Raw genomic sequence first — 52,901 nt, 5'->3', positions numbered from 1 at the left:
CCAAAGAAAACTGACCTCGCTAGAGTCAACGAACATGAGCTAATTAAAAACTTATTTTTAATTAACTCTAGACCAAGAAAGTGTTTAGGCTGGAAATCGCCTATTCAAGTATTTCTACACGAAGTGGAGCACTTGGATTGACAATTCATCATAAAAAAATAAAAACTAACAGGGAAAAATTTAATTTTGTTGAATTACATAGTTATCATAGTTTTTGAGAGGTAATAATGGATAAGGAAAAATTTTTATTTATCGATATTGGGACAGAAGACTTAAAGACATTAATCGGTGTAAGCCAATCTAAAACTATAACCTTAACACCACACAGCTCTTTTCAAAGTGGTGGCTTTAAAAATGGTAAATTTGATAATGTGGAAGAGTTTGAAAACAAATTGGAGGAGTTATTGAAAAGTGAATTTTTCAATAATTTTACGAATGTTGTTCTTTGTTTAGGCGGTCTTGATATTCATAGTGTGAAAATAGCTGAAGACATTATTGTAGATACTGTAATTAAAGCTCAGGATTTTGAGAAAATCATTAATAATTATCTAGTTAGCGAAAAAATAAGTGATTATGATTATTTAAATTTATATAATCCACGATTTTTTATTGATAATATTGAAGTTTTTAACAATCCTCTGCTGGAAAAAGGTAATAAATTAAGGGTTGAAGGAATTTTGTTTTTAATTAATAGTAAAATGAATCAAGTTATTAGCAATATTAGAATTAAATATGGTGCTAAGAACTTTTTTGCAATTCCTAACGCATTGGTTAGTTATGAAATCTTTAAAAAATATGAGTATTTTGAAAATACGGCTATTATTGATATTGGCGCGGGGACAACGGATATTTGTTTAATTAAAGACAATAAATTTCATAAAGGATTTTCGTTAAATGTTGGAGGAGATTATATTACCAATGACATTATGCAAAATTTGGAACTTGATTTTACCCATGCGGAAAATTTAAAGAAATATTTTGGCAAGATTGATAATAAAATTAAAGGACAAGGTGTTGTTATTAATTGTAGTAAGGATGAAAATCCTAAAAATATTCATTATGATTTTATTTATGAACTGGTTGATTGTCGAGTAAACGATATTACTGAATTTATAAAAAATAGTGTGGAACAACAATTTAAAGGTGTATTAAATAATATTTTCTTGCTAGGAGATAGTGTTTTATTATATAATTTTGAAGAAAAGTTAAAAGTATCTTTTAATTTACCAATGAAATGTGGTAATATAAAAGAGTTACCAAATATTTCTGTTAATTTGGATATTTTGGGATTAGATTATATCATTAAAACAGAAGAAAACATCGTCAATGTTGACGAGCATAAAGTTGTGATAAAATCTTTACAAGATGAAAATATCGGCTTATTTGCCAAGGTTAAAAGTTTTTTTAAAATGTAGTTTTAGATAGTTAAATAAAGGACTATTTAACTTTAAACTAGAAATATACTGTTAATGAGTAGTTAATAGGAGGAATATATAGTGCTGGAAATCGATGCGGAATATAGTCAAAATGCAAAAATTAAGGTTATAGGTGTAGGAGGCGGCGGTAATAATGCAGTAAATCGAATGATTGATGCAGGATTACAAGGGGTAGAGTTTATTGCCGTTAATACTGATGCTCAAGCATTGCTTAATGCTAAAGCTCCTAATCGTATTCAGATTGGCGAAAAACTTACTAGAGGCTTAGGAGCAGGTGCTAATCCTGAAATTGGTGAAAAAGCTGCGCAAGAAAGTCGCGAAGAAATTATTAAAGCTTTAGATAAAGCGGACTTGGTTTTTGTTACTGCTGGTATGGGTGGTGGTACAGGGACAGGAGCAGCTCCAATCGTTGCGGAGTGTGCAAAAGAAGTTGGAGCACTAACAGTTGGTGTTGTAACAAAACCTTTTTCTTTTGAAGGAAAAAGACGTAAAACTCAAGCTGAACTAGGTACTGCTAACTTAAAAGATAAAGTTGATACTTTGATAACTATTCCTAATGATAGATTAATGCAAGTGGCAGATAAAAAGACTTCAATGTTGGAAGCTTTTAATATTGCCGATGATGTATTGCGTCAAGGGGTTCAAGGGATTTCTGATTTAATTGGTATTTCGGGAGTTATTAACTTAGATTTTGCTGATGTTAAAACTATCATGGAAAATTCGGGCTCTGCATTAATGGGGATTGGTACTGCTAAAGGTGAAAATAGAGCTGTTATAGCAGCTGAAGCAGCAATTAAAAGTCCGTTATTGGAAGCTTCAATTGATGGTGCCAGAGGGGTTATTATCAATATAACAGGTGATAGTAGCCTAGGTTTATTTGAGATTAATGAAGCGGCTGATTTCATTCAAAGCTCAGTTGATCCTGATGCTCATATTATTTTTGGCGCAGTAATCGATGAAGAGTTGGATGAGGAAATAAAAGTTACGGTTATTGCTACAGGTTTTGATGGACAACAATCAATTGTGGAAGAAAAGGCAGAAAAAACAAAGATTGAACCGTTTAAAGGTGATGTTTTAGACATTCCGGAGTGGATGCGTCGTTAAAATTTATTGAAATATTAAAGACCGTTTTTAAGACGGTCTTTTTATTATTTCTGTTGCATAGTTAGACAAATAATTGTATAGTATAATATGGTGTTTTAGATAAATAATAAATATTTTCTTGTTACTACTATAATTGAGTAAAAATTTTAGTAATCAGTTTAATTATGGGGTAATATAATATGCGATATATAAAAATCTTTACCGTAATGATTGGAGCAATCCTAATCTCTTTTTTATTGCATGCATATTTTACTAGTTCTGTAGAAAATGACAGTCAACAAAAAAGAGTAATTAATGTTTATACAAGTTTGCCGGCGGAAATTGTAGCCTGTCTATCAGAAGAATTTGAAAGAACTAATAATGTTAAGATTAATTTTATTTTATTTAGTGATAAAGAGGCCTTGTTAAATAAAATAAGAGGCACAAATGAGGAAAAAGTGGAATTAGTTTTAACTGATAGTTTACTGTTAGATGAGGCTAAAACAGACCAAAAACTAGAAAATTATGTTTCGGAACAAACGGATCTCTTAAATGATCGCTTCAAAGATGAACATGGTTTTTGGCAAGGTGTATGGTATGATCCGATTGTGTTTTGCATTAATTATGATTATTTAAAATTAACAGAGCAAAACATTAGTGGTTGGAATGATTTATATAAAGATAATAAAATTAGAATTGGTGTAGTAGATGTAATGGCTTCAAGTGCTGCTGCCAATTTATATTTTACGTTAGTATCACAATATGGTGAGGATGATGCTATCAAATTATTGCAAAAAATCCATGCTAGGGTTGTGCAATACTCGAAATATTTGGCAACACCGGTGCGAATGGCTGGCATGAGAGAAGTTGATTTAGCAATATCGGTGCAAAGTGAGATTGTCAGATATATGCAGGATGGTTTTCCAGTAAAAATAATATATCCTGAAGAAGGTACCTCATACTTGTTGACTGCAGTTGGCTTATTAAAAAATGCAGACAATAAATATGATGCGAAGATTTTTATTGATTGGTTATTACAAGATGGTGCGCAAATGAGTTTGCAAAAAAATAATATTTTTTATATGCCTACGAATCAAACCGGGCTAGCATATAAAACGATTAATATTGACAATGTGAAGTTATTAGATAATAAACTAGGCAATAAGACTGATGTACAAAATAGATTGATGAATAGATGGATTAAAGAAGTTAGATTAAGTAACTAAGCTAAAGCTTAGGAGGTAGTATATGTTAAAGGCTGGAGTTATAAGTTTAGGTTGTGTTAAAAATTTAGTTGATACAGAAGTGATGTTGGGGATATTAAGAGAAAATAAAATAGATGTTACTGCACAACCTAATGATGCCGATATAATAATTATTAATACTTGTACCTTTATTGAATCAGCGAAAGAAGAAGGGATTTCGACAATTTTACAAATGGCAGATTTCAAAATTAGTGGAAAATGTCGAGGGATTATTGTTGCTGGTTGTTTAGGACAAAGATATAAACAAGAGTTGTTAGATGAGCTACCGGAAGTTGATGCTATAATTGGAACTGGTGCTTGGGATCGAATTATGGAAGCGGTTGAAGCTGTGTTAGCTGGTGAAAGACTAATTATTGCTGATAAATCAGAAATAATTTATGATGATAAAATGCCAAGGATTTTAACAACACCTCGCTATACTGCATATGTTAAAGTTGCAGAGGGATGCGATAATCGTTGTGCATACTGCGTAATTCCATTGGTTAGGGGTAATTTCCGTAGTCGTACTATTGAATCAATAGTTGCAGAAACTAAAAATTTAGTAAAAAATGGTGTTAAGGAAATAAATTTAATCGCTCAAGATACTACTAATTATGGAATTGATCTTTATGGTGAAATAAAAATCTTAGAGTTATTAAAAGAATTGGTAAAAATAGAAGAGCTAAAGTGGATTAGATTATTATATTGTTACCCTAAAAGATTTACTGACGAACTATTAAATTTCATGGCAACTGAGCCTAAAATTTGCAAATACATTGACTTGCCGTTGCAACATGCTCATAATGATGTATTAAAGGCGATGGCTCGCCAAGATACTAAAGAAGAGATTGAAGATTTGTTGTTGAGAATTAGAAAAATCATGCCAACAGCGACAATTAGAACTTCTTTTATTGTTGGTTTTCCGGGTGAAAGTATTGAACATTATGAAACATTAAAAGAGTTTATTATCAAGCAAAGATTTGATAAAGTCGGTATCTTTACATATTCTAAAGAAGAAGATACGGTAGCTTTTACAATGGAGCAGCAAGTTAGTGAGGAAATAAAACAAGAGCGTTATCATGAACTAATGGCAATTCAATCTAAAATCTCAGAAGAGATAAACCAAAGTCTGGAAGACCAGGAGTTGGAGGTCTTGATTGAAGGCCGTGATAGCGAACAAGAAAATGTAACTTATGGAAGATCTTATCGTGAGGCACAGGAAATAGATGGTCAGGTTTATGTGGAAAATGATCCTGATAGTATGCCAGGGCAGTTTATTAAAACTAAAGTTGTCCAAGGTTATACCTATGATATTTTGGCAGAAAAAATAAAATAAGCAGCAAAATAATTAATTGTTTAGAGAATAGTTATCAAAATAAAATTAAGTGTGCTAATATAAAATAGTAGCGGCTCTTGTCCTGCTATTTTTTATTTGTGTAAATTTAGTATTGAGGTGTTTATAATGATAGTGGAAATAGTAACAACCGGAACGGAATTATTGTTAGGACAAGTTGTAAATACTAATAGTGCATATTTAGCCAATCAACTTAATAAATTAGGCTTTGATGTCTTATATCACTCGACAATTGGTGATAATAAAAAAAGAATGAAAGAAACTTTGTTGTTAGCATTAGCGCGAGCTGATATTGTTATAACGACCGGTGGAATGGGCCCGACTCAGGGTGATATAACAAAAGAAATAACGGCAGAGGTTTTGAATCGGGACTTGCATTTACATAAACCTAGTTTGGCGAATATTGAAAGGTATTTTGCGAAAGTGAAACGTACAATGGTGGAAAGTAATATAAGACAAGCCATGATTCCGGATAGTGCAGTGGTTTTGGAAAATTATTGTGGGACAGCTCCGGGAGTTGTTCTTGAAGATAATGGTAAAATGATCATTAATTTACCAGGACCGCCACGCGAATTGAAAATGATGTTTGAAAAATGTCTGAAACCTTTTTTAATTGAAAAGTTTGGTTGCAGTAAAATTATTTTGTCAAGAGTTTTAAATACTTATGGCATCGGTGAATCCTTGCTAGAAGAAAAAATTAAGGATTTAATTTTACAGCAACATAATCCGACCATAGCTTTATTAGCGAGAAAAACAGGTGTTATTGTGCGGTTAACGGCAAAAGCTGATAATGAAGCTGAAGCGTTAACTTTAATAAAACCGTTAGAAGCCGAGATTAAGTCAAGAATCGGTGAATTTATTTATGCGGTAGATGATATAAAACTAGAAGAAGTAGTTGCAAAGCAGTTTGTTGAAAATAAACTTACGGTAGCAATGGCAGAATCATGTACTGGCGGGTTATTAACTAGTAGGCTTACTGATATACCCGGTAGTTCAGCTTATGTGGTGGGAGCCATTGTAAGTTATAGCGATATCGTTAAAATAAATGAACTAAATATAGCTGAAACATTAATAAATGAAAAAGGTGCTGTTAGTGAAGAGGTTGCCAAAGCAATGGCTGAAGGCGTCAGAAAAAAACTCAATAGCAAAGTTGGGATAGCTATTACCGGATTTGCAGGACCGGGAGGCGACAGTCACTCTGCAGAAGTTGGCTTAGTTTACCTGTCTTTAAGTGATGGTAAAAAAACTATTTGTGAGAAAAAAGTTTTTCACGGTCAGAGATTAGATATTAAATTTCACGCATCGCAGGCCGCATTAAATTTATTGTGGCAATATAATAAGAAAAATAATAAGGGAAAATAACAGGAGGATTTAAAATTTGAAAAAAGAATTAACAACATTTGGGGAAATTGAATTAAGCAAGAAGGTACTAGCTGCTATTAGCGATATGGGCTTTGAAGAGCCTTCACCGATACAAAGTAAAACAATACCATTAGTATTAGCAGGTAATGATGTTATTGGTCAAGCCCAAACAGGAACTGGTAAAACAGCTGCTTTTGGTATTCCAGCAATTGAAAAAGTTGATGATCATAATAAGCATATTCAAGCACTTATTCTTACACCGACTAGAGAACTTGCTATTCAAATCTCTGAAGAGATAACTAAAATTGGTAAATTTAAAAAAGTAAAATCATTGCCGATTTATGGTGGCCAATCAATAGACAGACAAATCAAAGCCTTAAAATCAGGCGTGCAAGTTGTTATTGGGACTCCGGGAAGATTATTGGATCATATTAGACGTAGAACTATTAAATTAGACCAAGTGAAAATGCTTATTTTAGATGAAGCAGATGAAATGCTAGACATGGGATTTGTTGATGACATAGAGACTATTATTAATAATTTAGATGCGGAAACAAGACAAACATTATTGTTTTCAGCAACAATGCCTGGACCAATAGCAAAGTTATCAGAAAAGTATATGAAGAATGCAACAAGAGTAACTATTAACAGAGAAAAGTTAACAGTGCCATTGATTGAACAAATTTATTATGAAACAAGAGAAAAATTAGAAGGCTTATGTCGTGTTTTAGATGTTGAAGAAACCGGCAAAATTATAATTTTCTGTCGTACTAAAAAAGGTGTTGATGAATTAGTATCATCATTACAAGTACGCGGGTATTTATCAGATGGCTTACATGGTGATTTGAGTCAATCACAACGTGATAGAGTAATGAAAAAATTCCGTGAAGGAAAATTGGAAATACTAGTAGCAACTGATGTGGCAGCTCGCGGGATTGATATCGATGATATTACTCATGTAGTGAATTATGATATTCCACAAGACCATGAATCATATGTTCATAGAATTGGAAGAACTGGCCGTGCTGGTCGTAAAGGGGTTGCGATTACTTTTATCAATCCTCGTGAGTATCGTCAATTAAAATTAATTGAACGTTATACAAAAACGGCTATTACACGTAAAAAATTACCTTCTTCAGCTGATATCTTAGAACGTCAAAAAGAACTAATAAAAGAGCGTTTATTAAAAGTGCTAGAAAATAATAATTATGATGACTATCATACTATTATTGCGGACTTGTTAAATGATTATGATGCTCATGACTTAGCAGCAGCAGCTTTAAAATTATCCGTTGAAGGGGTAAAAGAAAAAGAAGAAGAAGTAGTAGTCACAAATAGCTTTAGTAATACCGGTGGAGAAGCAGGGATGGTAAGGTTATTTATGAATATCGGTCGTAGCCAAAAAATCAGACCAGAAGACATTGTTAGAGCAATTTCTTCGGAAGCTGATATTCCTGGGAATATTATTGGTGTTATTAATATCTATGACAAATTTACATTTGTCGAAATTCCGGAAGAAGTAGCAGAAAGAGTGTTAGCAGTGATGCATAAAAACACTATGAAGGGCTATAAAATTAATGTTGAACCGGCTAAAAGTCGTTAAAAAAGGCTTTTAGCCTTTTTTTTATTGACGAAGAGAACAAATGTTTGTACAATAGTAAATATGAGAGTAGAGAGAGGGGTTTGTTGATGGATAAGGAAAAAGCTTTGGAAAGTGCAATGAGACAAATTGAAAAAGATTTTGGCAAAGGTTCTATTATGAGATTGGGGGAAGCTGCTGCCAAAATGAATATAGAAGTTATTCCAACGGGAACATTACCGTTAGACTTAGCTTTAGGTTTGGGTGGAATTCCTCGTGGGAGAGTTGTGGAAATATATGGTCCTGAATCATCTGGTAAGACTACGGTAGCACTACATATTATTGCAGAGGCACAAAAACTTGGCGGAATTGCCGCCTTTATTGACGCTGAACATGCTTTAGATCCGGTCTACGCTAAAAAATTAGGTGTTGATATTGATAACTTACTGATTTCACAACCTGATTATGGCGAACAAGCTCTTGATATTGCCGAAGCTCTTGTTAGAAGTGGGGCGATTGATGTAGTGGTTGTTGACTCTGTTGCTGCTTTAGTACCAAAAGCTGAGATTGAAGGGGAAATGGGTGATTCTCATGTTGGATTACAGGCTCGCTTGATGTCGCAGGCTATGCGTAAGTTAACTGGTATAATCAGCAAATCCAGAACAACGGCAATTTTTATCAATCAAATTCGTGAAAAGGTTGGCGTTATGTTTGGTAGTCCTGAAACGACCACTGGAGGTAGAGCCTTAAAATTCTATTCATCGGTGAGACTTGATGTGAGAAAAATTGACATAATTAAACAAGGCAATGATATTGTGGGAAATCGCACCAGAATTAAAGTAGTAAAAAATAAAATTGCCCCTCCGTTTAGAATTGCTGAGTTTGATATTATGTATGGAAAAGGTGTTTCAAGAGAAGGCTGTTTACTTGATATTGGTGCAGAAATGGATATTATTGAGAAAAGCGGAGCGTGGTATTCATATGGTGGCAATAGATTAGGGCAAGGTAAGGAAAACGCTAAAGACTTTTTAAGAGAAAATGGTGAAATTGCCACAGAAATAGAAGGTAAAATAAGAGAAAATTTAGTGGTAGGTAATAATCCGTTCACTAAAATTGGTGATGAAGTAACAGTAGAGGAAGAAACAGAATAGAATAATCAATAAAAAAGTTAATTGGGTTTTCCAATTGACTTTTTTTGCCAAATAAGCAGATAGTTGCGGAACAGAAAATAACATTTAAAGATAATGTTCAATAACTGCAATAAAAGCCGATAATATAGTAATGATATGATAGCGCTAGCTTGACACTAATTTGAAAAAGAATTAAAATTAAAACATCCAGTATTTTAAAATAAGTTTACTTGTGATGATTATTAATGAAAATTTTTCAATTGTTAGAGGGAAGCAATTGAATTGCAAAAAAACTCGTTAAATTTAGTTGATCTGTTTATTTATGAAAAGGAGGTGTAAGACTATAATTGAAATAATAATTACTGCCTTAGGGACTTGTGTTATTGGGGCAGTTGTAGGATATTGGGTTAGAAAAAGTACTGCTGAGGCGAAAATAAGCTCAGCAGAACAAGAAGCAAAAAGAGTGGTTGATGAAGCCGAAAAAATCGGTGAAGCAAAGAAAAAAGAAGCACTATTAGAAGCAAAAGAGGACATTCACAAGCTGCGACTTGAACTGGACAAAGAGACTAAGGAACGTAGAGTTGAATTACAACGGATTGAACGTCGATTAGTACAAAAAGAGGAAAATCTTGATCGAAAAATCGATTCCCTTGAAAAGAAAGAAAATTCTCTTACACAAAAAGAACAAGACTTGGAAGTAAGTCAAAGTAAAATTCAAGAACTACATGAAAAACAACTGGCGGAATTAGAACGAATCTCTGGATTAAGTTCAGAAGAAGCTAGAACAATGTTGTTAGCAAATGCACAAGAAGAAATAAAGCATGAAACCGCAATGATGATTAAAGAATTAGAGCAACAGGCAAAAGAAGAGTCTGATAAAAAAGCTCGTGAAATAATATCTTTAGCAATTCAACGTTGTGCTGCTGATCATGTTGCCGAAACAACAGTGTCAGTAGTTGCTTTACCTAATGATGAGATGAAGGGTCGTATTATAGGACGCGAAGGCCGTAATATTAGAACTCTTGAAACGATGACAGGAATTGATTTAATAATAGATGATACTCCAGAAGCTGTTATTTTATCAGGTTTTGATCCTGTTCGCCGTGAGGTTGCTAGAATTGCTTTAGAAAAATTGATAACTGATGGTAGAATCCATCCGGCTCGTATTGAAGAAATGGTAGAAAAAGCACAAAAAGAAGTTGATCAAAGAATCAAAGAAGCCGGTGAGCAAGCTACTTTCGAAACTGGAGTACATGGTTTACATCCAGAGGTTATTAGATTATTAGGAAGATTGAAATACAGAACCAGCTATGGTCAAAATGTATTGAAACATTCCATCGAAGTTTCACATTTAGCTGGCGTAATGGCAGCTGAATTAGGTGTTGATGTAATGTTAGCGAAAAGAGCTGGTTTATTACATGATTTAGGCAAAGCTGTCGATCATGATATAGAAGGATCTCATGCTATCATTGGTGCAGATTTAGCTAAAAAATATCGTGAGTCTGCTGAAGTTGTTAATGCAATTGCAGCTCATCATGCTGATGAAGAGCCAAAAACAGTACAAGCTGTCTTGGTAGCTTCAGCCGATGCTGTTTCTGCTGCACGCCCTGGAGCCCGTCGTGAAAGCTTAGAAAGCTATTTAAAACGTTTAACAAGATTAGAAGAAATTGCTGAATCTTTTGAAGGTGTTGATAAGTCTTTTGCGATTCAAGCTGGTAGAGAAGTTCGTATTATGGTAAAACCGGATAGAGTTGATGATATAACTTCTGTGGGTCTGGCTCGTGATATTGTTAAGAAAATAGAAGCAGAGTTAGAGTATCCTGGACAAATAAGAGTAACGGTGATACGTGAAACACGTGCTGTTGACTACGCTAAATAAGTATATTAACGACCTTGTGTTACAAGGTCGTTTTAATATTTAAGATACAATGGGTGGTGAAAAAATGAATGAGGAAGAAAAGAAAATAAATGAAGGCGTTAATTTATTAATTTCTATTTTGGTGTGCTTCCCAGAATTTAGTACGATAACGTTTGAGCCGATAAATGATAGTTTGAAAATTAGAGCAGCGTTACAGCCGGTACCATTAGAAGATGATTTTTTAATGTTTGAAGAAAAATTAAAAAGTAGTATTTTAACATATCATTCTTTGGAAAAAACTAAAGATATTAAACTCGAAATTAATATAAAAAAATATGAAGAGTTAGCCTTTATTAATATTATTAGGGATATAAAAACATTGTCACGAACTGAAATTGTACTGATTAGCTCAATTATTAGCAATTCCTTTAAAGAAAAATTAGTTTGTGATAAAAATGATGCACTACAAGAAGAAGAAATTTTACTGCAAGAAGAAGTTATGGAAAATATGCTTAGTATTATGAAAAAAAATCACTTTTCAACTAGGTTAATTGGTATTAGAGAAGAAGGAAAAGTAATAGTTTTTAATAAATAAAGAGGTATGAAGATGAATATATTAATTATTGGTGATATTTGTGGCTCGCCAGGGCGACAAGCTACTAAAAAATATATTGAAAAGATTAAAATAGAATATGGTATTGATTTTGTTATTGCTAACGGAGAAAATTCAGCAGGGGGAGTTGGTATAACCAAACCTGTTTTAGATGAACTATATAGTTTAGGAATAGATGTTGTAACAACCGGAAATCATATTTGGGATAAAAAAGATGTTTTTGAATTTATTGAGGATGAACCTTACTTGGTCAGACCGGCAAATTATCCACACACTTCGCCTGGTCAAGGCTTTTGTATTTATGATTATCAAAGTAGTAAAATCGGTATAATTAATATTTCAGGACGAACTTTTATGCCGGCATTGGATTGTCCGTTTCAAGTTGTTGATACAATTTTAGCTAAAATAAAAACATTATGTGATATTATTATTGTTGATTTTCATGCTGAAGCGACTTCGGAAAAAATGGCAATGGGTTGGCATTTAGATGGCAAAGTTTCAGCGGTAGTGGGGACGCATACGCATATTCAAACGGCTGACGAGCGGATTCTAACGAAAGGTACGGGCTATATTACTGATTTAGGGATGGTTGGTCCTTGGAATTCTATTTTAGGAGTAGAAAAGGAAATAATTATAAATAAATTTATTACAGCTTTACCCACAAAATTTAATTTAGCCAAAGGTCCTAATGTTTTTAGTGCAGTAGTCTTAAAAGTTGATGAAACTAATGGCGAATGTGTTGACATCTGTCGAATTTTGCTAAAAGAAGAAGAAAAAAATATTTGATAAACTTAAAATATCCAAAGGTATTTTTTAGCAAATGTCGAATAATACTTATTGTAAGTAGTTGGGTTCTTTCTTAATATTAAAGGAGGGTTCTAATAATTATGGAAGTATTAAAGGTATCAGCTAAATCAAATCCTAATTCTGTTGCAGGAGCATTAGCAGGCGTATTAAGAGAACGTGGTGCGGCTGAGATGCAAGCGATTGGTGCAGGAGCACTTAATCAAGCCGTCAAAGCTGTAGCGATAGCCAGAGGCTTTGTAGCACCTCATGGTGTTGATCTGATTTGTATTCCAGCTTTCACCGATATTGTTATTGATGGTGAAGAGCGTACGGCAATGAAGTTAATAATTGAACCAAGATAGAAATTTAAAGAATTGTCTCGGTATAGAGATGATTCTTTTTTTTATAATTTTTGTATAGAGATATGTTATAATGTAACAAAAGGTTTTGGGGAATAGGAAGAAGAAAATGAGTACAGATTTACATATTCATACTAATTTATCAGATGGCCGAATGTCGCCAACTGAAGTTATAGAAACTGCTATTAAGGTTGGTTTGAAAAATATTGCGATTACTGACCATGATACAACAAAGGCCTTGCATATTTTAAGAGAACTTAATTTATTGAATAACCCGCACTTAAACATTATTCAGGGAATTGAATTTAGTGCCGATCAATTATCTAATGAAATTCATATATTAGGTTATGGCATTGATATTGACAATAGAGAATTACAAGCAGAACTTGCTAATATTGTAGTTGGCCGTAAGCAAAGAGTTAGAAAAATGGTTGAAAAGTTAAAAGCATTAGGTTTTGATATTTCTTATGAAAAAGTAATGGAAAGTGGTAAACATGCAGATTCGCTTAGCCGGTCGCATATTGCTAATGCCTTGGTAGCAGCAGGGTATTTTGAAAAAATTGGTGATGTATTTGCTGAGTTGCTGAATAGAAATGGTAAAGGGTATGTTCCACATTATAAATTATCTTGTGATGAAATTATCAGGCTAATAAAAGTAGCAGGTGGTATTGCGGTATTAGCTCATCCTGGACTGGTTGGTGATGATAATTTAGTGCTAGATTGTATTAATAGAGGCATTCAAGGGTTAGAGGTTTTTCACCCGAAGCATAATCAAGCTGAGATTGGTAAATACTTAAAGCTTGCTCAAGAAAATAACTTATTAATAACTGGTGGATCAGATTATCATGCCATTCCAACACGATATCCACAACAATTAGGGATGTTTACGTTAGCGGAAGGTTATAGTGAAGTGTTTTTACAAGCTTTAAAAAAGGCTTAGTTAACCGGAGGGGTATATGGAAGTATTAGCGTTAGTAGGTCCTAGCGGCACAGGAAAGAGCCATCGGGCATTAGTTGTCGCACATGATTATAATGTAGATGCAATAATTGATGATGGAATTTTAATAATGGGTACAAAAATTATTGCAGGAAAATCTGCAAAAAGAGAAGCTAGTAGAATTCAAGCTGTGCGAAGAGCAATTTTCATGGAAGATGAGCATGCGATGGAGGTACACCAAGCCTTGTTGAAAGTACAGCCAAATCGGTTGTTACTTTTGGGAACTTCGGAAAACATGGTTCATAAAATTGCTAAAGCACTAAAAGTACCGGCTATTAGCAAAATTATTAGAATTGAAGATATTGCTTCACAAGCAGAGATTGAAAAAGCACAACATTGTCGATTGAAAGAAGGGAAGCACATTATTCCGGTTCCGACAATTGAGCTAAAACCTCACTTTTCCGGATATTTGATTGATCCCTTAGATATATTTTTTAAACGATCAAAAAATACTAGACGCAAATTAGGAGAAAAATCAATTGTTAGACCAATCTTCAGCTATTATGGTAAATTAATAATTTCTGACGATGCAATTAGTGCGATAGTCAATAAAGTAGCAATTGATAATGGAATTGCTAAAACTAAGCATGTTAGAATTAGACGCGATACAGAACATAATTCTGAAAAAGGAATTGATATAAAATTAGATGTTATACTGTATTATGGTGAGCCGTTTAATGAATTAGTATATAATACACAAGAAAAGATCAGAACGGCAATAGAATATATGACAGGGATGAATGTGAAAAAAGTAGATATATTAGTAAAAAGCTTTATTTTTGACGATCGGAGGAAGTAAGTTGTATCCTAATTTAATTCTATTCTCCGGTTATGCAAAACTGCCGACAGGAATAACGGTAGGAGAAATGTATAGAACCATTGGTGTAATTTTAATTATCGATGTGAAAAATGGCCAAATAGTTGATGCTGATTGTACTTTAGCGACAGATTTAGCCAGTAGGCATATTGCAAGAGCTCTGACCGGGCATAACATTAATGAGGGACCTGAAATTCTCGGTAAAATTGTTGACCGAATTTATCAAGGTGGAGCTAAACGAGCGATTATTACTGCTATTAAATTAATTTACGATAAATATCGTAATTTTATGGCAGAATATGAGGTTGTTGAAGAAATTTAAAATTAGACAGTCTTAACTTTAAAACTCGAACAAATTTTGTTCGGGTTTATCTTTTTTTGTGTTAGAGTAAAAGATAGTCTATTTCATAATTTACTGTATGTAAATATGTTTAATATGATATAATAAAATTTAATTTATTGAATTTTTATGGAGGAACAATTCATGACAGAATCAAATAATAATTTAAATAAAATAGATAGTAAAAAGTTTTTTTCGATAACATATGGTTGCCAAATGAATGAAAATGATACGGAGCGCTTAGCTGGTCAATTAAGATGTTTAGGCTATGAAGAAGGTCAAGATATGGAAAGCGCAGATTTAATTTTTATTAATACTTGCTGCGTTAGAGAAAGTGCTGAAAATAAAATTTATGGGAAAATTGGTGAACTAAAGAGGCTAAAAAGCAATAACCCTAATTTGATTGTTGGTGTAACTGGTTGTATGGCTCAAAAAAATAGAGAAAAATTATTTAAACGAGCACCACATATCGATTTTATCTTAGGAACCCATAACGTTCATCAGTTAATAAAAGTTGTTAAGGACGTTGAGGAATCAAAACAGCAAGTTTTAGCAGTAATTGATTCAGCCGAGGAAATGCCATCAAGCATACCGACGGCTCGCAAAGGTGGAGTATCGGCTTGGGTTACAATTATGTATGGTTGTAATAATTTTTGTACATATTGTATTGTGCCATATGTTAGAGGTCGTGAGCGTAGCCGTGAGGTAGTTGATATTATTGAAGAAATAAAACAATTAGCGGCAACCGGAGTCAAAGAAGTAACGTTACTAGGTCAAAATGTTAACTCTTATGGTAAAGATAACAATGGTGCTGATTTTGCAGATTTATTGGCTGAAATTGATAAGGTTGATGGAATTGAAAGAATTCGTTATATGACATCTCATCCCCGTGATATGAATGATAAAGTTATTGAAACGATAAAAAACAGTAATAAAATTTGTGAACATTTTCATTTGCCAATTCAATCAGGTTGTAATGAGATCTTAAAGGAAATGAACAGGGGTTATACTGTTGAATATTATAAAGAATTGGTACAAAAAATTAGAACAGCATTGCCGAATGCGTCGATAACTACTGACTTAATTATGGGTTTCCCTGGAGAGACTCCAGACCACTTTGCCGAAACGTTAGAGTTAATTAAAGCAATCAAATATGATGCGGCGTACACTTTTTTATATTCAAAACGGTCAGGGACTCCAGCTGCGACGATGCTCAACCAAGTTGAGTTAAGTGAGAAGAAAAAACGCTTACAAGCTTTAATGGCAGTACAAAATGATATTAGTTTAAATATTAATAAAAGTTATGAGGGGAAAGTTGTTGAAGTTATGGTGGAAGGACCTAGTAAGTCTGATAAAACTAGGTTTACCGGCAGAACCAGAACTAATAAAATAGTTATTTGGGATAAACAAGGTGATGAAGCTACCGGCGATTTAATCAATGTCAAAATAACCAAAGCACAAACTTGGGTGCTTAATGGTGAATTAATTTAGTGAGTGACAATAAGAGTGCTAATGTCAAAAGACTGAGGTGAATTTATGACTAATAAATATACTCCAATGATTAATCAATATTTACAAATAAAAGAACAACATCAAAATGAAATATTGTTTTTTCGTTTAGGTGATTTTTATGAAATGTTTTTTGAAGATGCACAGACTGCATCCAGAGAACTTGAAATAACTTTAACTGGTCGTGATGGTGGAGCCAAAAACAAAATACCAATGTGCGGGGTGCCATATCATGCTGCGGAAAACTATATTGCTAGATTGATTGCCAAAGGCTATAAGGTTGCTATTTGTGAACAAGTTGAAGATGTTGCGCAAAGCAAAGGCATTGTGAAGCGCGAAGTTATAAAAATTATTACGCCAGGAACGGTTTTAGGAGAAAGTATCTTAACTGATAACAGTAATAATTACTTGGTGCTTTTATATCAAAAAGATGATGCTTTTTGTTTAAGTGGTACAGATATTTCCACTGGTGAATGTTTTTACAGTGTTTATCAAGGAATACAACAAGCGTTATTTGATCAACTATATCGCTTAATGCCAGCTGAGGTCGTTATAGTAGAGGGCTTTAGTTATCAAGATGAAGTTGAAACTTTTATCAGTACAAAACTAAATAATTGTAGCTGTAGTATAGTGCCGGCACAGAATGATTTAATGAAATTATTAGAGAGTCATTTTGCAATAGAACAAATGCCAAGAGAAGAATGTGGTAAAAATGGCGTTGGTAATTTAGTGTATTATTTACATAAAACACTAAAAAATGATTTAGCACATTTAAATGTATTAAATTATATTGATGTTTCAGAAAATTTGTTAATTGACAGTTTTACTTTGCGTAATTTGGAAATAACGAGAAACTTGCGAGATGGCAGCAAGAAGGATACTTTATTAGCAGTGCTTGATTTTACCAAAACTGCGATGGGGAGCAGATTGCTGAAAAAATGGCTAGAAAGTCCGTTGGTTAATATTGCTAAAATTATTGAAAGACAAGAAGCCGTAGAAGAGCTTGTTCAAGATTTTTCCTGTCGCGAAGAAATAGGCTCTAGCTTAAAAGAAATTTATGATTTTGAAAGATTGCTAACACGAATTGAAGTTAATACCGCTAATGCCAGAGATTTGGTTGCCTTAAAAACTTCGTTGGCTAATTTACCGGGGGTAAAAAATAATTTATTGTCTAGTAAATCAAGATTATTGCAAAAAATTAACAAAAACATAGAATTGTTTACGCCGGTTGTTGAGCTATTAGAAGAAGCCATTGTTGATAATCCAGGCCTGTCGTTAAAAGATGGTAATATAATAAAGGAAAACTATAATAAAGACCTGGATGAATTAAGAGCCATTTCAAGTGACAGCAAAAGTATGTTATCAGAGATGGAACAAAGTGAAAAAGAAAGAACCGGGATAAAGTCGCTTAAAATCGGTTATAATAAAGTTTTTGGTTATTATCTTGAGGTTACACACTCTAATACTGCGGCGGTGCCAGAACATTATATCAGAAAGCAAACTTTAGCTAATGCTGAACGCTATATTACGCCAGAGCTAAAAGATTTTGAAAATAAGATTTTAGGTGCACAAGAAAAAATAGTTAACATTGAATATCAACTGTTTAGTGAAATTAGAGATAAAATTAAAACTGTTTTAGTATCTATTCAAAAAACAGCACAAGAAATAGCACAAATAGATGTGTTGATGAGTTTAAGTGAGGCTGCTAATAGAAATAATTATGTGCGCCCTAATTTGACTAATACCGGCGAAATTATTATTAAAGATGGAAGACACCCATTAGTCGAAAAACTTTTACAAAAAGAACTGTTTGTACCAAATGATACCGACTTAAATCATTATGATAGTGAAATTATGATTATAACAGGACCTAATATGGCTGGTAAATCAACTTATATGAGACAAGTTGCGTTATTAGTTCTAATGGCACAGGTGGGAAGTTTTATTCCGGCAAGAGAAGCTTATATTAATCCTGTTGATTCAATTTTTACTAGAATTGGTGCTAGTGATGATTTAGCTAGCGGTCAAAGCACTTTTATGGTAGAAATGAATGAAGTTGCCCAAATTTTAAAAAATGCTACTAAAAATAGTTTGATAATTTTGGACGAAATTGGTAGGGGTACTAGTACTTTTGATGGTATGAGTATTGCTAGAGCAGTGATTGAATATATTAAGAGTAAAATTGGCGCAAAAACGTTATTTGCGACACATTATCATGAATTGACCGACTTAGACAGTTATGATACTTGCATTAAAAATTATTCGGTCGCAGTAAGGGAACGCGGTAGTGAAATTGTATTTTTACGGCGAATCGTTCTTGGTGGAGCTGATAAGAGTTATGGTATTCATGTTGCTAAATTGGCCGGTTTGCCTAAAAAAATAACAGATCGGGCCAATGAAATACTGGATATATTAGAAAAAAATCAGTTAGGACCAGAACCAGCTAGAAAAACAAATCTTAGAAATGAAGATAGTAGCGAGTTATCTTTATTTACTAATACTATCTCTGAGCAATTATTAACCTTAGATGTGATGAGTATGTCGCCATTAGAGGCGTTGAATGAATTATACCGCTTACAACAGCAAGCTAAAGAGGATGCTGGTAAAATATGAATATAATTAAAATCTTAGATGAAAATACAGCGAATAAAATTGCTGCCGGAGAAGTGGTCGATAGACCATCTTCCGTTATCAAAGAATTAGTAGAAAATGCTATCGATGCAGGCAGTACTAAAATTGAAATAGAGATAATGGCTGGTGGAATTAGCTTTATGAGGGTAACTGATAATGGCTGCGGTATGAGTAAAGCTGATTTGAAGTTATCAGTACAACGTCATGCTACCAGTAAATTAAGAACAGCGGCAGATTTGAATAATATAGAAACGTTGGGGTTTCGTGGTGAAGCCTTGGCGACCATTGCTGCTGTATCAAAGTTTTCAATTTTGAGCCGACAAGCTGAAGCTGATTTTGCTAGTATTATTGAAATTAGCGGAGGAACTATTACAGATTTTTCAGAAGCCGGTGGCAATATCGGTACTACGGTTAAGGTTGAAGATTTGTTTTACAATACTCCAGCTCGTAAAAAATTCTTAAAAACACCAAGTAGCGAAGGCAGTAATATTAACGAAATTGTTGTTAAATTAGCAATTTCTCATCCGCAAATTGCTATTCGGTTTATTAATAATAACAAATTAGTTATAGCGACCCCGGGACAAGGAAATTTATTTGAAACAATTAAAAATATCTATGGTAGTAAAGTTAGTGCTGAGTTGTTGGAAGTTAATGCTAAGATTGAAGAGTTTTCAATAAAAGGTTTCTTATCAAAACCAACAGTATTAAGAAGTAGTAGGCAATGGCAAACGTTTATTGTTAACAATAGGGTTATTAATAGCCGTAGTATTGCCAAAGCAATAGATAATGCTTATCACTCTTTGTTACCAAAGTCTGGTTATCCCTTGGCGGTGCTGGCAATAACTATTCCTAATATTGATATTGATGTTAATGTTCATCCGCAAAAAAGTGAATTGAAATTTGCTGATGAAGGAAGATTGTTTAGAGCGGTTTATCATGCTATTGTTGATACTATCAAAAAACCGCAAGAAATTGAAGAAATTGTCACTAATATTCATGACCTAAAACCGAAATTTCATGATTCACCGCTGAATTTTGTTGAAAGATCTTATCAAGATATCCCAGTGGTTGAAAATAATTATTATGCTAATAAAGATTATGAAAATTTTAGTCAGAATAATCATTATAATGACTGTAGTACAGAACAGACTGTGTTAAGAGAAAAAATTAATACGGTGCTTGAAGAAAATAGACTGAATGATTATCAAGTGCAAAATACGATGGAAAATAGATTTGTTGCAGCCATTGGTCAGGTTGATAATTGTTATATTATTGCTACGGATGGCAGTGGTTTATTTATTATTGATCAGCATGCAGCACATGAGCGGATATTATATGATCGTTTTGCAAAAAATACTGATAAAATACCTTCTCAGCAATTATTAATGCATATTTTTATGGATTTAACGGAAAAGGAATGTGAGTTCATTAATGACAATAAGGAAGTTTTTCTTAAATTGGGTTTTAATATGGAGCAAGCCGGTCCTAATAGTATGAGATTATTGGAAGTGCCAAGTGATGTGCAGATTGTGGAAGCGGAAAATATCATTAAAGAAATTTTGGAAAGTTTAGAAAATCTGCATAATGTTTCACCACAAGAATTGCGTCACCAGACACTACAAATAACTGCGTGTAAAGCAGCTATAAAAGCTGGTGACAAACTTAGTTTAATGCAAATGAACTTTATTATTGAAGAGCTTAATAATACAATGTTACCTTATACTTGTCCGCATGGACGACCTTCGATTATCAAGTTTAGCAGTAATGAGTTGGCTAAAATGTTTAAAAGGACTTAATAATGCAGTTTATTATTACAACTATTACAAAAGTTAATACAGATTTAATTTATCAGGCTCAAGCTTTAGCACAAAAGCTTAATAAAAAATTTGTTACACGAAATAATTTATCACTGGAAAGATTAAAACAAGACAATAATGTCGATAATATTTTGATTTTCACGAAAGATGGGCTAAAAGCTCATACAAGCCAGGGTGATTTGTTTTTTCATTTGAACATGGCACAGTTGCGTATTTTAAATCTTAACCGTAACCAAAAAGATCATATGGTTGAAGCAATGGATTTAAAACCAAAGATGAGTGTCCTTGATTGTACGCTAGGATTGGGGACTGATGCGACAGTTGCCAGCTATATTGTTGGTGAAAATGGTAAAGTTGTTGGGCTTGAAAGTGCAACATTAATTTATTTAATAACAAAATATGGCTTAGCTAATTTTAATCATGATAATATAGCAATAAATCATAGTTTAAGAAGAATTGAAAGCTTTAATCTTCATTATTTAGATTACTTAAAAGCCCAAGGTGATAATAGTTTTGATATAGTTTATTTTGATCCGATGTTTCGCAAGCCCATACAAGATAGTGCTAACTTCAAACCAATGCGAGCTATTGCTAATATGGAGCAACTTCAAAGTAAAGCATTAGTAGAGGCACTACGAGTTGCGAAAAAAAGAGTTGTTATAAAGGAAACTAAAGATAGTATGGAGTTTGAACGGCTAAATATTTCACAAATTTATGGTGGTAAATATAGCAGTGTTAGCTATGGGGTAATAGATAAAGGGTGAAAAGATGAATAAAGTTATTGTTATAATAGGACCAACGGCAGTCGGAAAAACTGCACTTAGTATTGATTTGGCAAAAAAATTAAATAGTGAAATTATTTCCGGTGATTCGATGCTAATTTATAAGGGTTTTGATATTGGGACAGCCAAACCATCGGTGGCGGAACAGGCTTGGATAAAGCATCACTTGATCGATGTGCTAGAGCCAAATAGTAGTTTTAGTGTGACTGAATTTAAAGAAAGGGCAGCGGAGCTTGTTGATAACATTAATGCCCGAGGTAAAATTCCTGTAATTGCCGGTGGAACCGGTCTTTATACTAAAGCGTTGCTGGAAAATTACAACTTCAACAAAACTTCCGCGAATGAAGATTATCGATTGAGGCTAGAACAAATAGCTAAAGAGCAAGGCAAAGAACAGCTGCATAAAATGTTAGAAACTGTTGACCCGGAGTCAGCACAAAGATTACATATCAATGATACAAGAAGAGTTATTAGGGCGTTGGAAGTTTTTCATCAAGGTGGTGAATATATTTCGCAAGATAAAGAACTAAATTCTAATAACCTTTTAGCTTACGATGCAGTTGTGATTGGCTTAAATATGGATAGAGCTAAACTTTATGAAAGAATCAATAACAGGGTTGATATTATGATGGAAAATGGTCTACTGGATGAAGTGAAATTGTTATTACATAATGGTGTAAAAAAAGATTGTCAAGCGATGCAGGCGATTGGCTATAAAGAGTTGGTATGGTATTTGGAAGGGATTTGTTCATTAGAATTTGCTGTTGATAAAATAAAGCAAGCGACCAGAAACTTTGCCAAACGACAATTAACCTGGTTTAGAAGAATGTCTTATATAAAGTGGTATAATGTAACAGAAAATAAGAGTGATTTAGTGGAAGAAATATACAAAGAAATTGCACTTAAGTATAGACTGTAGTAAAATGTAAATGAAGTGCCAAGGAAAGATAAGTATTGGAGGTATTGTTTTTATGTCAGTTAAAGGAATGAATTTGCAAGATTACTTTTTAAATCAAGTGCGTAAAGAAAATGTTCATGTAACAATATATCTAGTCAATGGTTTTCAACTTAAAGGATTAGTAGCTGGGTTTGATAATTTCACGGTAATTATTGAAAATGAAGGAAAACAACAACTGGTCTATAAACATGCAATATCAACGATTACACCTTTCCGAGCATTAACTTATAATAAAAATGAAAATGCAAAATAAAACCGAGTTTTCTCGGTTTTTTTCATGAGAGAAGAAGTTGAGGAGTTTTTATGAAACAGCGCGGTTTTGAAATTGTCAGTTACTATCAAGAAAAAAATATTATATTACCAAGTCGCAAAACAAAATTTAGTGCCGGTTATGATATTGCAACAGCGGAAAATATAATTTTATTACCACAACAAGTTACTTTAATCCCAACAGGGATAAAAGCATATATGCAAACTGATGAATATTTAGGTGTTCACATAAGGTCAAGTATTGCGATTAAGCAAAAATTAACCTTGATTAATAATGTTGGTGTGATTGATGCTGATTATTATAATAATGTAGAAAATGAAGGTCATATTATGATCCCGGTTTATAATTATAATCAAAGTTCAGTTACTATTGAGAAAGATACTAGAATTGCACAAGGAATCTTTTATCGATATTTATTAGCTAGTGATGATAAGGCTGAAAATATTAGAATTGGCGGAATTGGAAGTACCGGAAAAATATAATATTCTATTGTTATTATTGCTTTTTTTATGATAATATAGTCTTTAATATAATTTATATGAGAGGTAGATATTTTGACTTCAAATAAAGTTTCGGTTTTAAATGTACAGATTGATGCGGTTACAATGAGCCAAGCAGTAGAAACAATTGAAGGGTTTTTTAAAAATAGTGAACCCCCAAAGCTTATAGCTACGGCTAATGCTGAAATGGTTATGCTGGCTAATGAAGATAAAGAGTTTAAAAAAATCTTAGATGAGGCAACTTTAGTTGTCCCTGATGGGGCTGGTGTTGTTTGGGCAGCTAGACACCAAGGCGATAATATGCCGGAACGGGTTGCTGGTTTTGATTTAGTGCAAGAGCTACTGAAAAAATCTAGTCAAAAACAATATAAAGTGTTTTTTCTCGGAGCTGGTCGCGGGGTCGCCGAACAAGCCAAACTTAATGCTGAAAAGAAATATGGAGCCGTCAATATTGTGGGAATACAAGATGGTTATTTTAAACCAGAAGATGAAGCTGGTATTATTGCAAAAATAAATGAATTAAGACCAGACTTGTTATTAGTTGCATTGGGGGTACCAAGACAAGAAAAATGGCTTAAAAAAAATCTTAATCAGTTAAACATAAAGGTTGCGATTGGTGTTGGTGGAACTTTTGATGTAATGGCAGGAAATGTTAAAAGAGCACCGTTGTGGATGCAAAAAGCAAATTTAGAATGGTCATATCGGTTGTTTTTACAACCACAAAGAATTTTCAGAATGATGGCTATTCCGGAGTTTATGTTAAAGGTTTTGCTAGGTAAAAAAGATTAGACAAACATAAAACTGTATATTATAATTATTTGGTAAATTCACTCATTCTAAGCTATAAAGAAATAAGGAGGTGGACAGATGCATAAAGCAATCATCGTCAAAGAAGGTTATCCGTTTATTATAATTTTATTTATTATTACAATTATTGTTGCTTTTACCCTTAGTGTATACTGGAGTATTATTCCGGCGCTATTAACGTTATTTGTGACGTTCTTTTTCCGTAGTCCACACCGTAATATACCGCAGGATCAAAATTTAATTTTAGCGCCTGCTGATGGAAAAGTTATGGGAGTTACTGAACTTGAAAATGATGACTTTGTAAATGAGCCTTGTAAAAAGGTAACGATATTTTTATCGGTTTTTGATGTGCATGTTAATTTTAGTCCGATGGCAGGAAAAATTAAATTTCAAGAATATACCTGTGGCAGATTTTTAGCAGCTTATAAAGACTCTGTGGGGTTTGAAAATGAAAGACATTCTATCGGAATTGAAAATGGTGATGTCAAAATTCTTGTTACGCAGATTGCTGGATTAATTGCAAGACGGATTGTATCCTGGGTTACTTTAGGAAATGTCTTGGAACCGGGACAAAAATATGGTTTAATTAAATTCGGTTCATGTACTGAAGTAACGGTTCCGCGAGATGTAGAAATTTTAGTTAAAAAAGGTGATAGAGTCGTCGGTGGTGAAACCGTTATCGGGAGGATTAATCGATAATGAAGAAGCAAATTCCGAATGCATTGACAGCTTCCAATTTGGTGTTTGGGATGCTTTCAATCATCAGTACTTACAATGCCGAATATTTTTTGGCGGCTGTTTTTATTATTATCGCAATGATCGCCGATGGACTAGATGGTAGAGCAGCGCGGTACTTTAAAGTTAGCAGTGAATTTGGTAAAGAACTTGATTCACTTTGTGACTTAGTATCCTTTGGAGTGGCGCCGGCCTTTTTAGCATATGCTTATTCTTTGCACGACCTTGGATATGTGGGGATGGCTGGGGCAGTTTTCTTTGCTACTTGTGGTGCACTACGCTTAGCGCGATTTAATGTTAACACAACTGTTGTTAAAGGTTTTTTTATGGGCTTACCAATTCCGGCCGGAGGGTGCTTAATTGCTACCTTTATTTTAACCGGAGCAATGCCGAAAGTAGAATTTTTAACTATCGCAGTAGTGTTGGTAGGTTACTTGATGGTTAGTACCGTTAGATATCCCGATTTTAAGGGCAAGGGCGAAAAAATCAAAAAAATACCAGTGCTGATTACAGCTCTTTTTGCTATCTATATATTATTTTGGAATGTGAAAGCAGTGCTATTTATGATTTTTAGCGCTTATGTAGTTTTTGGCATTTTAAATACATTAATGTAAAATCTAAAATAAATTATTAAATCAAGAGGATTTAAAAGGAGCAAACAAATCCATGAATTTTATGGCCGATTTTGTAATGATACCAATGCAATTCATAATTTTTTTCTTTACGGTGTACTATTTTGTGATTGCATTTTTTGGTGTTTGGCGTAGAACAGAAGAAAAAATATTAAAACCTGAGAAAAGTTTTGCAGTTATTGTAGCTGCTCATAATGAAGAACAAGTTATTGGACCATTAGTTGATAATTTAAAGATGTTAAATTATCCTAATAGCTTATATGATGTTTTTGTTATTGCGGATAATTGTACTGATAATACTGCAACTATTGCTCAAAAAAATGGGGCATTAGTATTTGAGAGAACTAACCACGAGCAAAAAGGTAAAGGTTTTGCGATGGAGTGGATGTTTTCAAAATTGTTTAAATTAGAAAAAAAATATGATGCTGTAGCAATTTTTGATGCGGATAATTTGGTGCATCCAAACTTTTTGTTAGAAATGAATAGCAAACTGTGCAAAGGTGATAAAGTTATTCAAGGTTATTTAGATGCTAAAAATCCACATGATACTTGGGTCTCGGGAACTTTTGCGATTGCCTTTTGGGTAACAAATCATATTTGGCATTTGGCAAAGTCTAATATTGGACTTTCTAGTGTTTTAGGTGGTACAGGTATGTGTATCTCAACTGATATTTTAGAGGAATTTGGCTGGGGTGCTACTTGCCTAACAGAAGATATGGAATTTACAATGAAAGTTTTAGCAAAAGGTGTTAGAACGACTTGGGCTCATGATGCGATTGTTTATGATGAAAAACCGCTTACTTTTATGCAATCTTGGCGTCAAAGAAAGCGTTGGGCACAAGGTCATTTTGATATTGCACAAAGATATATTCCTAAAATGATTAAAGAGGGGATAAAGCAAAAAGATATTAGAATTATTGATGCAGTTATTCATTTGTTACAACCGCATTTTTTATTGATATCAACAGCCTTTGTTATTGCAAGTTATATTCAAATTCAAGTTCCGCCATTTTATACTAATATTTATAGTTTGTTGCCGTCGCAAATCTTATCAATTATTATGATTGGGCAATATTTATTGCCAGTAATAATTTTGATGAGAATTAGAGCGCAGTGGCAAACTTGGGCGTATTTGATATTATATCCGGTATTTATCTATAGTTGGATTCCGATTACTTTTATGGGCTTTTTGCATCGTAATCGTAAAGCGTGGTCACATACTCAGCATACAAGAAGTATCAGTTATGAAGAGTTTGTAATGAAAAATACCGACTTCAATAAAGAAGCTTTTGCAGAAAAACAAATTATTAAATAGTCAAAAAGGTGAGTTTAAACTCACCTTTTTGTGATAAACAGAGGTGGATAGTATGTATGAATTAACAGTGATAGTCGAGTTTGAAGCGGCACATCGTATTGTGGATTATCCTGGTAAATGTGATCGATTACATGGTCATAATTGGAGTGTGGAAGTTACTGTTGAAGGTGAAAAATTAAATAAATTAGGAATGCTCATAGATTTTAAAGAGTTAAAAGGTGAAGTAAATAAAGTTATAGATTTACTTGATCATCACTACTTAAATGAATTACCGTCATTTAAAGAAATAAATCCTACTGCTGAAAATATTGCTAAGTTCATTTTTGAAAAAATGACAGAAGCAGATTTTATCAATGATAATATTACTATTAGCATGGTGAAAATATGGGAAACTCCTAAATCAGCAGTTTGTTATCGAGGGTAATATGATGAAGTCAAATTTAATCGAAGTTTTTTCTTCAATTCAAGGTGAAGGAAAATATGTTGGTTGTCGACAATTATTTGTAAGATTTGCTGGCTGCAATCTAAATTGTCAATATTGCGATACAACTTTTTCACATAATAATTTTGAAAAATGTAAAATTGAGAAGGTTGCCGGTCAAAGAATTTTTGAAGATGTTGCTAATCCTTTAACGATAGAAGAGTTGGCACTGCGGATTAATGAATTAACGGCTAACAATCACCATTCCATCAGTTTTACCGGTGGGGAACCGTTGTTGAATGCTGATTTTTTAAAAATATTATTAGATAAGGTTACCGCGCCGAAATATATAGAAACTAATGGAACCTTGCCACAGGCGTTAAAAGAAATTATTGATAAAGTTAATTATATTAGTATGGATATAAAATTACCAAGTATTTTGCATAAAGCCTTTTGGCAAGAACAAGAAGAGTTTTTGAAAATAGCAAATAAAAAAGAAGTTTTTGTAAAACTTGTTGTTAACGATAAGATGACGACAGATGAATTTGTTAAAGCGATTGATATGGTCAAAAAAGTTAATGATGAAATTACTTTTATTATGCAACCAGTGACACCAATTAATAATTGCCAAGGTGTAAGTCCGCAAGAGATGCTTAATTATCAAACATTAGCATTGACAAAACTAAAAGATGTAAGAGTTATTCCACAAACACATAAATTTATTAATCAAATGTAGGAGCTGAATTTGGTATGAAAATATTACTAACAAATGATGATGGCATTAATGCCAAAGGGATTCAAGCTCTGATAAACAAGATTTCACTATTGGGAGAAGTTTATGTTGTTGCACCAGATGGTGAACGAAGTGCCAGTAGTCAAGCAATTACGATGAATAAACCAATAAGAGTAGATGAAGTAGAGCTAAAAATTGAGAATACACAGGCTTGGAGTATTAGTGGAACACCGACCGATTGTGTGAAACTAGCAATTGAAACGTTACTACCGCAAAAACCTGACTTAGTTATTTCGGGAATTAATGCTGGTCCTAATATGGGTAATGATGTACTTTATTCGGGAACTGTTAGTGCGGCGATTGAGGGCGCAATTCATAAAATTCCGTCTATTGCAGTATCATTAAACAAATGGCAAGATTGTGATTTTTCAGCTGCTGCTGAATTTATGCATAGTTTTATCCAAAAGAACTATAATAGCGAGTGGCATTATAGCACATTACTTAATATTAATATTCCGGCGGTTGCGGGAGAATTGATTGGTGGAATAAAAATAACTAAACTTGGTAATAGAAAGTATGAAAATGCTTTTCATCGTCGACAAGACCCTAGAGGTAGAGTTTATTATTGGATGGGTGGACAGATTGTGGATTGTGATAATGCGGAAGATACAGATATTTATGCCTTGAAGAATAATTATATTTCCATTACGCCTATTCATTTCGATTTAACTGACTATAATTCAATAGAAAAACTAAATTTTACAGTATAATAGTGAGGGTATGATGAACATAAAAGGTGTATTATTTGACTTAGATGGAACTTTACTAGATACATCAGAATTAATTGTAGAGTCGTTTAGATATACTTTTAAGCAACATTGTAATTATGACATTAGCGTTAGTGAAGTTCATGATTTTTTTGGCAAATCTTTGCGGCTTGCGATGGAGACACTAGGGAAAGATAAAGCGGATGAGTTGATAGATACTTATCGTGAGCATAACGCTAAATATCATGATGAAAAAATAGCAATTTTCCCTGAAGTTGCTGAGACCATTAAAACAATGTATGATAATGGTATAAAATTAGCGGTCGTAACCTCAAAAACAAAGAAAACAGCGTTACGAGGCTTAAAATTATTTGGCTTAGAAAGCTATTTTAGTACCGTTATTGGTATTAATGAATGTATCAATCCTAAGCCTCATCCAGAGCCTGTTAATATTGCGCTTCAAGAGTTGAAGTTAGCGCCTGAAGTTTGTTTAATGGTTGGAGACAGTCCTGCCGATATTATGAGCGGTAAGCAAGCGGGTGTCAAAACCGTCGCGGTAAAGTGGACTCATCTTGATTGGCTAAAACTTCAAGAACAAGAACCTGATTATGTATTACAGAAAATGAGTGATATTTTGAAAATATCATAAGAGAATTATAAAGAGGATGTGATGTTATGATTAATATTGCGATAATTGGTGGTACCGGAGTTTATGATCCTAATATCTTAGAAAATATAACAGAACAAGAAGTTAATACTCCTTATGGTAGTGTTAAATTCAAAGTTGGTGAATACGCTGGCAAAAAAATTGCGTTTATCCCACGACATGGTAGCGACCATTCTATTCCACCACACTTAATTAATTATCGTGCTAATATTTGGGCAATAAAAAAAATTGGTGTTAAAAATATTATTGCGACAACAGCAGTGGGCTCATTGAATTTGGCGATGAAGCCTGGTGATTTTGTACTAGTTGATCAATTTTTAGATTTTACGAAAAATAGAATTAGCACGTTTTATGATGGCAATGGTCGTGAGGTTGTACATCTTGATGTAACAGAGCCATATTGCCCGGATTTACGTAGTTTTATTAAAACGGCAGCGATGGCTACAGATATTGCTGTCCACGATAAGGGCGTTTATGTTTGTACTGATGGACCGCGGTTTGAAACACCGGCTGAAATTAAAATGTTTGCGCAATTTGGTGGAGATTTAGTCGGCATGACTAATGTCCCGGAAGTTGTATTAGCTTGTGAAGCTGAAATGTGTTACTGTACTGTTTCGATGGTTACGAACTTTGCAGCGGGAATTTCACCACAGGCTTTAACACATGGTGAAGTGCTAGAAGCAATGGCACAAAATAGCAAAAACATTCAAAAACTAATAATGAAAGCAATTGAATTAATCAATGATGATAACAAACAATGCAATTGTGATAAACGCTTAGCGGAATATGGTGGTTTTAAATTGTAGGAGGGTTTTATGCAAACAATGATTTGGACTGATGGCAAATTAGAATTGTTAAATCAAACTAAATTGCCGAAAGTTGTAGAATATATTAAATGTGATAATTATGAAATTGTAGCGGAAGCGATTAAAAAACTAGAAGTTCGTGGTGCTCCGGCAATAGGCGCAGCAGCAGCTTTTGGAATGGTTTTAGGTGCAAAAACACTGGTTGATGAAAATTGTCCTAATTTTTACAATGAACTTATGGAGATTGACAAAGTTTTGCGAGCCACTAGACCAACGGCGGTAAATTTATTTTGGGCGTTGGATCGAATGGGGCGAGTTATTGTAGCATATAAAGATTTGCAACCTTCATTGCTTGCGGAAAAATTAGAAGCAGAAGCTTTAGCAATTTATGCAGATGATAAAAAAGTTAATAACGATATGGCTAAACATGGGGCGACTTTATTTACTAAGCCGACTGCTATTTTGACGCACTGTAATGCCGGGGCGCTTGCAACAGTTGAGATGGGAACAGCCTTAGGGGTTATTAGGCAAGCTTGGTCAGAGGGAAATGTGAGCAGAGTTTTTGCTGATGAAACAAGACCGCTATTACAAGGATCCCGCTTAACCGCTTGGGAGTTAAGTCAAGATAATATTCCGGTTACCTTGATAACTGATAATATGGCCGGCTGGGTTATGAAGAATAAAATGGTTAATGCAGTAATAGTTGGGGCTGATAGAATTACGAAAAATGGTGATGTGGCTAATAAAATCGGCACTTATAGTGTAGCGGTGTTAGCTAAAGAACATAATATTCCGTTTTATGTAGCAGCGCCGGTATCTACTTTTGATTTTACACTGGAAAATGGTGAAGAAATTCCAATCGAAGAACGTGATAAAGCAGAAGTTACGCATGTTTTTGGGGTGCAAACAGCACCATTAGATATTGATGTTTTTAATCCGGCGTTTGACGTAACTCCACATAAGTTTATTAGTGGGATTATTACTGAACATGGTGTATTAAAGGCTCCATATGATAAAGCAATTGAAAATCTACAAAAAAAATTACGAGGTGAATAATTTTATGAAATCAATGATTAGAGACATTACATTAGCACCACAAGGGCATGATAAAATTAATTGGGTTAAAAACTTTATGCCGGTTTTAAATTCCTTAAATGATGAGTTTATTAAAACAAAACCTTTTGCCGGTAAAAAAATGGTTGTAACGATGCATTTAGAAGCAAAAACAGCTTACTTAGGCTTAGTACTTAAAAATGCTGGAGCAGAGGTTGTTGTAACAGGTAGTAATCCGTTATCGACTCAAGATGATGTAGCGGCAGCGTTAGTAGAAAATGGTGTGACAGTATATGCTTGGTATAATTGTACTGATGAAGAATATGAAGTGTTTTTAAATAAAGCATTAGATAGTGAACCTGATATTATTATTGATGATGGTGGGGATTTAGTATCATTATTACATACAACAAGAAGTGAATTGGCCGGAAAAATTTTAGGTGGCTCTGAAGAAACTACTACTGGTGTCATTAGATTAAGAGCATTAGAGAATGAACAACGTTTAAAATTCCCAATGATTGCGGCGAATGATGCTTATTGTAAATATTTATTTGATAATCGTTATGGCACAGGTCAATCTACTTGGGATGGGATTATGAGAACCACAAACTTAACGGTTGTTGGTAAAACTGTTGTCGTTGCTGGTTATGGCTGGTGTGGCAAAGGGGTAGCAATGAGAGCAAAAGGCTTGGGTGCTAATGTCATTGTTACGGAAATTGATCCAATCAAGGCAATTGAAGCCGTATTTGATGGATTTAATGTAATGCCAATGCAAGAAGCAGCAAAACATGGTGATATTTTTGTTACTTTGACAGGGTGTAGCGATGTTATAACGGGTGAACATTTTAAAGTTATGAAAAATGGTGCGATGATGGCTAATGCAGGTCATTTTGATGTGGAAATTAATAAAGTTGATTTAAATAAATTAGCAGTTTCGACTCGTACTGTAAGAAAAAATATTGAAGAATTCAAAATGGCTGATGGAAGAAGCTTATATTTATTAGGTGAAGGACGATTAGTAAATCTAGCAGCTGGTGACGGTCATCCAACTGAAATTATGGATTTATCCTTTGCAATTCAAGCGTTATCGGCGCTTCATATTGTGGAAAATCATAATAACATGGAAAATAAAGTTTATATTATGCCAGATGAGGTTAATATGAATGTGGCACAAATAAAATTAACAGCAATGAATATTGGAATTGATAAATTAACAGAAGCGCAAAAAAAATATTTAAATCAAGCTTAATTTAATAAACTGATAATTTCTCTTAAGAAATTATCAGTTTATTTTTAAATTGCCATAGAGGAGAGGTTTGCTGTGGGTAAATTTACAAAAACCAGAAAAAGTATCATTGAATTTGGCTGTATGTTATTAGACAATGGTTTAATTGTGGGAACTTGGGGTAACTTAAGTGCACGGGTAGACGGCACAGACTATATTGCAATAACACCGTCTGGCAGAAATTATCGTAGCCTTGAGAGTGAAGATATCGTTGTTGTTGATCTAGAAGGAACTATTATTAGTGGAGATTTAAAGCCATCTAGTGAAATGGCTCTACACTTAGCAATTTATAAAAGTCGTCCTGATATTAATGCGGTAATTCATACGCACAGTGTTTTTGCTAGTGCTTGTGCAGTGGCTCGACAAGCTATACCGCCAATAGTAGAAGATGTGGTGCAATTAGTTGGTGGCACTGTAAAGGTGGCGGAATATGCATTAAATGGCTCTAACCAGTTGGCTCAAAATGCAGTAACTGCGCTTGGCGAAAACAATGCAGTCTTATTAGCGAATCATGGGGTTGTTGGCTGTGGAACCAATCTTAATGAAGCAAAAGTAGCCTGTGAATTAGTTGAAAAGGCGGCACAAATTTATATTTATGCTAACCAATTACCCGGTGGAGCTAAAGTTTTAGCTGATGACGATGTAGCAGTTATGCATGATTATTATTTAAAATATTATCGCCAGTCTTAGCAAGAAACATTAAACTATAATTTCCAGCATTATAAATAAAAATAGAACACAAAGTATTTAACGCTGTGTTCCTTATACAAGGAGGGCAAGATGAATAAATTATTAATAAAAAATGTTCAAGCCTTAGTGGCAGATGGTTCGGTACAAACTGTTGATATTGCTATTGAAAATGAGAAAATCATAAAAATAGGGCAAATTTCAGAAAATTGGCAGGCAGATGAAATTATTAATGGTCAATATAAATTTGCGATACCAGGGTTTATCAATGCACATACTCATGCAGCGATGACGCTATTACGCAGTTATGCCGATGATATGAATTTAATGGACTGGTTACAGCACAAAATTTGGCCAATTGAGGCTAAAATGAGTGATGAAGATATTTACTGGGGGACTATGCTTGCCATTGCTGAAATGGTTAAAAGTGGAACAACTACCTTTGCTGATATGTATGCTAGTATGGAAGAAGTAGCAGCGGCGGTTGAAGAAACCGGTATTAGAGCGGTTTTGTCAAGGGGAATGATTGGTGTAGCACCAACCGGTGAAAAAGCATTGGTGGAAGCGGCAGATTTGTTTAAAAATTATAATAATAAGGCCGATGGTAGAATTACTGTTATGTTGGGACCACATGCCCCCTATACTTGTCCACCGGAATATTTAGAAACAGTAGTAGCCATCAGTAAAGATTTAAAGGCTGAAATACATATTCATTTAGCAGAAACTTTATTTGAAGTAGGAGAATGCCAAAAACAGTATGGCAAATCACCAATTGAATTGATGGAAGCTACAGGGATTTTACAACGCGGTGTGTTAGCAGCACATTGTGTACATTTATCCGATAATGATATTTCCTTAATGAAAAAATATAATGTCAGAGTTGCTCATAATCCTGGTAGTAATATGAAACTAGCTAGTGGGATTGCACCGGTTCACAAAATGTTACAGGCGGGGCTTTGTGTGGGGCTTGGAACTGATGGTGCTTCCAGTAATAATAACCTTGATATGTTGGAAGAATTAAGACTAGCAACGCTGTTGCACAAAGTAAATACATTAGATCCACTAGTTGTACCGGCATATGAAGGTGTTTTAATGGCTACTAAATACGGTGCTGAGGCAGTAGGGTTAAAAGATACTGTGGGTATTTTGGCAGAAGGCTATAAAGCTGATATTACGCTATTTGACACTAATAATTTATGGTGGACGCCACAAAACGATAAAATTTCATTATTGGCTTATTCCGCCAATAGCAGTCAAGTGGATACCGTAATTGTTAATGGTAAGATATTAATGAATAAAGGGCAACTATTAACAATGGATGAAGAGAAAATTTTATATGAAGTTAACAAAAGAGCAACCGCTTTGATGAAATAAAGGTAAAAAGCTATTATATTGTGTGAGGTTAGTTAAACCGCACAGATATAATAGCTTTTTTGCAATTAATTTGTAATGAGGTTATATTTTTTTTCTAATCTTGGTGCTATAATTAAATATATATCTTTTAAAAAATGAGGATGTGTGGAATAATGAAAGACAATAGTTTTTCTATTTTTGCCAATATGATTACAAAATCAATCTCAGCCGTATTGATGGCCGTAGATCGTAATGATAAAATTATAAAATTGCAATATTCTAAATATTCAAGTCGTCAAAAAGATTTTAAAAATAAAAACATAAAAAAAGTAATTAAATTATTATCTTCAGCCGAAAACTATAATATTTTTAACGAAGGTTATGAGTATTGTAAGGAAACAGGTGAAACGCTTGAGATTAAGAAAATAACACATCAAAATCAGTTTGGACTTAAATTTTATTATAAAATCATTATGATGAAGCATCAAGATGAGGTATTAATCCTTTTTCACGATGTGACAGAGAATGTGTTAATTGAAGAGGAATTTTTAGGGGTAGCAGAACAATATGAAAAAGTTAATAGAGAATTAAATGAATCTATGACAAAATTAGATTTTCATTTAATGGATATTGATAAAACGCAAAAGAAAATTGCGGCATTATATAAAATTACATCTATTGTACAAAAAACAGTTAATCAACAAGAAGTTTTAAAGGAAATAGTAGAAGGTATTTCCCGAGAATTTGGCTATAATCACATCGGTATTTTTTTAATGGATAATGCTACTAATGAGTTAGAGTTAAGAGCTAGCGTTGGTTATTCTGAAAAAGACTTAAGAATACCGTTAGGCAAAGGGTTAATTGGCACTGCTGCGCTAAATCATGAAGCAGTTTATGTAGAAGATGTTAACCAAGATGAACGCTATATTAAATTTAATGAAACTGCTGAGAAAAAAATTGCAGTACCATTAATAGTCAATGATAAAGTATTAGGAGTGCTTAATGTAGACTTTTCTAAAGGTCGAGTTATTCAGGAGTATGACTTGGATTTGTTAAAGTCATTAGCTAGTCAAATTGCCGTAACTATTGCTCATGCTAAATATGTCGTAAAAGTTGAAAACCAAGCAATGATTGATGAAATGACTGGGTTATATAATTATCGATCCTTTGTTAATTTGTTAAAACGTGAATATGGTCGAGCTATTCGCTATGGACGTCCATTATCAGTATTGATGATTGATATTGATAATTTCAAACATTATAACGACACTAATGGACATTTAATGGGTGACTTTGTCTTAAAAAATGTTGCAGCGTTAATTAAAGCACAATGTCGCGAAATTGATTGTGTTTGCCGTTATGGGGGCGAAGAATTTGTAGTTATTTTGCCTGAAGCGGGTGAAAAAGCTTCTTATATTGTCGCTGAGCGAATTAGAAAATCGGTGGAAAAATATAAATTTTTTAATTGTGATAAACAACCGCGAGGCTTTGTTTCGGTAAGTATTGGTGTTGCGGTGTATAATGAACAAATAAATAGTGAAATGGAAATAGTATATAATGCTGACTTAGCGTTATACAAAGCTAAAGTTGAGCGTAATACGACCAGCGTCTTTAATAATGACATGAAAGATGATTTTGATAGTGTTATTATTGAGGAACATTTGATGTAGTGTGCATAGTTGACAAAAACATGCTTAATTGTTATTATGTAAAATAATATGATAAATGTGATGATCAGGACAAGTAAGATATATTTACTTTAAAGAGAGCTAAGGGTTGGTGGAACTTAGTAAGAAGTATATTTGAAATACACCTGTTAGCAGAAAACTGAACTAAAGTTTATTTATAGTAGGTTTTTACGGTTGGCTTCGTTATCAGCTACAAAGTGATGATTTATAATCATTAAGTTGGGTGGTACCGCGGGTTAGCTCGTCCCTAGTGTAGGGGCGAGTTTTTTTATGTTTAATAAAGGAGAATGAAAGATGAACAGTGTTTTAGAAATATTAGAAGAACGTGGCTATTTAGCACAAATAACTCATCGTGAAGAAATTGAAGAATTACTAAGTAAAGAGAAAATAAGCTTTTATATTGGCTTTGATCCAACGGCTGATAGTTTACACGTTGGGCATTTTTTAGGAATGATGGTTATGGCTCATATGCAACAAGCCGGTCATAAACCTATTTGTTTAATTGGTGGTGGGACAGCGACAATTGGTGATCCGTCGGGGAAAACTGATATGCGAAAAATGTTAACACCGGAACAAATTGAACATAATTGTGATTGTTTTAAAAAACAAATGGCTAAGTTTATTGATTTTAGTGATGATAAAGCCATAATGCTTAATAATGCACAATGGTTGAAAGAATTAAATTATATTGAATTATTACAAGAAGTTGGCGCGCATTTTTCGGTAAATCGGATGTTGACAGCAGAATGCTATAAACAACGGATGGAAAAAGGACTAACTTTCTTAGAGTTTAATTATATGATTATGCAAGCTTATGATTTTTGGAAATTGCATAAGGATTTTGACTGTAAAATGGAGCTAGGTGGCGATGATCAATGGTCTAATATTATTGCTGGAGTTGAGCTGGTACGACGCAAAGAAAGTAAACCAGTGTTTGGCTTAACGTTTACATTACTAACTACGAGTGATGGCCGTAAAATGGGTAAAACTGAAAAAGGAGCATTATGGCTTGATGCCACTAAAACATCACCATATGAGTTTTACCAATATTGGCGAAATATTGATGATGCTGATGTCGAAAAATGTTTGGCATTATTAACGTTTTTACCGATGGCGGAAGTAAGAAGATTAGGGGCCTTACAAGATAAAGAAATAAATATTGCGAAAACAATTTTAGCTTACGAAGTAACAAAATTAATACATGGTGAAGAGGAAGCTGATAAAGCAAAGCAAGCAGCTGAAGCTTTATTTTCTGGAGCTGGAAATTTAGAAAATGTACCAACTATTAATATTAGTGTTGCTGATTTTAACGCTAAATTATTAGATATATTAACTCGTGAAAAAGTTTTTGCTTCGAAAGGTGAAGGGCGTCGCTTGATAACTCAAGGTGGATTATATTTTGGGGATGAGCGGGTTTCAGATATTGAAATGATATTATCGGCCGAACAATTTGGCGATGACGGAGTTTTAATTCGTAAAGGCAAGAAAAATTATTATCGGTTGATAGTACAATAATAGCTAAAGAAAGGACAAGATAAGATGTCAGGACATTCTAAGTGGGCAAATATTAAACATAAAAAAGGTAAAATGGATGCGGTTAGAGGGAAAATTACTACTAAAATTGCTAGAGAAATAACGGTTGCGGTAAGACTTGGCGGTAGTGATCCGACTGGTAATATGAAACTAAAGTTAGCTTTAACAAAAGCTAAAGCTAATAATATTCCCAAAGAAAATATTCAAAGAGCAATCCAAAAAGGGTTAGGTGCTGCTGATGGTAGCAATTATGAAGAATTAGTGTATGAAGGCTATGGTCCTGGCGGTAGTGCGGTCTTATTAAATGTTATGACTGACAACCGCAATCGTAGCGCAGCTGATGTTAGACATATTTTCTCTAAAAATGGTGGTAATTTAGGGGAAAGTGGTTGCGTTGGTTGGATGTTTAAAAATAAAGCTTTATTTGTTCTTGGCAAAGAAGATAATGATATTGCGGAAGATGAATTAATGATGTTAGCATTAGAAGCTGGTGCTGAAGATTTTAAAGTTGAAGAAGATTCTTTTGAAATAACCGGTGAACCTGAAAGTTTTGAGGCTATTCAAGAAATTCTAGAGCAACATAATCTTAATCCAGAAGTTGCAGAGTTGACAATGATACCTGATACTACTATTAAGCTAGAAGGTGTTGATGCACAAAAGATGTTAAAACTAATTGATGCATTAGAAGATCATGATGACGTGCAAAATGTTTATGCAAATTATGATATTGACGAATTAGAATAAAGAGCTAGCTTAGATTAAAAAGAGGTGACCCCCAACTATTAGATTTTTAGGTCTAATTTTGAGGGTCACCTTTAATTTTGTTTTAAAACTAGCGGTTTTTCATAAAGTCGGTATGCTTTTGTTTCATAAGATGGCGGTTAATATTTGCTGGCCACAATTCAATCACTGAATTTTCACGCATGCCGGCAGCTAGATGGGCATATAAATCAGGGGTATTAGTTTCTAATGTTTTAATTAAATCTTTAATTTCTTGGCGCTTTGTTTTACCATTAATCGGACAAGGGCTAGGGATTGGCTTTAAACCATGTATTTTTGAGGTATCTGCCAATTCAAATTCACGAAAATAGACTAGTGGTCTGATAACCGTTAAGTCAGTTCGATCAAGATATGTTTTTGGCAAAAATGTTTTAAGCTGCCCAGAATACAATAAACTCATAAAAAAAGTTTCCACAGCATCATCATTATGGTGTGCATAAGCAATTTTATTATAGTTGTTTTCTTTAGCAAAAGAATTAATGGCTCCACGACGGAAAAAGGCACAAGTAAAACAAGGATCTTTGCCTTGTTGAGATTCAATTGTACCAGCAATATCAACTTCTTGGGTGTAAAAGGGAATATCAAGCTCATCACAAAAAGAAGCCAGTGGTGCTACATTAAAATCAGAAGAAAATAAAGGGTTAATGGTGATTGCTCCTAGGGTGAAATTTTTTCTTAAATGCTGTTTTAAAAAAGCTAAAGCATAAGTTAAGAATAGGCTGTCTTTGCCACCGGATAATCCAATTAAAATTCGATCATCATTATCAATTAAATCAAATTCAATAATTGCTCGCATTATTTTACTATAATATTCTTTTGGTAGTAATATTTTCATCTAATACCTCTTATCTTTAAATATAAACCTAAATACATTATAAATTAAAAGAAAAATTTGTCGATATTTAAATTAAAATCTTTTCTTCAATAGGTTAATAGCGTATAATATTTAGGGGATATTTTTGACTTTTTTGAAATTAAAATTTTTCAGATATATTTTGGAGGTACTGTTATGAAAGAAAAACCGATTTACACTATCGGCCATCGTAATCCTGATACTGATTCAATTTGTTCAGCGATTGGCTATGCACATTTAAAAAGAGCACTAGGAGAGAATGTTTTACCGGCAAGAGCAGGGAAAATGAATGCTGAAACTAAGTATGTTTTAGAAAAGTTTAGTATAGATACTCCTAAATTAATTACTGATTTATTTCCGCGGGTAAAAGATGTCTTGATTGAAACGAAAGCTGTTGTGAAAGAACATGATACTTTACGTAAATTAGGGCAAATTATGAGAGAACATGATGTTAAGTCAGTTCCGGTTGTAAACGACGAGGAAGTTTTAGTTGGTATTGTTACCGTAAGTGATTTGGCGAAACGTTATTTTAATGAACTCGGAATGCAAAATTTGGCTGATGCTAATGTAACTTTATCGTTAGTAGTGGAAGTACTTGATGCGAAAATTGTTCATAGTGTTAATTTAAATAAAAAAGTAGAAGGTGAAGTAAGAATTGCCGCAGGAAGCCATGAAACAATTCACAGCGTTATTAAAAAAGGTGATGTTGTTTTAGTTGGAGATAGAGAAAATGCGATGATTTCTTGCGTTAATGAAGATATTTCCTGTTTAGTTGTGACTGGTAATGCGCCGATATCACAAGAAGTATTGGATATTGCTAAAGAAAAAGATATTTTAGTAGTAACTTCTCCGTATGATACCTACACTTGTGCTCGAATGGTTAATCAATGTGTACCGGTTAGCCGTATTATGCAAAAGGATGTTACAAACTTTAAACCAACAGATTTGCTTAGTGATATTAAAACTAAGATTGAATTAAATAAATATCGCAATTATCCTGTTGTAGAAAACAATAAATTAATTGGGATTGTGAGTAGAGATCAGCTAGCGGTACCGGAACGAGAAAAAGTAATTTTAGTTGATCATAATGAGCGCAGTCAAGCCGTAGAAGGTATTGAAGAAGCAAGAATTATGGAAATAATTGATCATCATCGTTTGGGCGGATTACAAACCAGTGAACCAATTTTTATTAGAAATGAACAAGTTGGCTGTACTGCTACTATTGTTGCCAATATGCACTGGCATAGAGGAGTGGAAATTCCACATAATATTGCAGGAATATTGTTATCTGCAATAATTTCTGATACGGTATTATTTAAATCACCAACTTGTACACAGTATGATAAAGAAACAGCAGAACGTTTAGCGAAAATTGCTGGTCTTGAGATAAATTCATATGGCATGGCATTACTAAAAGCTGGCTCCGGTATTGGTAATATGAGCAGTTTAGAAATAGCCAAAAATGATTTAAAAGAATTTAATATTGGTGATTACCGCATGATTGTCAGTCAATTATCAGTTATGGATGAAAGTGAAGTTTTGGCTATTAAGGCTGATATTATAGAAAGCATGAAAGTCTTGGCAACAAATGAAGGTTATAATATGGCTTTATTAATGGTTACAAATATTTTAGAAGAGGGCACTCACTTATTGTTTATTGGCGAACCACAAAAGCTGATCAAAGAAGCTTTTGGAGTTGAACCGGTCGATAATATGGTTTACTTACCAGGAGTAATGTCTAGAAAGAAACAAGTAATTCCACCAATGGGTGAAGCGGCAAGAAGAATATAATTACCAGTACAATAATTATTATAACCTCTGGATAGTTTTAATCTGTTCAGAGGTTATTTTGCATAGCGGGAAAATGGAGGAAAAAATGGATTTATTAACGGGACTAAATCCGGCTCAAAAAGAGGCGGTTGAACATAGTGAGGGCCCTATTTTAATTATGGCTGGTGCCGGCTCGGGTAAAACAAAGGTATTAACATGTAAGATTGCTCAATTATTAGCCAAAGGTGTTGCCCCATATAATATCTTAGCAATAACGTTTACCAATAAGGCAGCGGCTGAAATGCGTGAGCGTGTAGATAATTTGATTGGCTCATTAGCAAAAGAGGTTTGGTTGAGTACCTTTCATGCGTTTTGTGCGAAATTTTTGCGTCGTGAGATTGAAGTACTAGAATGTTATAAAAGAAATTTTACGATTTATGATAGTAGTGATAGTCAAACGTTGGTGAAAAATTGTTTAAAAGAATTAAATTTAGATGAAAAACAATATGCTCCTAATAGCTTATTAAGTGCTATTTCTAATGCTAAAAATTCCTTGCAAACTCCCCAAGATTTTAAAAATAATGCTGATAATTTTTATGCAGAAAAGGTTGCGGAAGTATATAAGTTATATCAGCAAAAATTAATAGTCAATAATAGTTTGGATTTTGATGATTTATTAATGGTAACGGTACAATTGTTACAACAAAATCCTGAAGTTCTTAATAAATATCAAACTAGATTTAAATACATCTTAATTGATGAGTATCAAGATACTAATAAAGTACAATATCTATTAGCAAATTTATTGGCACAAAAGCATCAAAATATTTGTGTTGTTGGTGATGCAGATCAAAGTATTTACGGTTGGCGTGGTGCTGATATAAAAAATATTATGGATTTTGAAAAGGATTATCCTAAAGCTAAGGTTATAAAGCTAGAACAAAATTATCGTTCGACAAAAATGATTTTAGCCGCTGCTAATGCCGTCATTGAAAATAATTTTGCACGTAAACCAAAAGAGTTATGGACGGAAAATGTTATCGGTGACAAAATAACATATTATCTGGCTAATGATGAACGCGATGAAGCTAATTTTATAGCGACAACAATTTTAAAACATAAAACCATCTTTAAAACTCCGTATGCCGATATTGCGGTTTTATATCGCACTAATGCTCAATCAAGGGTATTGGAAGAAGCTTTTATGAAACAAGGTCTTCCTTATACGATGGTTGGTGGACTAAAATTCTATGATCGCAAAGAGATTAAAGATATTTTTGCATATTTAAGGGTTATTTATAACCCTAATGATAATATTAGTTTATTAAGAATTATCAATGTTCCCAAACGTGGTATTGGTGACACTAGCATTGGTAAGTTAGTTGAATATGCTAATGACAATAACATGAGTTTGTTCGATGTTATTTCTAACCCTGATTTAGTACCAAAGTTGATGGCAAGAGTTCGTAAGCCATTAGAATTGTTGGCAGAATTTATTTTCACAATGATTGCCTTAAAAGATAATATGTCAGTAGCAGACTTAATTGATAAAGTGATGAAGGAATCAGGTTATATTAAAGAATTAGAAACTGAAAATACTACGCAAAGTGAAACTAGACTAGAAAACTTAAAAGAATTGTTGAGTTTAGCTAAAGACTATATGAAAAGTAACGACTTGGAAGATAATTTAGAAAACTTTCTTAGTCAGGTTGCTTTAGTTTCTGATATTGATAATGTAGACTTAGAAGAAGATAAAATTACCATGATGACAATGCATTCGGCTAAAGGGCTAGAATTTCCGGTTGCCTTTATTGCTGGGATGGAAGAAGGATTATTTCCACATTCTAGAACGCTGATGAATGAAAGTGAGATTGAAGAAGAACGTCGCATTTGTTATGTTGGTATTACTAGAGCTAGGCGAAAACTATATTTAACTAATGCCAAAATGAGAACTATTTATGGCAAGACGGTAGTTTATCCTAACTCGCGATTTTTAAGTGAAATCCCGGATCATACTGTTGAAAGACTACAGGCTCGCAATAATAATTATGGCTTTGCTCGTAGTTATGCCCCTAGTGGACAAGCTAATGCAAACTCTCCGAATGTTAATACCGCAAATTTAAGTCCGTTAGCTCAAAAAAATTCGCAAAGCAGTGCTAAGCCAGATCTTAATATAAACTGGAAAGTTGGCGATAAAGCGCAGCACAGTAAGTGGGGAATTGGAACGATAATCAGTGTTAGTGGTGATGGTGAAGAACAAGAATTAAAAATTGCTTTTCCGAACCAAGGAATTAAGCCATTAATGAAGAAGTATGCACCAATAACTAAAGTATAAATAATGCTTTAAGGAAGGGTACTATGGAAAAAATAAAAACTGAAATTGAAGAATTACGCAAAAAAATTAATCAACATAGTTATGCTTATTATGTGATGGATAATCCAACTGTTAGTGATTATGAATATGATTTGCTCTTTAGACGGCTACTTGAGCTTGAAGAAAAATATCCGCAGTTTATAACTGCCCAGTCCCCAACACAAAGAATTGGGGCAATTCCGAGTAATTCTTTTGAGAAAATAACTCATCCAACACCGATGCTGAGTTTAGGAAATGCTTTTTCCAACAATGAGTTAATATTATTTGACCAAAGAGTTAAAAATATTTTACAGATTGACACTGTTCAATATGTAGTGGAACATAAAATTGATGGGCTAGCCATTAACTTAATATATGAAAATGGTAAACTGGTAAAAGCAGCTACCAGAGGTGATGGTTCTATTGGTGAAGATGTTACCGCTAATATTAGAACAATAAAAGCGATTCCGTTAGAACTTAATGCGGAAGAAGTTGAAATTCCGGAATTTTTGGAAGTTAGAGGCGAAGTTTATTTGCCGAAAAAAGAATTTATAAGATTAAATAAAGAACGCCAAGCAAATGATGAAGCGTTATTTGCTAATTGTCGTAACGCTGCTGCCGGATCACTTAGACAACTTGATCCCAAAGAGACGGCAAAGCGCTATTTAAGTGCTATTTTATATGGAATTGGTGAAATTAAAGGTCTTAACTTCGAATACCACTCTGCAGTATTAGATTTTTTAAGTAAATTAGGCTTTAAAACTAATAAAGAATATCAAATTTTTAGTAATATTGACGAAGTAATGCAATATTGTGCTAGTTGGTCAGAAAAAAAAGAGCAACTTGATTTTGATATTGATGGAATGGTTATTAAGGTGAATAATTTAAAAGATCAAAAAATATTAGGATATACCGCCAAAGATCCGCGTTGGGCCATTGCTTATAAGTTTCAACCGGAACAAGGTATTACTAAAATTGAAAAGATTGTAGTCAATGTTGGGAGAACCGGGGCAATTACACCGCTAGCTTACTTGACTCCGGTAACGATATCAGGGTCAAAAATTAGTAAGGCAACATTACATAATGAAGATTATATTGTAGCTAAAGATATTAGAATTGGTGATACCGTTATAGTTCATAAAGCCGGAGAAATAATTCCAGAAGTTGTTGCAGTAAAATTGGAAGAGCGAACGGGAACTGAAGTGAAATTTGTAATGCCTCAAATTTGCCCGGAATGTCAAAATCCTGTTGTTAAAGAAGATAATGAAGCCGCCTATAAATGCGTAAATCCTAACTGCCCAGCTATTTTACGAGAGAACTTCATTCATTTTGTTTCTCGTGATGCAATGAATATTGAAGGATTAGGACCGTCGGTAGTAAGTATGTTATTGGATAATAATTTAATAAATGATGTTGCCGATTTATATAAATTAACGACAGAAGAATTGCTTAACTTAGACCGAATTGGTGCTAAGTCTGCTGAAAATTTAATTAGTGCTATTGAGAAAAGCAAACAGGCAGGATTAAATCGGCTATTATTTGCTTTAGGGATTAGGTTTGTTGGTGTTAAAGCTGCCAATATTTTAGCAAATCATTTTAAAAGTATGAAGGCGCTAACGAAAAGCTCGCTAGAAGACCTTTTGGCAATTAATGAAATTGGCACTAAAATAGCACAAAGTATTATAGATTATTTTAATAAACAGGAAAATCTAATGCTACTAGATAAATTAAGTGAAGTCGGCGTAAATATGACAGCTAAAACAATAGAAAGAATGGAACAAGAAAACTTTCAGGATAAAATATTTGTCTTAACCGGCAATTTAGAATCGTTTAATCGAAAAGAAGCGAGTTTATTAATTGAACAATTTGGTGGTAAGGTTAGTAGTGCCGTCAGTAAAAAAACTGATTTTGTAGTAGCCGGCACAGAAGCTGGTAGTAAATTGACAAAAGCTCAAGAATTAGGTATTAATATAATAAGCGAAGAAGAATTTAAAAATATGATGAAATAAGCCATTCTATACTAACGGCAAGGTGGCGACAGGTGATAAAATGGAAAATAAAGTTACGGTTGAAATATTTGGGGAAAAATATGCTTTAAAAGGTGACTTGAAAGCAGAAAAAGTTTTAAAATTAGCGGCGATAGTTGATAAAAAAATGAGAACTGTAGCAAAAGGTAACTCTAATTTATCACCTGTCAAAGTAGCAGTACTGGTGGCATTAAATATTGCTGATGAATATGCTAAATTAGAAGCTGATTATAATGAATTATTAGAATTATTAGAGAATGAGTAATTGTTGTAGCAAAAGATGAATTATTAGTGAAGCAGTAGAAAGAGAGAATATCTCTTTCTTTTTTGCATGTTATTAAAAAGGAGAAATTTAAGATGGAATTGTTAGCACCAGTTGGTAGTAAAGAAGCTTTGGTGGCTGCGGTGGAGGCAGGGTGTGATGCGGTTTATCTTGCTGGGAAGATGTTCGGAGCAAGAGCTTATGCCGCTAATTTTACTGATGAAGAATTAGCTGAAGCAATAAATTTTGCACATTTACGTAATGTAAAGGTTAATGTTGCCGTCAACACAATTATTGATAACAATGAAATAGAAGATTTAGCGGTGTACTTAACGCATTTATACAATATTGGTGCTGATGCCATTATTGTACAAGATTTTGGAGTGGTAAATTTAGCTAAAAAAGTTGTACCGGAATTGCCCTTACATGCTAGTACTCAAATGGCCGTACATAATTTAGAAGGCGTAAAATTTCTAGAAAGTTTAGGCTTTAAAAGAATTGTTTTAGCAAGGGAATTATCATTAGCTGAAATAAAAGAAATCACAGCTAACACTTCGGTCGAAATTGAAACTTTCGTACATGGTGCACTTTGTATTTCTTATTCCGGACAATGTTTGATGAGTGGTATGATTGGTGGTAGAAGTGGTAATAGAGGTAGATGTGCCCAACCATGTAGATTACCTTATACTTTGGTGGATGAAGAAAATAATAATGTATTAAATAATATTGATGTTGGTGAATATCTTTTAAGCCCAAAGGACTTAAAGACAATAGAAGTAATACCGGAACTTATTAACGCAGGGGTACATTCTTTTAAAATTGAAGGACGAATGAAAAGAGCGGAGTATGTTGCGGTCGTAGTTGATGCTTATCGGAGAGCTATTGATCAGTATTTATTAAATGCTGAGGTTAATATTGGTTTGACAGAAGATAAAAATTTAGCACAAATTTTTAATCGGGATTTTACGCAAGCTTATTTATTTAAAAAACTAGGGCGCAAAATGATGAGTGATAAACGCCCTAATAACCGCGGTGTGAAAATTGGTCGAATTCTTAATTATGACTATAATAAACAGGAAGTAATGATAAAACTTGATGAAGAATTAAGGCTTAATGATATTATTGAAATTTGGGTGAAAGTTGGCGGAAGAGTTAGTGCTACTATTACCAATATGAAAATATTGGGGAAAAATGTTGATTTTGCTCCAGCCGGACAGGTTGTAACTTTACCATTACCTAATAAAGTTCGTAATAATGATAGAGTTTTTAAAGTTTTTGACGCTCAGCTTATTGAAAAAGCCAGAAGTTTTTTTGTTAAGCAAATTCCGCTAAGAAGAGTTGGTGTGACCATTGACGTCGAGGCAGCCATTGGTAAACCATTACAAATTATTGCTACCGATGTTGATGGCTATGTTGGCGAAGCTTATAGCAATTTTATTGGTGAAAAAGCACATAACAGACCGTTGAGTGAAGAAGTTATTCTCAAACAAATTGAAAGACTTGGTGCGACAATATTTAATTTAGAAAAATTAAATTGTACTATCAATGGCGAAGTTATGATTCCAATTAGTGAAATCAATGAAACAAGAAGAAAGGCGATTGAAGTTTTAGAACAACAGCGATTGATTAAATTTAAAAGAAATGAAATAAATACTTGTCTCTTACCTAAATTATTGAAAAATGGCACTAATACTATAAAACCAAGATTAACGGTTAATCTTGATGATGCTAATAAAGTTACAGCAGCTATTAATAGTGGTGCTGATGCTATTATTTTTGGTGGGGAAAGCTTTAATCATCAGCAAATTAGTATCGAACAATATCAAAGAGCTTGGGAAATTGTCAGAAAGAATAATAAGCAAATTATCTTTTCTTTACCAAGACTTTTAAAACTAGAGCATAAAAGATTTTTTTATGAAAATTTTATGGAACTAAAAAAGTTAAATCCTGATGGCTGGAATGTAAGTAATTTATGGTCATTAGAATTATTAAATAAAGAAAAAATGCCAATTTATCTAGATTATACAATGAATATTTATAATAACTATGCTATTAACTTTTTTGAACAATATAATATTAAAGGATTAACCTTGTCGCCGGAATTAAACTTTGCACAAGTTGAAAAAATAGCAAGCTTTTCAAATTTGCCGTTAGAATGTTTAGTGCAAGGAAACTTGGAGTTAATGCTGTCTGAGCATTGTGTTATTGGCAGTCATTTAGGTAATTTAGATAGTGGCAAGTGCACTCAACCATGTTTGAAAAAGCAATATTTTTTATTAGATCGTAAAGAGGCTTTATTTCCTTTGATAACAGATCAATATTGTCGGATGCATGTTTTAAATGGCAAAGAATTGAGTATGTTATCACATGTTGCGCGCTTTAAAGAAAATAATATTGCAAGTCTTAGGATTGAAGCTAAATATGGAGATTTTAATAAAACAACGCAACTTATTAGCTTATATCGAAAATTAATTGATGGTAAAATAGTTGATGAAGCTATAATTAATAAATATGAAGAAGATATAACTAGAGGGCATTATTTTCGAGGAGTGTTATAATTTAATATTATGAAAGAAACATCTTTAAAAGTACTAGAATACAATAAAATAATAAAACTATTAACTGCTAAAGCTGGATCCAGCTTAGGAAAAGAAAAAATTATAAATTTGCTGCCAAGTAGTAATTATAAGATTATTGAAGAATCTTTGAATGAAACAGCGGAGGCGTTATTAATTACAACAGTCAGTGATAATATTCCATTAGGTGGTATTAGAGATTTAAAGATTATTTTAAAAAAAGCTAATATTGGCGCAATGCTAGAAGCTAATGAATTTTTAAATATTGCCGGGACTTTAAGTGCTGCTAAAAAAATCAAAAAATTTTTTAAGGAGCTGGACTTAGAAGCAACGTTGTTAAAAACATGGGCCGCTAAAATTGAAGTATTGACACAATTAGAACAACAAATTGAAAATAGTATTGATGAACATGGTAATCTTTTAGATAGTGCCAGTGTAGAGTTAGGCAAACTTAGAAGAGAAATAAGAACATCACAACTTAAAATAAAAGAAAAATTAGATGCTATTTTACGCTCTAGTGAATATCAAAAATATTTTCAAGATTCCTTAGTTACTTTAAGGGGTGATCGTTATGTTATCCCTATAAAGCAAGAGTATCGTCAATTTTTCCCGGGGATTGTTCATGACCAATCTTCAAGTGGGGCGACCTTATTTATTGAACCAATGAGTATTATTGATTTAAATAATACAGTAAAAGAACTAATGGCTAATGAAAAACATGAAATTGAACGGATTTTAAAAGCATTGGCAGTACAAGTCTTAAAATATGAGCAACAGATCAGACTTGATATGGAAATATTAGGACATTTTGATTTTGTTTTTGCTAAGGCTAAATTTGCTTTGGAATTTCAAGCTAGTAGACCGGAAATTAACAATGCTGGGTTAGTTGAGTTGAAACAAGCGCGCCATCCGTTAATACCGCCAGAAAAGGTAGTACCAATTGATATTTTATTAGGAAAAGATTTTAGTATTTTACTTATAACTGGTCCTAATACTGGTGGTAAAACTGTTACGCTGAAAACATTAGGGTTATTTGTTTTAATGGCTCAGGCTGGATTGTTTATTCCGGCGCAAGCTGGCTCAAAATTGCCGGTTTATAATAATGTGTTTGCGGATATTGGTGATGAGCAAAGTATTGAACAAAGTTTAAGTACTTTTTCTTCTCATATGACAAAGCTAATTAGAATCCTTGATGTTATCAAGACGGGTGATTTGTTTTTAGTGGATGAAATCGGTTCAGGAACAGATCCGCAAGAAGGAGCAGCTTTGGCAATGGCTATTTTAGATGTTGTCCAAGAAGCTGGAATTGCAACAGTTGCTACTACTCATTATAGTGAGTTGAAATCATATGCCTATAATCGGTGTGGAGTTGAAAATGCTAGTGTCGAATTTGATATAAATTCATTAAGGCCGACTTATAAATTATTAATTGGTATCCCGGGAAGCAGTAATGCCTTTTCGATTAGTACTAAGTTAGGTTTAAGTACTAAGATTATTGATAAAGCTAATGAATTTTTAAGTAAAGAACATTTGCAATTTGAATATGTTTTGGCTGAAATGGAAAAGCAAAAGTTAATGTATGCAGAACTGAATGAGGATTTAGCAAAACGCGAAGCTGAAATAGTTGTTTTAGAACAAAGATTAAAAAATGAAAAAGAAAATATTAATGATAGAAAAAATAGAATAATCACTAAAGCAGAAGAAGAAAAAGCTAATATCATTCGCAAAACTAAGCGCGAAGTTGAGCAAATTATTAGTGAATTAAAAGAACAGTTTGATGATCACGGAATGAAAGAGCGACAAAGAGCAATTGAAGCAGCACGGAAAGAATTAAAAGAAAAAACTAAGATTATTACACCGGAAGAATATAAATCTATGCCGGCTCTAGAAATTGATAAGGTGAAAATAGGCGATAGCGTGTTTGTCACAACATTAAATGCTAAAGCGACAGTAATAGAGATAAAAGGTAAAAGCATTTTAGTAGAGCTGGGCTTAATGAAGACGATGGTTTCTAGTGATGTTTGTCGAAAGACTAGCACTGATAATAAAAGTGTTATTACTAAACCGAAAAAAATCAGTTTAAACAAAATTCAGGAAGTTCAACCTACTATTGATATCAGAGGGGTCAATGTTCAAGAAGGTGAAGACATTTTGAATAAGTACTTGGATGATGTAATATTATGTGGCTTAACAAGAATTTTGGTTATTCATGGAAAAGGTACCGGGGCCTTAAAAAAAGGTATTAGAAATTTTTTACAAACTCATAGTTGCGTGGAAAAAATTGAAATTGCGGAATTAAATGAAGGTGGCGATGGAGCGACCGTAGTATTTATGAAATAAGAGTACCGAGTGGTGCTCTTATTTTTTTATAGTGCTCTTAATTAAAACTAAACATTCCCAAAAAATACTATATATGATAAAATAAAGTTATAGTTATCTCTTTTGCTCAACTTACCATAATAGTTAAAAGTATAAGAGGCTTTTTTAGCGTTTATGATAAGTTAAAGGGTTAGCGACTAAACACAGTTTAACCGATTTTATTACAGTAAATGGAGGGAATAATATGAGTATGTTTTGTTATCAATGTCAAGAAGCGGCTAAGGGAACAGGTTGTGAAGTTATTGGTGTATGTGGCAAAAAAGAGGATGTTGCTAAATTACAAGATTTATTAATTTATATCACTAAAGGCATTGGCGAAATTGTAACAAAAGGCGATATTAACATCAAAATGATTCATGAAGTTAACGAAAATGTACTGAAAACATTGTTTATGACCATTACTAATGCAAATTTTGATTATAATGCATTAGAAGGGCAAATCTGTAAGATGATTGTTTTAAGAAATGAACTTAAGAAAAAAATTAGTATAACGGAATTAAGTGATGCTGCAATTTTTGAGTTTTATACTAAAGATGAAATGATGGCAAAAGCTATTGAAATTGGTGTGTTAGCGACAGTGAATGAGGATATTCGTTCATTGCGTGAAACTATTATTTATGGAATAAAAGGGATGGCGGCATATGTTCATCATGCCTTAAATTTACAGGAAGAAAATATTGAAATTAATAAATTTATTTATGAGGCAATGGCGAAAGTAAATGACGACTCTTTAACAATTGAAGATTTGATTGCCTTAACTTTAAAAACTGGGGAGTTTGGTGTCAAGGCTATGGCACTTTTAGATAAGGCTAATACTGCTAAATACGGTAATCCTGAAGTAACTAAAGTTAATATTGGAGTAAGTAATAATCCTGGAATTTTGATTTCTGGCCATGATTTGACAGATTTAGAACAATTGTTAGAACAAACTAAGGATAGTGGTATTGATATCTATACTCATAGCGAAATGCTTCCAGCTCATTATTATCCATTTTTCAAAAAATATAATAATTTTATTGGGAATTATGGCGGATCTTGGTGGCAACAAATTTCTGATTTTGAGAGTTTTAATGGCCCGATTTTATTTACCACTAACTGTATTGTACCACCGAAAAATCCGGAAATTACTAAACGTATCTTTACAACCGGTGCGGCAGGATATCCAACTTGTACTCATATAGAACCTAATAACGAAGGGAAAAAGGATTTTTCAGCAGTAATTTCTTTAGCTAAGAATTCTAAGCCACCAATCGAGATTGAAAGTGGTAATATTATTGGTGGATTTGCTCACAATCAAGTTTTTGCTTTAGCAGATAAAGTAGTAGAAGCTGTAAAAAGTGGTGCGATTAAAAAGTTTTTTGTAATGGCCGGTTGTGACGGCAGAATGAAATCGCGTGATTACTATACTGAATTTGCGAAACAACTACCAGCTGATACTGTTATTTTGACAGCTGGTTGTGCTAAATATCGTTATAATAAACTACCATTAGGTGATATTGGTGGTATCCCTAGAGTGCTAGATGCTGGTCAATGTAATGATTCCTACTCGTTAGCCGTTGTGGCGTTGAAGTTAAAAGAAATTTTTGATGTAGCCGATATTAATGATTTGCCAATAGCGTTTAATATTGCTTGGTATGAGCAAAAGGCTGTAATTGTGTTATTGGCGCTGTTGGCATTAGGTTTTAAAAACATTCATCTTGGACCGACATTACCGGCATTTTTATCACCGACGGTAGTAAAGGTATTGCAAGAAAACTTTGGCATTGCACCTATTAATACGGTGGAAGATGATATAAATTTATTTATGGCTTAAAATTTAAGATGTTTACGATGTGTTTTTTATAATTAGAGTTGTTATTTATTAATAAAAAAAACCGGAAGCAGTATAAAAATTAATTTTAATACTGCTTCCGGTCTTTTAATATTAGTAAAGGAAAAGAGAGATGGTTGTTAGAATTTTTATAGTAACAGAAAATAGTTAATATAAAAAATG

45 protein-coding genes and 1 other annotated feature are annotated in these 52,901 nt (G+C 33.4%); of the genes, 44 read left to right on the top strand and 1 reads right to left on the bottom strand.

Features of this window, described 5'->3' with window-relative positions:
* Nucleotides 1–227 precede the first annotated feature (227 nt).
* From KBI38_02390 to KBI38_02210, 37 genes are all read left to right on the top strand, one after another.
* Nucleotides 228–1,415, top strand: a complete 1,188-nt coding sequence (locus tag KBI38_02390) for a rod shape-determining protein (protein ID MBP8628911.1) — start codon at nt 228–230, stop codon at nt 1,413–1,415.
* 81 nt (nt 1,416–1,496) lie between these two features.
* A complete protein-coding gene (ftsZ, locus tag KBI38_02385; protein ID MBP8628910.1) occupies nt 1,497–2,540 on the top strand; it encodes a cell division protein FtsZ in 1,044 nt (347 codons plus the stop codon).
* A 179-nt stretch (nt 2,541–2,719) separates the two neighbouring features.
* The gene (locus KBI38_02380) at nt 2,720–3,745 is read left to right on the top strand and encodes an extracellular solute-binding protein (GenBank protein MBP8628909.1); all 1,026 of its coding nucleotides are present in this window, start codon (nt 2,720–2,722) and stop codon (nt 3,743–3,745) included.
* 22 nt (nt 3,746–3,767) lie between these two features.
* Entirely contained in the window at nt 3,768–5,099 is a 1,332-nt protein-coding gene (rimO, locus tag KBI38_02375) for a 30S ribosomal protein S12 methylthiotransferase RimO (protein ID MBP8628908.1), read from the top strand.
* A gap of 126 nt (nt 5,100–5,225) precedes the next feature.
* Complete coding sequence (locus KBI38_02370; protein MBP8628907.1) at nt 5,226–6,479, top strand: competence/damage-inducible protein A; 1,254 nt, start codon at nt 5,226–5,228, stop codon at nt 6,477–6,479.
* A gap of 85 nt (nt 6,480–6,564) precedes the next feature.
* Nucleotides 6,565–8,082, top strand: a complete 1,518-nt coding sequence (locus KBI38_02365; protein MBP8628906.1) for a DEAD/DEAH box helicase — start codon at nt 6,565–6,567, stop codon at nt 8,080–8,082.
* A gap of 86 nt (nt 8,083–8,168) precedes the next feature.
* Nucleotides 8,169–9,209, top strand: coding sequence for a recombinase RecA (gene recA / locus KBI38_02360; GenBank protein MBP8628905.1), 1,041 nt, complete (start codon nt 8,169–8,171; stop codon nt 9,207–9,209).
* Nucleotides 9,210–9,510: 301 nt separating this feature from the next.
* On the top strand, nt 9,511–11,067 hold the full coding sequence (gene rny / locus KBI38_02355; GenBank protein ID MBP8628904.1) for a ribonuclease Y: 1,557 nt from the start codon (nt 9,511–9,513) through the stop codon (nt 11,065–11,067).
* Between the two features lie 64 nt (nt 11,068–11,131).
* Nucleotides 11,132–11,641: a hypothetical protein gene (locus tag KBI38_02350; protein MBP8628903.1), complete on the top strand. Its 510-nt coding sequence runs from the start codon at nt 11,132–11,134 to the stop codon at nt 11,639–11,641.
* Nucleotides 11,642–11,653: 12 nt separating this feature from the next.
* A complete protein-coding gene (locus KBI38_02345) occupies nt 11,654–12,445 on the top strand; it encodes a TIGR00282 family metallophosphoesterase (protein ID MBP8628902.1) in 792 nt (263 codons plus the stop codon).
* Between the two features lie 101 nt (nt 12,446–12,546).
* Nucleotides 12,547–12,807, top strand: a complete 261-nt coding sequence (locus KBI38_02340; GenBank protein ID MBP8628901.1) for a stage V sporulation protein S — start codon at nt 12,547–12,549, stop codon at nt 12,805–12,807.
* A 106-nt stretch (nt 12,808–12,913) separates the two neighbouring features.
* The gene (locus KBI38_02335) at nt 12,914–13,744 is read left to right on the top strand and encodes a PHP domain-containing protein (protein MBP8628900.1); all 831 of its coding nucleotides are present in this window, start codon (nt 12,914–12,916) and stop codon (nt 13,742–13,744) included.
* Nucleotides 13,745–13,760: 16 nt separating this feature from the next.
* Nucleotides 13,761–14,600: an Asp23/Gls24 family envelope stress response protein gene (locus KBI38_02330; protein ID MBP8628899.1), complete on the top strand. Its 840-nt coding sequence runs from the start codon at nt 13,761–13,763 to the stop codon at nt 14,598–14,600.
* 67 nt (nt 14,601–14,667) lie between these two features.
* Complete coding sequence (locus tag KBI38_02325; GenBank protein ID MBP8628898.1) at nt 14,668–14,940, top strand: DUF3870 domain-containing protein; 273 nt, start codon at nt 14,668–14,670, stop codon at nt 14,938–14,940.
* Nucleotides 14,941–15,102: 162 nt separating this feature from the next.
* Nucleotides 15,103–16,449, top strand: a complete 1,347-nt coding sequence (gene miaB, locus KBI38_02320) for a tRNA (N6-isopentenyl adenosine(37)-C2)-methylthiotransferase MiaB (GenBank protein ID MBP8628897.1) — start codon at nt 15,103–15,105, stop codon at nt 16,447–16,449.
* Between the two features lie 45 nt (nt 16,450–16,494).
* Nucleotides 16,495–19,080: a DNA mismatch repair protein MutS gene (gene mutS, locus KBI38_02315; protein ID MBP8628896.1), complete on the top strand. Its 2,586-nt coding sequence runs from the start codon at nt 16,495–16,497 to the stop codon at nt 19,078–19,080.
* A complete protein-coding gene (gene mutL / locus KBI38_02310; protein ID MBP8628895.1) occupies nt 19,077–20,894 on the top strand; it encodes a DNA mismatch repair endonuclease MutL in 1,818 nt (605 codons plus the stop codon). The genes mutS and mutL overlap by 4 nt, the downstream gene beginning before the upstream one ends.
* 2 nt (nt 20,895–20,896) lie before the next feature.
* On the top strand, nt 20,897–21,679 hold the full coding sequence (locus tag KBI38_02305) for a class I SAM-dependent methyltransferase (GenBank protein MBP8628894.1): 783 nt from the start codon (nt 20,897–20,899) through the stop codon (nt 21,677–21,679).
* Between the two features lie 4 nt (nt 21,680–21,683).
* Complete coding sequence (gene miaA, locus KBI38_02300) at nt 21,684–22,616, top strand: tRNA (adenosine(37)-N6)-dimethylallyltransferase MiaA (GenBank protein MBP8628893.1); 933 nt, start codon at nt 21,684–21,686, stop codon at nt 22,614–22,616.
* A 52-nt stretch (nt 22,617–22,668) separates the two neighbouring features.
* Entirely contained in the window at nt 22,669–22,908 is a 240-nt protein-coding gene (hfq, locus tag KBI38_02295) for an RNA chaperone Hfq (GenBank protein MBP8628892.1), read from the top strand.
* A 50-nt stretch (nt 22,909–22,958) separates the two neighbouring features.
* A complete protein-coding gene (locus KBI38_02290) occupies nt 22,959–23,408 on the top strand; it encodes a dUTP diphosphatase (GenBank protein MBP8628891.1) in 450 nt (149 codons plus the stop codon).
* 123 nt (nt 23,409–23,531) lie between these two features.
* Nucleotides 23,532–24,215: a WecB/TagA/CpsF family glycosyltransferase gene (locus KBI38_02285; GenBank protein MBP8628890.1), complete on the top strand. Its 684-nt coding sequence runs from the start codon at nt 23,532–23,534 to the stop codon at nt 24,213–24,215.
* 78 nt (nt 24,216–24,293) lie between these two features.
* The gene (locus KBI38_02280; protein ID MBP8628889.1) at nt 24,294–24,932 is read left to right on the top strand and encodes a phosphatidylserine decarboxylase family protein; all 639 of its coding nucleotides are present in this window, start codon (nt 24,294–24,296) and stop codon (nt 24,930–24,932) included.
* Nucleotides 24,932–25,582, top strand: coding sequence for a CDP-diacylglycerol--serine O-phosphatidyltransferase (gene pssA / locus KBI38_02275; GenBank protein MBP8628888.1), 651 nt, complete (start codon nt 24,932–24,934; stop codon nt 25,580–25,582). Before KBI38_02280 ends, pssA begins: the two co-directional genes overlap by 1 nt.
* Nucleotides 25,583–25,634: 52 nt before the next feature.
* Nucleotides 25,635–26,915: a glycosyltransferase family 2 protein gene (locus tag KBI38_02270; GenBank protein ID MBP8628887.1), complete on the top strand. Its 1,281-nt coding sequence runs from the start codon at nt 25,635–25,637 to the stop codon at nt 26,913–26,915.
* 52 nt (nt 26,916–26,967) lie between these two features.
* Entirely contained in the window at nt 26,968–27,339 is a 372-nt protein-coding gene (queD, locus tag KBI38_02265) for a 6-carboxytetrahydropterin synthase QueD (protein MBP8628886.1), read from the top strand.
* Between the two features lies 1 nt (nt 27,340).
* On the top strand, nt 27,341–28,072 hold the full coding sequence (locus KBI38_02260; protein ID MBP8628885.1) for a 7-carboxy-7-deazaguanine synthase QueE: 732 nt from the start codon (nt 27,341–27,343) through the stop codon (nt 28,070–28,072).
* 14 nt (nt 28,073–28,086) lie between these two features.
* Nucleotides 28,087–28,839, top strand: coding sequence for a 5'/3'-nucleotidase SurE (gene surE / locus KBI38_02255; protein MBP8628884.1), 753 nt, complete (start codon nt 28,087–28,089; stop codon nt 28,837–28,839).
* Between the two features lie 13 nt (nt 28,840–28,852).
* Entirely contained in the window at nt 28,853–29,485 is a 633-nt protein-coding gene (ppaX, locus tag KBI38_02250) for a pyrophosphatase PpaX (protein ID MBP8628883.1), read from the top strand.
* 26 nt (nt 29,486–29,511) lie between these two features.
* Nucleotides 29,512–30,309 carry an S-methyl-5'-thioadenosine phosphorylase gene (gene mtnP, locus KBI38_02245; protein MBP8628882.1) on the top strand — a complete coding sequence of 266 codons (798 nt, stop codon included), beginning with the start codon at nt 29,512–29,514 and terminating at the stop codon, nt 30,307–30,309.
* Between the two features lie 9 nt (nt 30,310–30,318).
* Nucleotides 30,319–31,365 carry an S-methyl-5-thioribose-1-phosphate isomerase gene (gene mtnA / locus KBI38_02240; protein ID MBP8628881.1) on the top strand — a complete coding sequence of 349 codons (1,047 nt, stop codon included), beginning with the start codon at nt 30,319–30,321 and terminating at the stop codon, nt 31,363–31,365.
* Nucleotides 31,366–31,369: 4 nt separating this feature from the next.
* The gene (locus tag KBI38_02235) at nt 31,370–32,611 is read left to right on the top strand and encodes an adenosylhomocysteinase (protein MBP8628880.1); all 1,242 of its coding nucleotides are present in this window, start codon (nt 31,370–31,372) and stop codon (nt 32,609–32,611) included.
* 120 nt (nt 32,612–32,731) lie between these two features.
* Nucleotides 32,732–33,337 (top strand): class II aldolase/adducin family protein, encoded by a 606-nt coding sequence (locus KBI38_02230; GenBank protein MBP8628879.1) that lies wholly within the window; start codon nt 32,732–32,734, stop codon nt 33,335–33,337.
* 90 nt (nt 33,338–33,427) lie between these two features.
* The gene (locus KBI38_02225; GenBank protein ID MBP8628878.1) at nt 33,428–34,708 is read left to right on the top strand and encodes an amidohydrolase; all 1,281 of its coding nucleotides are present in this window, start codon (nt 33,428–33,430) and stop codon (nt 34,706–34,708) included.
* A gap of 152 nt (nt 34,709–34,860) precedes the next feature.
* Nucleotides 34,861–36,357, top strand: coding sequence for a sensor domain-containing diguanylate cyclase (locus KBI38_02220; GenBank protein ID MBP8628877.1), 1,497 nt, complete (start codon nt 34,861–34,863; stop codon nt 36,355–36,357).
* Nucleotides 36,358–36,408: 51 nt separating this feature from the next.
* Nucleotides 36,409–36,627: a binding site (T-box leader), on the top strand.
* A gap of 42 nt (nt 36,628–36,669) precedes the next feature.
* Nucleotides 36,670–37,890, top strand: coding sequence for a tyrosine--tRNA ligase (locus KBI38_02215; GenBank protein MBP8628876.1), 1,221 nt, complete (start codon nt 36,670–36,672; stop codon nt 37,888–37,890).
* Between the two features lie 24 nt (nt 37,891–37,914).
* A complete protein-coding gene (locus KBI38_02210; GenBank protein MBP8628875.1) occupies nt 37,915–38,652 on the top strand; it encodes a YebC/PmpR family DNA-binding transcriptional regulator in 738 nt (245 codons plus the stop codon).
* An 88-nt stretch (nt 38,653–38,740) separates the two neighbouring features.
* Here the strand turns inward: KBI38_02210 and KBI38_02205 are convergent, their stop codons facing one another.
* Nucleotides 38,741–39,523, bottom strand: coding sequence for a tRNA 2-thiocytidine biosynthesis protein TtcA (locus KBI38_02205; GenBank protein MBP8628874.1), 783 nt, complete (start codon nt 39,521–39,523; stop codon nt 38,741–38,743).
* A gap of 174 nt (nt 39,524–39,697) precedes the next feature.
* Here KBI38_02205 and KBI38_02200 point away from each other — a divergent pair, with 174 nt between their 5' ends.
* From KBI38_02200 to hcp, 7 genes are all read left to right on the top strand, one after another.
* Complete coding sequence (locus tag KBI38_02200; protein MBP8628873.1) at nt 39,698–41,332, top strand: putative manganese-dependent inorganic diphosphatase; 1,635 nt, start codon at nt 39,698–39,700, stop codon at nt 41,330–41,332.
* An 85-nt stretch (nt 41,333–41,417) separates the two neighbouring features.
* The gene (pcrA, locus tag KBI38_02195) at nt 41,418–43,646 is read left to right on the top strand and encodes a DNA helicase PcrA (GenBank protein MBP8628872.1); all 2,229 of its coding nucleotides are present in this window, start codon (nt 41,418–41,420) and stop codon (nt 43,644–43,646) included.
* 23 nt (nt 43,647–43,669) lie between these two features.
* Complete coding sequence (gene ligA / locus KBI38_02190) at nt 43,670–45,673, top strand: NAD-dependent DNA ligase LigA (protein ID MBP8628871.1); 2,004 nt, start codon at nt 43,670–43,672, stop codon at nt 45,671–45,673.
* Between the two features lie 40 nt (nt 45,674–45,713).
* Nucleotides 45,714–45,956, top strand: coding sequence for a cell division protein ZapA (locus KBI38_02185; GenBank protein ID MBP8628870.1), 243 nt, complete (start codon nt 45,714–45,716; stop codon nt 45,954–45,956).
* Between the two features lie 92 nt (nt 45,957–46,048).
* Nucleotides 46,049–48,511 carry a DUF3656 domain-containing protein gene (locus KBI38_02180; GenBank protein ID MBP8628869.1) on the top strand — a complete coding sequence of 821 codons (2,463 nt, stop codon included), beginning with the start codon at nt 46,049–46,051 and terminating at the stop codon, nt 48,509–48,511.
* Between the two features lie 9 nt (nt 48,512–48,520).
* A complete protein-coding gene (locus KBI38_02175) occupies nt 48,521–50,869 on the top strand; it encodes an endonuclease MutS2 (GenBank protein MBP8628868.1) in 2,349 nt (782 codons plus the stop codon).
* A gap of 223 nt (nt 50,870–51,092) precedes the next feature.
* Nucleotides 51,093–52,721: a hydroxylamine reductase gene (hcp, locus tag KBI38_02170; protein ID MBP8628867.1), complete on the top strand. Its 1,629-nt coding sequence runs from the start codon at nt 51,093–51,095 to the stop codon at nt 52,719–52,721.
* Nucleotides 52,722–52,901 lie beyond the last annotated feature (180 nt).

This window comes from Negativicutes bacterium, from assembly GCA_018052945.1.
GTDB lineage: Bacteria > Bacillota > Negativicutes > JAGPMH01 > JAGPMH01 > JAGPMH01.
This window is presented reverse-complemented; position numbering and strand designations above follow the sequence as displayed.

Excerpts from the sequence above, each read along its gene's own strand:
- KBI38_02390 (MBP8628911.1), top strand. The coding sequence starts at position 228 with ATGGATAAGGAAAAATTTTTATTTATCGATATTGGGACAGAAGACTTA.
- KBI38_02380 (MBP8628909.1), top strand. The coding sequence starts at position 2,720 with ATGCGATATATAAAAATCTTTACCGTAATGATTGGAGCAATCCTAATC.
- rimO (MBP8628908.1), top strand. The coding sequence starts at position 3,768 with ATGTTAAAGGCTGGAGTTATAAGTTTAGGTTGTGTTAAAAATTTAGTT.
- KBI38_02370 (MBP8628907.1), top strand. The coding sequence starts at position 5,226 with ATGATAGTGGAAATAGTAACAACCGGAACGGAATTATTGTTAGGACAA.
- KBI38_02365 (MBP8628906.1), top strand. The coding sequence starts at position 6,565 with ATGGGCTTTGAAGAGCCTTCACCGATACAAAGTAAAACAATACCATTA.
- recA (MBP8628905.1), top strand. The coding sequence starts at position 8,169 with ATGGATAAGGAAAAAGCTTTGGAAAGTGCAATGAGACAAATTGAAAAA.
- rny (MBP8628904.1), top strand. The coding sequence starts at position 9,511 with ATGAAAAGGAGGTGTAAGACTATAATTGAAATAATAATTACTGCCTTA.
- KBI38_02350 (MBP8628903.1), top strand. The coding sequence starts at position 11,132 with ATGAATGAGGAAGAAAAGAAAATAAATGAAGGCGTTAATTTATTAATT.
- KBI38_02345 (MBP8628902.1), top strand. The coding sequence starts at position 11,654 with ATGAATATATTAATTATTGGTGATATTTGTGGCTCGCCAGGGCGACAA.
- KBI38_02340 (MBP8628901.1), top strand. The coding sequence starts at position 12,547 with ATGGAAGTATTAAAGGTATCAGCTAAATCAAATCCTAATTCTGTTGCA.
- KBI38_02335 (MBP8628900.1), top strand. The coding sequence starts at position 12,914 with ATGAGTACAGATTTACATATTCATACTAATTTATCAGATGGCCGAATG.
- KBI38_02330 (MBP8628899.1), top strand. The coding sequence starts at position 13,761 with ATGGAAGTATTAGCGTTAGTAGGTCCTAGCGGCACAGGAAAGAGCCAT.
- KBI38_02325 (MBP8628898.1), top strand. The coding sequence starts at position 14,668 with ATGTATAGAACCATTGGTGTAATTTTAATTATCGATGTGAAAAATGGC.
- miaB (MBP8628897.1), top strand. The coding sequence starts at position 15,103 with ATGACAGAATCAAATAATAATTTAAATAAAATAGATAGTAAAAAGTTT.
- mutS (MBP8628896.1), top strand. The coding sequence starts at position 16,495 with ATGACTAATAAATATACTCCAATGATTAATCAATATTTACAAATAAAA.
- mutL (MBP8628895.1), top strand. The coding sequence starts at position 19,077 with ATGAATATAATTAAAATCTTAGATGAAAATACAGCGAATAAAATTGCT.
- KBI38_02305 (MBP8628894.1), top strand. The coding sequence starts at position 20,897 with ATGCAGTTTATTATTACAACTATTACAAAAGTTAATACAGATTTAATT.
- miaA (MBP8628893.1), top strand. The coding sequence starts at position 21,684 with ATGAATAAAGTTATTGTTATAATAGGACCAACGGCAGTCGGAAAAACT.
- hfq (MBP8628892.1), top strand. The coding sequence starts at position 22,669 with ATGTCAGTTAAAGGAATGAATTTGCAAGATTACTTTTTAAATCAAGTG.
- KBI38_02290 (MBP8628891.1), top strand. The coding sequence starts at position 22,959 with ATGAAACAGCGCGGTTTTGAAATTGTCAGTTACTATCAAGAAAAAAAT.
- KBI38_02285 (MBP8628890.1), top strand. The coding sequence starts at position 23,532 with ATGAGCCAAGCAGTAGAAACAATTGAAGGGTTTTTTAAAAATAGTGAA.
- KBI38_02280 (MBP8628889.1), top strand. The coding sequence starts at position 24,294 with ATGCATAAAGCAATCATCGTCAAAGAAGGTTATCCGTTTATTATAATT.
- pssA (MBP8628888.1), top strand. The coding sequence starts at position 24,932 with ATGAAGAAGCAAATTCCGAATGCATTGACAGCTTCCAATTTGGTGTTT.
- KBI38_02270 (MBP8628887.1), top strand. The coding sequence starts at position 25,635 with ATGAATTTTATGGCCGATTTTGTAATGATACCAATGCAATTCATAATT.
- queD (MBP8628886.1), top strand. The coding sequence starts at position 26,968 with ATGTATGAATTAACAGTGATAGTCGAGTTTGAAGCGGCACATCGTATT.
- KBI38_02260 (MBP8628885.1), top strand. The coding sequence starts at position 27,341 with ATGATGAAGTCAAATTTAATCGAAGTTTTTTCTTCAATTCAAGGTGAA.
- surE (MBP8628884.1), top strand. The coding sequence starts at position 28,087 with ATGAAAATATTACTAACAAATGATGATGGCATTAATGCCAAAGGGATT.
- ppaX (MBP8628883.1), top strand. The coding sequence starts at position 28,853 with ATGAACATAAAAGGTGTATTATTTGACTTAGATGGAACTTTACTAGAT.
- mtnP (MBP8628882.1), top strand. The coding sequence starts at position 29,512 with ATGATTAATATTGCGATAATTGGTGGTACCGGAGTTTATGATCCTAAT.
- mtnA (MBP8628881.1), top strand. The coding sequence starts at position 30,319 with ATGCAAACAATGATTTGGACTGATGGCAAATTAGAATTGTTAAATCAA.
- KBI38_02235 (MBP8628880.1), top strand. The coding sequence starts at position 31,370 with ATGAAATCAATGATTAGAGACATTACATTAGCACCACAAGGGCATGAT.
- KBI38_02230 (MBP8628879.1), top strand. The coding sequence starts at position 32,732 with ATGTTATTAGACAATGGTTTAATTGTGGGAACTTGGGGTAACTTAAGT.
- KBI38_02225 (MBP8628878.1), top strand. The coding sequence starts at position 33,428 with ATGAATAAATTATTAATAAAAAATGTTCAAGCCTTAGTGGCAGATGGT.
- KBI38_02220 (MBP8628877.1), top strand. The coding sequence starts at position 34,861 with ATGAAAGACAATAGTTTTTCTATTTTTGCCAATATGATTACAAAATCA.
- KBI38_02215 (MBP8628876.1), top strand. The coding sequence starts at position 36,670 with ATGAACAGTGTTTTAGAAATATTAGAAGAACGTGGCTATTTAGCACAA.
- KBI38_02210 (MBP8628875.1), top strand. The coding sequence starts at position 37,915 with ATGTCAGGACATTCTAAGTGGGCAAATATTAAACATAAAAAAGGTAAA.
- KBI38_02205 (MBP8628874.1), bottom strand. The coding sequence starts at position 39,523 with ATGAAAATATTACTACCAAAAGAATATTATAGTAAAATAATGCGAGCA.
- KBI38_02200 (MBP8628873.1), top strand. The coding sequence starts at position 39,698 with ATGAAAGAAAAACCGATTTACACTATCGGCCATCGTAATCCTGATACT.
- pcrA (MBP8628872.1), top strand. The coding sequence starts at position 41,418 with ATGGATTTATTAACGGGACTAAATCCGGCTCAAAAAGAGGCGGTTGAA.
- ligA (MBP8628871.1), top strand. The coding sequence starts at position 43,670 with ATGGAAAAAATAAAAACTGAAATTGAAGAATTACGCAAAAAAATTAAT.
- KBI38_02185 (MBP8628870.1), top strand. The coding sequence starts at position 45,714 with ATGGAAAATAAAGTTACGGTTGAAATATTTGGGGAAAAATATGCTTTA.
- KBI38_02180 (MBP8628869.1), top strand. The coding sequence starts at position 46,049 with ATGGAATTGTTAGCACCAGTTGGTAGTAAAGAAGCTTTGGTGGCTGCG.
- KBI38_02175 (MBP8628868.1), top strand. The coding sequence starts at position 48,521 with ATGAAAGAAACATCTTTAAAAGTACTAGAATACAATAAAATAATAAAA.
- hcp (MBP8628867.1), top strand. The coding sequence starts at position 51,093 with ATGAGTATGTTTTGTTATCAATGTCAAGAAGCGGCTAAGGGAACAGGT.